Annotated in this window: 42 protein-coding genes, 1 tRNA gene and 1 pseudogene (2 of these 44 cut by a window edge); 18 read left to right on the top strand and 26 right to left on the bottom strand. The window is 64.8% G+C overall.

Annotation, left to right across the window (positions count from 1 at the left end; all coding sequences use genetic code 11):
- The 19 genes and pseudogenes from urtD to GYB81_RS00375 form a co-directional block, all read right to left on the bottom strand.
- Positions 1-335, bottom strand: partial view of an urea ABC transporter ATP-binding protein UrtD gene (gene urtD, locus GYB81_RS00285; protein ID WP_161864783.1) — the beginning only. The gene continues 508 nt to the left of window position 1, outside the view; only the first 335 of its 843 coding nucleotides appear in the window; it begins with the start codon at positions 333-335; its stop codon lies off the left edge, out of view.
- On the bottom strand, positions 332-1423 hold the full coding sequence (gene urtC, locus GYB81_RS00290) for an urea ABC transporter permease subunit UrtC (protein WP_161864784.1): 1092 nt from the start codon (positions 1421-1423) through the stop codon (positions 332-334). Before urtC ends, urtD begins: the two co-directional genes overlap by 4 nt.
- A complete protein-coding gene (gene urtB / locus GYB81_RS00295) occupies positions 1423-2991 on the bottom strand; it encodes an urea ABC transporter permease subunit UrtB (RefSeq protein WP_161864785.1) in 1569 nt (522 codons plus the stop codon). Before urtB ends, urtC begins: the two co-directional genes overlap by 1 nt.
- A 172-nt stretch (positions 2992-3163) precedes the next feature.
- Positions 3164-4429, bottom strand: coding sequence for an urea ABC transporter substrate-binding protein (gene urtA, locus GYB81_RS00300; protein ID WP_161864786.1), 1266 nt, complete (start codon positions 4427-4429; stop codon positions 3164-3166).
- Between the two features lie 636 nt (positions 4430-5065).
- Entirely contained in the window at positions 5066-5659 is a 594-nt protein-coding gene (locus GYB81_RS00305; RefSeq protein ID WP_161864787.1) for a MarC family protein, read from the bottom strand.
- A gap of 82 nt (positions 5660-5741) precedes the next feature.
- Positions 5742-8522, bottom strand: a complete 2781-nt coding sequence (locus GYB81_RS00310; protein WP_161864788.1) for a hybrid sensor histidine kinase/response regulator — start codon at positions 8520-8522, stop codon at positions 5742-5744.
- Between the two features lie 108 nt (positions 8523-8630).
- The gene (gene purD / locus GYB81_RS00315; RefSeq protein ID WP_161864789.1) at positions 8631-9920 is read right to left on the bottom strand and encodes a phosphoribosylamine--glycine ligase; all 1290 of its coding nucleotides are present in this window, start codon (positions 9918-9920) and stop codon (positions 8631-8633) included.
- Positions 9921-10050: 130 nt separating this feature from the next.
- On the bottom strand, positions 10051-11658 hold the full coding sequence (gene purH / locus GYB81_RS00320; RefSeq protein WP_161864790.1) for a bifunctional phosphoribosylaminoimidazolecarboxamide formyltransferase/IMP cyclohydrolase: 1608 nt from the start codon (positions 11656-11658) through the stop codon (positions 10051-10053).
- Positions 11659-11732: 74 nt separating this feature from the next.
- Positions 11733-12053, bottom strand: coding sequence for a DNA-binding transcriptional regulator Fis (gene fis / locus GYB81_RS00325; protein ID WP_026088753.1), 321 nt, complete (start codon positions 12051-12053; stop codon positions 11733-11735).
- Complete coding sequence (gene dusB / locus GYB81_RS00330) at positions 12050-13048, bottom strand: tRNA dihydrouridine synthase DusB (RefSeq protein WP_161864791.1); 999 nt, start codon at positions 13046-13048, stop codon at positions 12050-12052. Before dusB ends, fis begins: the two co-directional genes overlap by 4 nt.
- Positions 13049-13277: 229 nt before the next feature.
- A complete protein-coding gene (locus GYB81_RS00335; RefSeq protein ID WP_161864792.1) occupies positions 13278-14555 on the bottom strand; it encodes a DUF3426 domain-containing protein in 1278 nt (425 codons plus the stop codon).
- A gap of 53 nt (positions 14556-14608) precedes the next feature.
- Positions 14609-15487: a 50S ribosomal protein L11 methyltransferase gene (gene prmA, locus GYB81_RS00340; protein ID WP_161864793.1), complete on the bottom strand. Its 879-nt coding sequence runs from the start codon at positions 15485-15487 to the stop codon at positions 14609-14611.
- An 83-nt stretch (positions 15488-15570) separates the two neighbouring features.
- Complete coding sequence (locus tag GYB81_RS00345; protein ID WP_161864794.1) at positions 15571-16242, bottom strand: DUF4272 domain-containing protein; 672 nt, start codon at positions 16240-16242, stop codon at positions 15571-15573.
- 77 nt (positions 16243-16319) lie between these two features.
- Positions 16320-17675, bottom strand: coding sequence for an acetyl-CoA carboxylase biotin carboxylase subunit (accC, locus tag GYB81_RS00350; protein ID WP_024306839.1), 1356 nt, complete (start codon positions 17673-17675; stop codon positions 16320-16322).
- 17 nt (positions 17676-17692) lie between these two features.
- Positions 17693-18157, bottom strand: a complete 465-nt coding sequence (accB, locus tag GYB81_RS00355; RefSeq protein ID WP_161864795.1) for an acetyl-CoA carboxylase biotin carboxyl carrier protein — start codon at positions 18155-18157, stop codon at positions 17693-17695.
- 50 nt (positions 18158-18207) lie between these two features.
- Positions 18208-18654 carry a type II 3-dehydroquinate dehydratase gene (gene aroQ, locus GYB81_RS00360; RefSeq protein WP_024306841.1) on the bottom strand — a complete coding sequence of 149 codons (447 nt, stop codon included), beginning with the start codon at positions 18652-18654 and terminating at the stop codon, positions 18208-18210.
- Between the two features lie 158 nt (positions 18655-18812).
- Positions 18813-20600 carry a protein-disulfide reductase DsbD gene (gene dsbD / locus GYB81_RS00365; protein ID WP_161864796.1) on the bottom strand — a complete coding sequence of 596 codons (1788 nt, stop codon included), beginning with the start codon at positions 20598-20600 and terminating at the stop codon, positions 18813-18815.
- Between the two features lie 168 nt (positions 20601-20768).
- Positions 20769-21308, bottom strand: a pseudogene (locus GYB81_RS25120) (methyl-accepting chemotaxis protein); the annotation flags it as partial.
- A gap of 1529 nt (positions 21309-22837) precedes the next feature.
- Complete coding sequence (locus tag GYB81_RS00375; RefSeq protein ID WP_161864798.1) at positions 22838-24451, bottom strand: response regulator; 1614 nt, start codon at positions 24449-24451, stop codon at positions 22838-22840.
- Positions 24452-24708: 257 nt separating this feature from the next.
- Between GYB81_RS00375 and GYB81_RS00380 the strand changes: the two genes are divergently transcribed.
- From GYB81_RS00380 to speA, 4 genes are all read left to right on the top strand, one after another.
- Positions 24709-25761, top strand: a complete 1053-nt coding sequence (locus tag GYB81_RS00380) for a DUF2333 family protein (RefSeq protein ID WP_161864799.1) — start codon at positions 24709-24711, stop codon at positions 25759-25761.
- A complete protein-coding gene (locus GYB81_RS00385; protein ID WP_161864800.1) occupies positions 25761-26309 on the top strand; it encodes an NUDIX hydrolase in 549 nt (182 codons plus the stop codon). The genes GYB81_RS00380 and GYB81_RS00385 overlap by 1 nt, the downstream gene beginning before the upstream one ends.
- A gap of 312 nt (positions 26310-26621) precedes the next feature.
- The gene (locus GYB81_RS00390; protein WP_024306846.1) at positions 26622-26993 is read left to right on the top strand and encodes a translation initiation factor Sui1; all 372 of its coding nucleotides are present in this window, start codon (positions 26622-26624) and stop codon (positions 26991-26993) included.
- A 120-nt stretch (positions 26994-27113) separates the two neighbouring features.
- A complete protein-coding gene (speA, locus tag GYB81_RS00395) occupies positions 27114-29027 on the top strand; it encodes an arginine decarboxylase (protein WP_161864801.1) in 1914 nt (637 codons plus the stop codon).
- On the opposite strand, the gene pdxR is transcribed toward speA, so the two are convergent.
- Positions 29012-30433, bottom strand: a complete 1422-nt coding sequence (gene pdxR, locus GYB81_RS00400; protein WP_161864802.1) for a MocR-like pyridoxine biosynthesis transcription factor PdxR — start codon at positions 30431-30433, stop codon at positions 29012-29014. The two genes, speA and pdxR, sit on opposite strands and share 16 nt — an antisense overlap.
- A gap of 91 nt (positions 30434-30524) precedes the next feature.
- Here pdxR and GYB81_RS00405 point away from each other — a divergent pair, with 91 nt between their 5' ends.
- Genes GYB81_RS00405 through GYB81_RS00415 form a run of 3 tightly spaced genes read left to right on the top strand, consistent with a single transcriptional unit; the run spans position 30525 to position 32012 of the window.
- Positions 30525-30959, top strand: coding sequence for a GNAT family N-acetyltransferase (locus GYB81_RS00405; protein ID WP_161864803.1), 435 nt, complete (start codon positions 30525-30527; stop codon positions 30957-30959).
- A 1-nt stretch (position 30960) separates the two neighbouring features.
- A complete protein-coding gene (locus tag GYB81_RS00410; RefSeq protein WP_161864804.1) occupies positions 30961-31584 on the top strand; it encodes an FMN-dependent NADH-azoreductase in 624 nt (207 codons plus the stop codon).
- A complete protein-coding gene (locus GYB81_RS00415; protein ID WP_161864805.1) occupies positions 31581-32012 on the top strand; it encodes a carboxymuconolactone decarboxylase family protein in 432 nt (143 codons plus the stop codon). Before GYB81_RS00410 ends, GYB81_RS00415 begins: the two co-directional genes overlap by 4 nt.
- Position 32013: 1 nt before the next feature.
- Here the strand turns inward: GYB81_RS00415 and GYB81_RS00420 are convergent, their stop codons facing one another.
- The 3 genes from GYB81_RS00420 to GYB81_RS00430 are packed head-to-tail and all read right to left on the bottom strand — an operon-like array spanning position 32014 to position 34888.
- Positions 32014-32478: a DUF2214 family protein gene (locus tag GYB81_RS00420; protein ID WP_161864806.1), complete on the bottom strand. Its 465-nt coding sequence runs from the start codon at positions 32476-32478 to the stop codon at positions 32014-32016.
- A 12-nt stretch (positions 32479-32490) separates the two neighbouring features.
- Entirely contained in the window at positions 32491-33528 is a 1038-nt protein-coding gene (locus tag GYB81_RS00425; RefSeq protein WP_161864807.1) for a GGDEF domain-containing protein, read from the bottom strand.
- A gap of 13 nt (positions 33529-33541) precedes the next feature.
- The gene (locus tag GYB81_RS00430; RefSeq protein ID WP_161864808.1) at positions 33542-34888 is read right to left on the bottom strand and encodes an MATE family efflux transporter; all 1347 of its coding nucleotides are present in this window, start codon (positions 34886-34888) and stop codon (positions 33542-33544) included.
- A gap of 163 nt (positions 34889-35051) precedes the next feature.
- Between GYB81_RS00430 and GYB81_RS00435 the strand changes: the two genes are divergently transcribed.
- From GYB81_RS00435 to GYB81_RS00450, 4 genes are all read left to right on the top strand, one after another.
- Positions 35052-39950, top strand: a complete 4899-nt coding sequence (locus GYB81_RS00435) for an alpha-2-macroglobulin family protein (RefSeq protein WP_161897697.1) — start codon at positions 35052-35054, stop codon at positions 39948-39950.
- Positions 39951-40033: 83 nt separating this feature from the next.
- Complete coding sequence (locus GYB81_RS00440) at positions 40034-40564, top strand: REP-associated tyrosine transposase (RefSeq protein ID WP_161864810.1); 531 nt, start codon at positions 40034-40036, stop codon at positions 40562-40564.
- A 72-nt stretch (positions 40565-40636) separates the two neighbouring features.
- Complete coding sequence (pbpC, locus tag GYB81_RS00445; RefSeq protein WP_161897698.1) at positions 40637-42961, top strand: peptidoglycan glycosyltransferase PbpC; 2325 nt, start codon at positions 40637-40639, stop codon at positions 42959-42961.
- A 201-nt stretch (positions 42962-43162) separates the two neighbouring features.
- Positions 43163-45094: a methyl-accepting chemotaxis protein gene (locus tag GYB81_RS00450; protein WP_161864812.1), complete on the top strand. Its 1932-nt coding sequence runs from the start codon at positions 43163-43165 to the stop codon at positions 45092-45094.
- Between the two features lie 114 nt (positions 45095-45208).
- Here GYB81_RS00450 and GYB81_RS00455 read toward each other — a convergent pair whose 3' ends face one another.
- Positions 45209-46336, bottom strand: coding sequence for a GGDEF domain-containing protein (locus GYB81_RS00455; RefSeq protein ID WP_161864813.1), 1128 nt, complete (start codon positions 46334-46336; stop codon positions 45209-45211).
- 277 nt (positions 46337-46613) lie between these two features.
- Between GYB81_RS00455 and fdnG the strand changes: the two genes are divergently transcribed.
- From fdnG to GYB81_RS00490, 7 genes are all read left to right on the top strand, one after another.
- Entirely contained in the window at positions 46614-49685 is a 3072-nt protein-coding gene (fdnG, locus tag GYB81_RS00460; RefSeq protein ID WP_161864814.1) for a formate dehydrogenase-N subunit alpha, read from the top strand.
- A 10-nt stretch (positions 49686-49695) separates the two neighbouring features.
- Complete coding sequence (fdxH, locus tag GYB81_RS00465) at positions 49696-50622, top strand: formate dehydrogenase subunit beta (protein WP_161864815.1); 927 nt, start codon at positions 49696-49698, stop codon at positions 50620-50622.
- 9 nt (positions 50623-50631) lie between these two features.
- Complete coding sequence (locus GYB81_RS00470; protein WP_161864816.1) at positions 50632-51264, top strand: formate dehydrogenase subunit gamma; 633 nt, start codon at positions 50632-50634, stop codon at positions 51262-51264.
- Positions 51265-51868: 604 nt separating this feature from the next.
- On the top strand, positions 51869-52801 hold the full coding sequence (gene fdhE, locus GYB81_RS00475; RefSeq protein WP_161897699.1) for a formate dehydrogenase accessory protein FdhE: 933 nt from the start codon (positions 51869-51871) through the stop codon (positions 52799-52801).
- A gap of 11 nt (positions 52802-52812) precedes the next feature.
- Positions 52813-54225, top strand: coding sequence for an L-seryl-tRNA(Sec) selenium transferase (gene selA, locus GYB81_RS00480; RefSeq protein ID WP_161864818.1), 1413 nt, complete (start codon positions 52813-52815; stop codon positions 54223-54225).
- Positions 54222-56198, top strand: coding sequence for a selenocysteine-specific translation elongation factor (gene selB / locus GYB81_RS00485; RefSeq protein ID WP_161864819.1), 1977 nt, complete (start codon positions 54222-54224; stop codon positions 56196-56198). The genes selA and selB overlap by 4 nt, the downstream gene beginning before the upstream one ends.
- A 79-nt stretch (positions 56199-56277) precedes the next feature.
- Positions 56278-56373: transfer RNA gene (locus GYB81_RS00490), tRNA-Sec, on the top strand.
- A 34-nt stretch (positions 56374-56407) separates the two neighbouring features.
- Here GYB81_RS00490 and GYB81_RS00495 read toward each other — a convergent pair.
- Both GYB81_RS00495 and GYB81_RS00500 read right to left on the bottom strand, forming a co-directional pair.
- On the bottom strand, positions 56408-57439 hold the full coding sequence (locus tag GYB81_RS00495) for a phage integrase (protein WP_161864820.1): 1032 nt from the start codon (positions 57437-57439) through the stop codon (positions 56408-56410).
- Positions 57439-57671, bottom strand: the final stretch of a protein-coding gene (locus GYB81_RS00500) for a phage replication initiation factor (RefSeq protein WP_161864821.1). The gene runs 1045 nt beyond the window's last position; the window shows 233 of its 1278 coding nt (coding positions 1046-1278); the start codon falls outside the window, past its right edge — the gene reads right to left on this strand; it ends in the stop codon at positions 57439-57441. Before GYB81_RS00500 ends, GYB81_RS00495 begins: the two co-directional genes overlap by 1 nt.

A 57671-nucleotide genomic window follows, 5' to 3' on the forward strand; every position in this document is an offset into this window, starting at 1 on the left:
ATCTCCACTTCGCTCATGCTGGTGAGGTCGTACTGTTCGCCGAAGTAGGCCACGCCGTTGTCCGGCCGGGTCTTGCCGGTGATCACGTCCATCATGGTGGTCTTGCCGGCGCCGTTGGGGCCGATGATGCAGCGCAGCTCGCCGACGCCGATGTACAGGGTCAGGTTGGTCAGCGCGCGAAATCCGTCGAAGCTGACGTTGATGTCTTCCAGAGTGAGGATGGTGCCGTGGCGAACGTTGACGCCCTTGCCGACGTTCTTGCCGGTATCCAGCGCCAGGCCGGTGGGGTCGAAGGCGGCTTCGAGCATGGTCTCGGGCAGGGGAGTGGCTCTCATTGATCCTTCTCCTTCTTCAGCAGGCCAATCACGCCCTTGGGTAGAAAGAGGGTGACGACGATAAACAGCGCGCCCAGGGCGAACAGCCAGTATTCGGGGAAGGCCACGGTGAACCAGCTCTTCATGCCGTTGACGATACCGGCGCCGAGCAGCGGGCCGATCAGCGTGCCGCGACCACCGAGGGCGACCCACACGGCTGCTTCGATGGACTGGGTCGGGGCCATCTCGCTGGGGTTGATGATGCCCACCTGGGGCACGTACAGCGCGCCGGCCAGGCCGCACAGCACCGCGGATAGCACCCAGATGAACAGCTTGTAGCCGCGCGGATCGAAGCCGCAGAACATCAGGCGGTTCTCGGCGTCACGCAGGGCGGTCAGCACGCGGCCGAACTTGCTGCGCGCCAGGCGAAAGCCCAGGTACAGGCTGCCTACCAGCAGCACCACGGTGGCGAAGAACAGTGCGGCGCGGGTGCCCTGCGCGGTGATGTCGAAGCCGAGGATGCGGGTGAAACCGGTAAAGCCGTTGTTGCCGCCGAAGCCGGTTTCGTTGCGGAAGAACAAGAGCATGCCGGCAAAGGTCAGCGCCTGGGTCATGATCGAGAAGTACACGCCCTTGATCCGCGAGCGGAAGGCGAAGAAACCGAACACCAGGGCCAGCAAGCCGGGCGCCAGTACCACCAGGCACAGCGCCCAGAGAAAACTCGAGGTGCCGTACCAGTACCAGGGCAGCTCGCTCCAGGCCAGGAAGCTCATGAAGGCCGGCAGCCCGTCGCCCGCCGACTGGCGCATCAGGTACATACCCATGGCATAACCGCCGAGGGCGAAGAACAGGCCATGGCCCAGCGACAGCATGCCGGCGTAGCCCCAGACCAGATCCAGCGCCAGGGCGACGATGGCGTAGCAGAGGATCTTGCCCACCAGCGTCAGGGCGTAGGCCGAGAGGTGCAGGGCATGGTCGGCCGGCAACAGGTGCAGCAGCGGCATTGCGATCAGCACGGCCAGCACCAGCAGGCCGATGGCGATGGAGACCTGCGGGCCGAGTTTGGCGCTGGCGCGGGCCAGTAGCGTTTGATTCAGTGGCATGGTCATCAGTCGATCACCCGTCCTTTGAGAGCGAAGAGGCCTTGCGGGCGTTTCTGGATGAACAGAATGATCAGCGCGAGGATGAGAATCTTGCCGAGTACCGCACCTATCTGCGGCTCTAGGAACTTGTTCACCACGCCCAGACCGAAGGCCGCCAGCACGCTACCGGCCAGCTGGCCGACACCGCCGAGCACCACTACCAGGAAGGAGTCGATGATGTAGCTCTGGCCCAGGTCCGGGCCGACGTTGCCGATCTGGCTGAGGGCCACGCCGCCGAGGCCGGCGATGCCCGAGCCGAGGCCGAAGGCCATCATGTCCACGCGCCCGGTGGGTACGCCACAGCAGGCGGCCATGTTGCGGTTCTGCGTCACCGCACGCACGTTCAGGCCGAGGCGCGTCTTGTTCAGCAGCAGCCAGGTCAGGGCCACCACGAACAGGGCGAAGCCGATGATGACGATGCGGTTGTACGGCAGCACCAGGTTGGGCAGCACCTGCACGCCGCCGGACAGCCAGGCCGGGTTGGCCACTTCGACGTTCTGCGCGCCGAAGGTGACGCGCACCAGTTGAATGAGGATCAGGCTGATGCCCCAGGTGGCCAGCAGGGTTTCCAGTGGGCGGCCGTAAAGATGGCGGATCACCGTGCGCTCCAGCGCCATGCCGATGCAGGCGGTGACCAGAAAGGCCACGGGCAACGCGGCCAGCGGGTAGAGCGTGAGGTAATCCGGGGCCAGGCGCTGGAAGCTCAGCTGCACCACATAGGTGGTGTAGGCGCCGAGCATCAGCATCTCGCCATGGGCCATATTGATCACCCCGAGTAGCCCGAAGGTGATGGCCAGACCCAGGGCGGCCAGCAGCAGGATTGAGCCGAGCGACAGGCCGCTGAAGGCCTGGCCGAGCAGCTCGCCGATCAGCAGTTTGTTCTTCACCTGAGCCAGGCTTTTCTCGGCGGCGGCGCGTACTTCGGCATCGCTTTCATCGCCATCAAGCAGGCCTTGCAGGCGCGTGCGGGCCAGCGGGTCTCCGGTCCTGCCCAGGCGCTCCACGGCCGCCAGGCGCACGGCCGGGTCGCTGGCCTCCAGCTGCAGGTTGGCCAGGGCCAGGGTGAGGGCATCGCGTACGTTCTCATCGGCCTCCATGCTCAGGCGACTTTCCAGCAACGGCAGCAGTGCCGGCGGTGTATTGCGCTGCAGTTGCTTGGCCGCGCCGAGGCGCACGGCTGCATCCTTGTCGAGCAACTGATGACTGGCGACGGCGAAGCCGATCAGGCCGCGCAGGCGGTTGTTCAGACGCAGTTTGCGCGGCGTGCCGTTGGCCTCGGCTGCGCCATCGGCGGCCTGCCAGGTGCCGCTCTGTTCGATGAAGGCGCGTTTGTCGGCGTCGCTGCCGACGCGGCCCTGCTGCAGGGCCTGCAGCAGTGGCACGCGTTCGGCATTAGGCGCGGCGGCCCAGTCCTGCAGCAGCTTGGCCTGCTTGCCGGCGTTGGCGGTGACGAAATCGTCGGCCTCGCCAGCCTGCACCGCCAGTGGCAGACACAGCAGCAGGCTCAGGAGAATTCGCGTAAGGGCAGTGGGCATATGGGTGTCCTTGGCGTAGCCCGGATGAAGTCCGGGGCGAGCTTCCCGGATTGCATCCGGGCTACGGCGACCCTCTCCCCCGCCCCTCTCCCGCAAGCGGGAGAGGGGAGACAAGCGGCACTGCAAGCCATTGACGAACTGTGGTTGCCGCAAGCGGGAGAGGGCTTTTGCCTTAGTTTGACTTCACCGGGGTATCGGCTTTCTTGTCGTTGCCTTCGATGAAGGGGCTCCACGGCTGGGCGCGGATCGGGCCTTCGGTTTCCCAGACCACTTCGAGCTGACCGTCTTCCTGGATTTCGCCGATCATCACCGGCTTGTGCAGGTGGTGGTTCTTCTCGTCCATCTTCAGGGTGAAACCGCTCGGCGCGGCGAACTCCTGGCCGGCCATGGCTTCACGCACCTTGTCGACGTCGGTGGTGCCGGCCTTCTCGACCGCCTGCGCCCACATATGGATGCCCACGTAGGTGGCTTCCATCGGATCGTTGGTCACCACGGTGTCGGCGTTCGGCAGCTTCTTGGCCTTGGCGTAGGCTTTCCAGTCGGTGACGAACTTCTCGTTGACCGGGTTCTCCACCGACTGGAAGTAGTTCCAGGCCGCCAGGTGGCCGACCAGCGGCTTGGTGTCGATGCCGCGCAGTTCCTCTTCACCCACGGAGAAGGCCACCACCGGCACTTCGGTGGCTTCCAGGCCCTGGTTGGCTAGTTCCTTGTAGAACGGCACGTTGGAGTCGCCGTTGACGGTGGAGACCACGGCGGTCTTGCCGCCGGCGGCGAACTTCTTGATGTTGGCGACGATGGTCTGATAGTCGCTGTGGCCGAAGGGGGTGTAGACCTCTTCGATGTCCTTGTCGGCGATGCCCTTGCTGTGCAGGAAGGCGCGCAGGATCTTGTTGGTGGTGCGCGGGTAGACGTAGTCGGTGCCGAGCAGGAAGAAGCGTTTGGCGCCGCCGCCGTCTTCGCTGAGCAGGTATTCCACCGCCGGAATGGCCTGCTGGTTCGGCGCTGCGCCGGTGTAGAAGACGTTCGGCGACATCTCTTCGCCTTCGTACTGCACCGGATAGAACAGCAGGCCGTTCAGCTCCTCGTAGACCGGCAGCACGGATTTGCGCGATACCGAGGTCCAGCAGCCGAAGGTCACCGCGACCTTGTCCTGGGTCAGCAGCTGGCGGCCTTTTTCTGCGAACAGCGGCCAGTTGGAGGCCGGGTCGACCACTACCGGCTCCAGCTGCTTGCCGAGCACGCCGCCCTTGGCGTTGATCTCTTCGATGGTCATCAACGCCATGTCTTTGAGCGAGGTTTCGGAAATGGCCATGGTGCCGGACAGCGAGTGCAGGATGCCGACCTTGATGGTCTCGGCGGCCTGGATGGACCAGCTCAGGCCCATGGCGGCGATGGAAGCGGAAAGGGTAAAGGCCTTGATCAGGCTGCGACGTTGCATGGTGCGATCTCCATTCACAAGCGTGAGTAAGTGGACAGCGTTGTTATTGGTCATGCGTGAAGGTCATGGCCCGCTTGTCCGGGCATCTGCGCTAGGCGCCGGCGAGCGCCGTACAGCCCGGGCAAGGTGATCGATGCACCTGTGCCTTGCTGACCTCTATAGGGCTCTTGAGCAATTGCTGTGCCTCTTCTGCACAACGGCTCAGGATCGCCCCCGAGAACCCACCCGTGCGTGGTGTGGCTTCAACTTGGCGCGCAGCGTCCGAGCGCTGTCCAGCCGCCCTGGAATGCGGATCTTCTCGTTGACCTCAGCAGCAAAACGGGCCATCTCGCGATTGCTCGTGGCGGTAGCAATTGATGGCGCAGTTCTTCGTCCAAGCGCGACTGACGTGCACTGATTGCAGGTGCCGCACCATGCGGGTGCGCTTCAGCAGGAATAGTGCAAGCGCATGTTCGACGGTGGAGCGCAGCGCTCGACTGAGCCTCGGATGTGAGATGAGAGCGTCGCGAAAAGCGCAGCGGCTACCAGAGAAAATCCAGAAAACGCGGCGCCGGGTCTGGGGAATGTGATCAGGCGGCTGTTGCCGGCAGGACGAGTGGCAGGTGGTTATCTCAAGGGCGCGATGATCGGCAGAGCTTAGGGCACGAGGTAGTTCTTCACCCCGGTGAAGATGATCTGCGCCGCCAGAGCGCAGACGAACAGGCCCATCAGGCGGCTGACGATCTGCAGGCCCTGCTCGCCAAGCAGGCGCTCGAACTGGTTGGAAAGGTACAGCACCACACCGACGGTGAGGCTGGCGAGAAAGATCGCCGCCACGGCCACCAGCTTGTCGTCCCAGTGCGGCTGGCTGGCCCCCATCAGCAGCAGGGCACCGATGGTGCCGGGACCGACGGTCAGCGGAATGGTCAGCGGTACGATGGTCACGTCCTGCTGCACGTTGTCGCTCTGCACCGCCGGCTTGCCCTGGGCCATGCCGAGGGCGGAGATGAACAGCACCGAGCCCGCGCCGATGCGGAAGGCGTCGATGGTGATGCCGAACAGGGTGAAGATGTGTTTGCCGAACAGGTACAGCAGCACGCTGGCAATCAGAGTGGCCAGGGCCACCTTCCAGGCCAGGCGCTTGCGCTCCTTCAGGGTGTAACCGCGGCTGAGGCCGATAAAGCAGGAGAGGACGAAGAAGGGGCTGTAGAGCACCAGCATCTTCAGGTACAGGCTGAACAACTCGGACATGTGAGACTCGTTTGCTGGGGCGAGAGTAGGGCGGGTACAACCTGCCATCGATAGCCTGGCGGGTGTCGTCCGCCCGACGACATTACGACACCTCGCGCTGGCGACGCAGTTCGCGTTCTGCGATCCAGTGCTCGATCAGCTCACGCAGCTGCGACAGCTCCACCGGCTTGGACATATGGCCGTCCATGCCCACGGCCCGCGCGCGTTCCTTGTGTTCGCTCAATATGTGTGCGGTCAGTGCCACCACCGGCGTACGCGGGCGCTTCTCGCTCTGCTCCCAGGCGCGCAGCTGTTCGGTGGCGGAGAAGCCGTCGAGCACCGGCATTTCGCAGTCCATCAGCACCAGGTCGTAGGGCTGCGCCTTCATTGCGCTGAGGGCTTCCTCGCCGTTGCTGGCGGTGTCCGGCTTGAGATTGAGCTTGCCGAGCATGCCGCGGATCACCTTGGTGGAGATGCTGTTGTCTTCGGCGACCAGAATACGGAAGTCGGCCGGCACGTTCAGCGGCGTGCTCACTGGCGTCGGCGCGGCCTGCGCGGGGCTGTCGTTGGGGCGCTGGGCCAGTTCGTCAGCCAGGGTCGTCTTGAGCGTGTAGCCGGCCACCGGCTTGGCCAGGATGCGCTTGATTCCCGCGTTACGCGCGATTACCTTGCTCGGCGCGTTGCTGATGCCGGTGAGCATGATGACCAGAATGTCGTGGTTGAGGCTGGGGTCTTCCTTGATCTTGGCCGCCAGCTGCATGCCGGTCATGCCGGGCATGTCCTGGTCGAGCAGCACCGCGTCGAAGTATTCGCGCATGTGCGCCTTGGTGCGCAGCAGCGCCAGTGCTTCCTTGCCGGAGGGCACGGCGCTGACCTGCATGCCCCAGGCGTTGCATTGCTGCATCAGCACTTTGCGGCAGGTGTCGTTGTCGTCCACCACAAGCAGGCGTGCGCCCTGTAGCGGACTGTCCAGATCGGTTTCCGGTTGTTCCAGGCGGGCGGCGTCCAGCGGCAGGGTCAGCCACAGGGTGGTGCCCTGGTTACCGCTGCCCTGGATGCCGAACTCGCCGCCCATCAGGCGCACCAGCTGACGTGCGATGATCAGGCCAAGGCGCCCGCCCAGCTGGGTGGCTGCGAGGAAGTCGCGGCTCTGCAGTTCGGCATTGAGCAGGGCGTCGCGCTCTTCCGGCTGCAGCGGTCGGCCGCTGTCCTGCACCGCAACGCGCAGGCGGTACTGGCCATCGCTGCTGTCGAGTGCCGCGACCAGCAGGATTTCGCCTTCGTCGGTCTGCTTGAAGGCGTTGTCCAGCAGGCTCAGCAGCGCCTGGCGCAGGCGCGTCGGATCGCCACTGATCACGCGCGGCACCTGCGGCTGGATGAAGCTGATCAGTTCCACCTTCTGCTGTTCGGCCTTGGCGCGGAAGATGTCCAAGCAGTCCTCGATCAGCGCGCCGAGATCGAACTGCACGTCGTCCAGCTCGATCTGCCCGGATTCCAGCTTGGAAATGTCGAGGATTTCGTTGATCAGGGTAAGCAGCTCGTTGCCCGAGCTGTGGATGGTCTGTACGTAGTCACGCTGCTTGGCCGACAGCGGCGTGCCCAGCAGCAGTTCAGTCATGCCCAGCACGCCGTTCATCGGGGTGCGGATTTCGTGGCTGATCTTGGCCAGGAATTCGGCCTTGGCGCGCAGCTCGGCGCTGCTGGCCGCAAGGGCAGTGCTCGCTTGCAGGGTGTCATGCTGGATCTGCCGCTGGCGTTCGGTCAGCGACACGCTGAGGATCAGGCCGGCCAGCGTGGCGACGCTGAACACACCGAGCACCAGCCAGCCCGGATTGAGCTGATCGAAACCGAGCAGTACCGGCACGAAGAAGCCGAAGCCCAGGTTGAAAACCACCATGCCCACGGTGATCAGGCGCGCCGGCTGATAGCCCGAGCGCCAGTGCAGGCTGCTCACCAGCAGCAGATTCAGCGAGCTGAGGACCACCAGCAGGTAGACCAGTGAGCTGTACCAGAACAAACCGGTAACGGTGATGCACAGAGCGTAGGCCAGGATCAGCAGCGCATTGCCCTGCAGCAGGCGGTTGAGCGGGCTGTGCTGCACCGGCGTGCCATGCATGAAGCTGAGGCCAAAGGCCAGCGCGCTGAACGCGGCGAACAGTGCGGAAAGGTCGGCAATCAATGACTGGTTGTAGCCCAGGCTGGGCAGCCACTGGGCAAAGATGCCGAGGTTGGCCGACGAGCACACCGCCAGGCCGATATTCACCCCGGCCAGCCACAGACCACTGGCACTGCGGCTGTATATGAAGCGGATGAGGTTGTACAAGGTCAGCAGCAACAGCGCGCCGAACAGCATGCCGTAGAGGTAGGCAGGCTTTTCCAGGCTGACCAGCTCGGCCTGATCCATGACCTTGAACCAGGTCATCAGCGGATGGTTGGAGGTCAGGCGGACATAGGCGACGCGGGCCTGGCCGTCGTTGGGCAGGGGCATCAGGTAGAAACGCGATGGCAGCGGTCGCGAATTCAGCGGCATGGCTTCGCCGGTGTGCAGGTTCTGCTCCAGCTGGCCGTCTTTCAGCAGGTAGTAGTCGAGATACTGCACCCGTGGCGAGAAGATCCACAGCCAGGCTGGCTGCTGCTGTGGCGCCAGTTCGGCGCGCAGCCACACGGCGTGGTCACTGGGCGGGAAGGTGAAGGACTGTTTGCTCAGTGGCTTGAATTGCTGGCGCTGGGCACGCACTTCTTCGAGGCCCAGGCGGGCGCTGGCGTCGACCAGATAGGACCAGCCGTGGGCGATTGTCGGGGCTGAGTTCGCACTGGCTGTCAGGGCAAGGCCGAGCAACAGCAAACTGGCGAGTAGTCCGATGGCAATCCTGAGCCGGCGCACGGGCAAATCCTTCTAAATGAGTGGCCGGATTATAGCCAAGCATTTGCTCGGGGGAATACGGCGCGGCGAGCCTTTTTACCGCCTACCGCGCCGTATTCTTGAGCGCCTTCAGCCTTCGCCCTGCTCGCGGGCGATGGCGCGGTAGCCGATGTCATTGCGATGGAACATGCCGTTCCAGCGAATCTTTTCGGCCAGGCGGTAGGCCTGCTGCTGGGCGTCGGCCACGTTGGCGCCGATGGCGGTCGCGCACAGCACGCGGCCACCGGCGGTGACGATCCGGCCATCCTTCAGTGCGGTGCCGGCGTGGAACACCTTGCCGTCGAGCTTGGCAGCCTCGTCCAGGCCTTCGATCACGTCGCCCTTGGCATAGTCGCCCGGGTAGCCGCCGGCGGCCAGCACCACTCCCACGGTCGGACGCGGGTCCCAGGTCGCTTCGACCTTGTCCAGCGCCCTGGCCAGCGCGGCCTCGACCAGCAGCACCAGGGAGCTTTCCAGGCGGCACATGATCGGCTGGGTTTCCGGATCGCCGAAGCGGCAGTTGAACTCGATGACCTTCGGCGCGCCGGATTTGTCGATCATCAGGCCGGCGTAAAGGAAACCGGTGTAGACGTTACCTTCGCTGGCCATGCCGCGCACGGTCGGGTAGATCACCTCGTCCATCACGCGCTTGTGCACCTCGGCGGTCACCACCGGTGCCGGCGAATAGGCGCCCATGCCGCCGGTGTTGGGGCCGGTGTCGGCGTCGCCAACGCGCTTGTGGTCCTGGCTGGTGGCCATCGGCAGCACGTTCTCGCCGTCGACCATGACGATGAAGCTGGCTTCTTCGCCATCGAGGAACTCCTCGACCACCACGCGCGAACCGGCTTCACCGAAGGCATTGCCGGCGAGCATGTCGCGCACGGCGTCTTCGGCTTCGGCCAGGGTCATGGCGACAATCACGCCCTTGCCCGCGGCCAGGCCATCGGCCTTGATCACGATGGGTGCACCTTTCTCGCGCAGGTAGGCCAATGCCGGCTCGATCTCGGTGAAGTTCTGGTAGTCGGCGGTGGGAATTTTGTGCCGGGCCAGGAAATCCTTGGTGAAGGCCTTGGAGCCTTCCAGCTGGGCGGCGGCGGCGGTGGGGCCGAAGATGTCCAGCTTGCGTGCGCGGAACAGGTCGACCACGCCTTTGACCAGCGGCGCCTCCGGGCCGACGATGGTCAGTTGTACGTTCTTCTCGGCGAAGTCGGCCAGCGCTTCGATGTTCAGCACGTCGATGGCCACGTTCTCGCACTTGGCTTCCACCGCGGTGCCGGCATTACCGGGGGCGACGAAGACCTTCTCGACGCGTTTGTCCTGCGCCACTTTCCAGGCCAGGGCGTGTTCGCGACCGCCGCTGCCGATGATCAGTACGTTCATGGGGTTCTCCTGAGCGTAGCCCGGATGCAATCCGGGGCTTTCAATTAGGGCGTCCCCGGATTTCATCCGGGCTACGTTCTACACATTTCGCGTGACGTAGGGTGGATGGACGAAGCCATCCACCTGTCGATCAATGGCGGAAGTGACGCATCGAAGTGAACACCATGGCAATGCCGGCCTCGTCCGCAGCAGCGATCACCTCGTTGTCGCGCATCGAACCGCCCGGCTGGATCACTGCGGTGATACCGGCCTTGGCGGCGTTGTCGATACCGTCGCGGAACGGAAAGAAGGCGTCGGAAGCCATCACCGCGCCCGGGACCGGCAGGCCGGCGTGCTCGGCCTTGATCGCGGCGATGCGCGCTGAATTGACGCGCGACATCTGGCCGGCGCCGACGCCGACGGTCTGGCGGTTCTTGGCGTAGACGATGGCGTTGGATTTGACGAACTTGGCCACTTTCCAGGCGAAGATCAGATCGTGGATTTCCTGCTCGCTCGGCGCGCGCTGGGTGACGATCTTCAGGTCTTCTGCCTTGATCATGCCGATGTCGCGGCTCTGTACCAGCAGGCCACCGTTGACGCGCTTGTAGTCCCAGCCAGCAGCGCGTTCGGCCGGCCATTCGCCACACTCGAGCAGGCGTACGTTGGCCTTGGCGGCCACCACTTCACGGGCGGCGGCGCTGATTTTCGGGGCGATGATCACTTCGACGAACTGACGCTCAACGATGGCCTTGGCGGTCTCGCCATCGAGCTCGCGGTTGAAGGCGATGATGCCGCCGAACGCCGACTCGGTGTCGGTAGCGTAGGCCAGGTCGTAGGCCTTGCGGATGCCGCCTTCGTCTTCCGGTACCACGGCCACGCCGCACGGGTTGGCGTGCTTGACGATGACGCAGGCCGGCTTGACGAAGCTCTTCACGCATTCCAGCGCGGCGTCGGTGTCGGCCACGTTGTTGAACGACAGTTCCTTGCCCTGCAGCTGGATGGCGGTGGAAACGCTGGCCTCGCCCTTCTTCGCCTCGACGTAGAACGCTGCGCTCTGGTGCGGGTTCTCGCCGTAGCGCATTTCCTGCGCCTTGATGAACTGGCTGTTGAAGGTGCGCGGGAAGGCGCCACGGCCTTCGGTGGACAGGGTGTCGCGCTCCTGGTCGATGGTGCCCAGGTAGTTGGCGATCATGCCGTCGTAGGCGGCGGTGTGCTCGAAGGCCTTGAGCGCCAGGTCGAAGCGCTGGGCGTAGCTCAGGCCGCCGGCTTTCAGGGACTCGATGATGCCGGCGTAGTCGCCGGTGTTGACCACGATGGCCACATCTTTGTGGTTCTTCGCCGCCGAACGGACCATGGTTGGGCCGCCGATGTCGATGTTCTCGATGGCGTCGGAAAGAGAGCAATCAGGCTTGGCTACGGTGGCTTCGAAAGGATAGAGATTGACCGCGACCAGGTCGATCGGCTTGATGCCGTGCTCGTCCATCACCGCGCCGTCCAGCGCGCGGCGACCGAGGATGCCGCCATGGATCTTCGGGTGCAGGGTCTTCACGCGGCCGTCCATCATTTCCGGGAAGCCGGTGTAGTCGGCGACTTCCACTGCGCTCACGCCATTGTCCTTGAGCAGCTTGTAAGTGCCGCCGGTGGAGAGGATCTCGACACCGAGGGCGGCCAGCTCGCGAGCGAACTCGAGGACACCGGTTTTGTCGGAAACGCTGATCAGCGCGCGGCGGACGGGCAGAAGGGTGGTCTGGTCGGTCATTTCACTATCCATCAGAGCGGGGATATCAGCAAAAAAGGCGGCTCATGCGGGCCGCCCTTTTCGGGAGTTCGGGGTTACAGCAGGTCGTACTGCTTGAGCTTCTTGCGTAGCGTGCCACGGTTCAGGCCGAGCAGCTCGGACGCCTTGGTCTGGTTACCTTTCACGTAATTCATGACGGTTTCCAGCAGCGGCGCTTCGACTTCGGTGAGCACCAGGTTGTACACGTCGGTGACGTCCGCGCCCTCAAGATGGGCGAAGTAGTTGTGCAGCGCCTTCTCCACGGCGCCGCGCAGGGTCTGGCCCTCTTCGCTCGGCGTGTTCAGGTGCTGTTTAAGGCTGGTGTTGTCACTCACGGGTGCAATTCCACTCACTAGGGTCTCTGTCATCAACGTCATGCGGCCACCTCGTTTTCATCGTTGTGCCGTTCGCGGAAGAACGCGCGAACGTGGGCGCACTGTGCGTCCGTGCTATCCAGACGGTTGAACTGGGCGCGAAACTCCCTGGCGCCCGGCAGGGTTGCCAGATACCAGCCGACATGCTTGCGGGCGATGCGTACGCCCATCAATTCGCCATAGAAGGCGTGCAGTGCGGCAAGGTGTTCCAGCAGAATGCGTTCCACTTCGAGCAGGCTCGGTGCCGGCAGGGTCTCGCCGGTGCGCAGGTAATGCTCGATTTCGCGGAAGATCCACGGCCGACCCTGAGCGGCGCGGCCGATCAGCAAGGCGTCGGCGCCGGTGGCGTCGAGCACGGCCTTGGCTTTTTCTGGGGAGTCGATGTCGCCATTGGCGAACACCGGAATCGATACCGCCTGCTTTATGGCGGCAATGGTCTCGTACTCGGCTTCGCCGGTGTAGAGGTCGGCGCGGGTGCGGCCGTGTACGGAAAGTGCAGAGATACCGGCGTCTTCGGCGATTTTTGCCACGGTAACGCCGTTCTTGTTCGCACGGTCCCAGCCGGTACGAATCTTCAGGGTCACCGGCACGTCCACCGCGCCGACCACGGCGTCGAGAATCTCGCGCACCAGCGGCTCGTCACGCAACAGGGCGGAACCGGCAGCCTTGTTGCAAACCTTCTTGGCCGGGCAGCCCATGTTGATGTCGATGATCTGCGCGCCCAGTTCGACGTTCTTGCGCGCGGCGTCGGCCATCATCTGCGGGTCGCCCCCGGCGATCTGCACCGAGAGTGGCTCGGGATCACCGGCATGCAGCAGGCGCAGGCTGGATTTACGGCTGTTCCACAGGCGCACATCGCTGGTGACCATCTCCGACACCACCAGGCCGGCACCAAGACGACGGCACAGCTGGCGGAACGGGCGATCGGTGACGCCGGCCATGGGGGCCAGGATCAACCGATTGGGCAATGTGTAGGGGCCAATACGTGGGGCCGACATGGGGCGTCCCTGCTTGTTGGTTCGCAGTTGAGACAGTTGGCGATCAACACCTGGCCTCCACTGTGTCCTCAGGGGAAACGATGGTGGGTCGGTGCTCGCGAAAGGGTGGGCATGATACCCGCTCTGGGTGACCGGATAAAGGTCGTTTTGAACAAATTCTGAACAGCTATGGGCTTATCGCCAGTAGTTAGATCGAAGGCCTGCGACCAACGGCCGCGCCGCCTGCAGGCTAATCGGGCGAGTGGAAGCTGAGGCTGTAATTGACCGCGCGGGTTCCCGGATCGAGGATGTCCAGCGAGATGTGAATGGGCGTCTGCGGTGGCATTTCGCTCTGCCCGGCGAGCTCGCCGGCGAGGTATTCGCTGGGCTTGAAGCGACGGCTGGCGACCAATTGCCCGCCCAGGTCGGCGAAGCGCATTTCCAGGAGCGGGAAGGGCTGGGCGAAGGGCGCGCGGTTGTAGAGGATGGCGTCGACGATCAGCGCACCGGAGAACTCCGGATGGCTGCGCACCACCAGGTTGCTGCTGCGAATCTGGCCGATATCGACTTTCGACGGCAGGGTGCAGCCGATGCTTGGGCATAGCTGTTCGAACCAGGGGCGATAGCGATCCTGGCGTGCCAGTTCATCGAAATTGTACGCAGCGTATTGTGCCAGCAGGCCCGCTGCCGCCAGCAGGTTGAGCAGGCCCCAGCCGAATACGCGTCCCCAGGCGATGCCCTGTGGCTGGCGCCAGTCGAGCTGCAGGGGTTCGTCGTCCAGGTCGAACAGGCGCTCCTCGCGCAGACCCGGCTCGTTGCGGGTCACTCTGGGCGCTTCATGCTCGCCGCGCAGCTCTTCGTCCTGCTGCTCGCGCTCGTCCGGTTCGTCATCGAGACTGCCCAGGCGTGGCTCGTCGGCTTCGTCGAGGTCCTCGTCGATGGACTGCGTACGGGGCGTGATAGGCGGGGCGAACTCGGCGGTGACCTTGGGTTCAGGTGCGGCAATCGAATCGGGCTGGTCTTCAGCCGGTTGCAGTTCGAAGTTGTCGCGCTCGCGCTTCACCTGCTCGTCACGCAGCAGGGCTTCGGCCCAGGCTTCGTCATGCGCTTCTTCGGGTTCGTCCGCGGCGCTGCTGTGGAAGTTTTCGGCGTAACGCGGCGCCCGTTCCAGAGCGAGGAACTGCTGTGACAACTGCTGTTCCTGCTCCTCCAGTCTGGCCAGCTCTTCGTCGAGGTCGAGGCTGTCCAGATCGAGGTCGTCATGAATCCACAGGGTATCGTCGACCGGCTTCTTCGCTGGCGGTTTGGCGCTGCTGTCCGCCTGAGCCGTGCTGGCCTGAGCACTGGCTGCTTTAGCAGGCGCTTGTGCAGGTGCCGCAGCACGTGGGCCGAAGAGTTGCTCGGCAGCATTGAACACGTGCAGGCAGGCACCGCAGCGCACGGCGCCATGGGCAGCAGCCAGCTGCGCCTGACTGACGCGGAAGCTGGTACGGCAATGGGGGCACTGGGTGACGTGGCTTTCGCTCATGCGCGGGTCCGGAAAATCCAAGCAGCTAGTCTAACGCAACGACTGTGGGCGGATCAGCGCTTGACGCCGCTGATGCGCACCCAGCCGTCCTTGGTGGCCGTCGGGTCGAGGTCGAAGGCGCCATCATAGGCAGCGCGGACTTCCTCGGCCTGCTCGGCGAGGATGCCCGACAGCGCCAGGCGTCCACCGCCTTTGACCAGCGCGGTGATCTGAGGTGCCAGGGAAACCAACGGGCCGGCGAGGATGTTGGCGACGACCACGTCCGCCGGCTGCTGTGGCAGATCGGCCGGCAGGTAGACCGGGAAGCGTGCCGGGTCGATGCCATTGCGCGAAGCATTGTCGCGCGAGGCTTCCAGAGCTTGTGGGTCGATATCCGTGCCCACTGCCTGCGGCGCGCCGAGCAGCAGGGCGGCGATGGCGAGGATGCCCGAGCCACAGCCGAAGTCGAGCACGCTGCAGTTGTCGAGCGTCTGGCCGTCGAGCCATTCCAGGCACAGTGCGGTGGTCGGGTGGGTGCCGGTGCCGAAGGCCAGGCCCGGATCGAGCAGCAGGTTCACTGCGTCCGGCTCCGGGGCGGCGTGCCAGCTCGGCACGATCCACAGGCGCTGGCCGAAGCGCATCGGCTGGAAGTTGTCCATCCAGCTGCGCTCCCAGTCCTGATCCCTGATGCGCTCGACATGATGTTCCGGCAGCGAGCCGCCACACAGCAGTTGCAGGTGGGCGATCAGTGCGGTCTCGTCGGTGTCGGCTTCGAACAGGGCCAGCAGATGGGTGTGCGACCACAGCGGGGTAGTGCCCAGGTCCGGCTCGAAGATCGGCTGATCCTCGGCATCCATGAAGGTCACCGATACGGCGCCTACTTCCAGCAGGGCGTCCTCGTAGGTTTCCGCCTGTTCAGGAGTGATGGCGAGACGGACTTGTAACCAGGGCATGGGAAACTCTCTGTGCGAGCCGCGCGGTCGAGCTGGGCGCGGCGTGTTTGGTTCGGGCGCCCGAAGGCGGGACAATGGGCTACTCAGGTACTGACGTCGGGATTGTCCCAGTCGTTCTGGCCATCGTTATCGATTAGCCAGTTTAAAGCGGCGTGGCGTTCCATGACTACGCTTGCGTTCATGCCGGCGGACATCGGTGCCTGTTTCAGGCGGGCGTCGACGCAGGCCCAGTGGTAGCGATAGATAAGATCGGCCTCGTCGAGGATGCTGTGGATGTCGCGTAGCCGAACGTGCTGCAGGAACGCCGCGAAATCCTCATGCCGTGAAACGGCCTCGATGGCGAAATCGCAGTCGATGGTGTGGTCGGGAAAATCCAGCGTCTCGACGATGCCCAGGGCCCAGAGCAGTACCCAGTAGGCTTCGTACTTCCAGACCATATTGATGACGTCCTGCTGCTCGCCCTGATTGCTGAGGATGCGCACCTCGGCGGGAGTCAGCTCGGTGACGCCGTATTGCTCCAGCAGTTGCTGGCACCACCGCGCCGTGTCGGGCGAGTAGTTGCCGGCATTGCGGTCACAGGCGGCCTGGATGGTGATCAGGCAGGCAATGGCGCGCTGGGCGATTTCCTCTGCACTGCGTATGCGAACCTCGCTGGCGGGCTCGATCATCGGCAGGTGGTCGATATAGGGAATGCCGGCTGCCTGGAGTCTGGCGATGGAGGCGGCCTTGCGCTCCGCGGGGGTGAGTCCGTTCATGTGGTTCATCCTTCGCAGGGTGGAATGTAAAAAGGGAGCGGCCTTGGCCGCTCCCTTTCGATGCTACAAGAACCTGCTCAGTGCCTGTCCATACCCAGTTTCTTTTCCAGGTAGTGGATGTTCACGCCACCTTTGACGAAACCCTTGTCGCGGGTCAGGTCGCGGTGCAGTGGCACGTTGGTCTTGATGCCGTCGACCACGATCTCGTCCAGGGCATTGCGCATGCGCGCCATGGCTTCGTCACGGTCCTTGCCGAAGGTGATCAGCTTGCCGATCAGCGAGTCGTAGTGCGGCGGAACGCTGTAGCCGCTGTACAGGTGCGAGTCGACGCGAACGCCATTGCCGCCCGGAGCATGGAAGTGCTTGACCTTGCCGGGGCTGGGCATGAAGTTGTCCGGGTCTTCGGCGTTGATCCGGCACTCGACCGAGTGACCGAGGATCTTCACGTCTTCCTGCTTGATCGACAGCGGGTTGCCGGCGGCGATGCTGAGCATTTCCTTGACGATGTCGATGCCGGTGACCATCTCGGTGACCGGGTGCTCCACCTGAACACGGGTGTTCATCTCGATGAAGTAGAAGCGACCGTCTTCGTAAAGGAACTCGAAGGTGCCGGCGCCACGGTAGCCGATCTCGATGCAGGCATCGACGCAGCGCTTGAGCACTTCGGCGCGGGCCTTCTCGTCGATCAGCGGGGCCGGAGCCTCCTCGATCACCTTCTGGTGGCGACGCTGCAGCGAGCAGTCGCGGTCATACAGGTGAATGGCGTTGCCCTGGCCGTCGGACAGCACCTGGACTTCCACGTGGCGCGGGTTGCCGAGGAATTTTTCCAGGTAGACCATCGGGTTGCCGAACGCGGCACCGGCTTCGGTGCGGGTCAGCTTGGCCGACTTGATCAGGTCTTCTTCCTTGTGCACCACGCGCATGCCGCGACCACCGCCGCCACCGGCGGCCTTGATGATCACCGGGTAGCCCACTTCACGGGCGATGCGCAGGGCTTCTTCCTCGTCTTCCGGCAGCGGGCCGTCGGAGCCGGGAACCACCGGTACGCCGGACTTGATCATGGCGTCCTTGGCCGACACCTTGTCGCCCATCAGGCGGATCACGTTGGCGGTCGGGCCGATGAAGGCGAAACCGGAGTTCTCCACCTGTTCGGCGAAGTCGGCGTTCTCGGCGAGGAAGCCGTAGCCCGGGTGGATGCCCGTGGCGCCGGTCAGCTCAGCGGCACTGATGATCGCCGGGATGTTCAGGTAGGACTGCGCACCAGCTGCCGGACCAATGCAGACGGACTCGTCGGCCAGGCCCAGGTGCATCAGTTCGCGGTCGGCGGTGGAGTGCACGGCCACCGTCTTGATACCCAGCTCCTTGCAGGCACGCAGGATACGCAGGGCGATTTCGCCACGGTTGGCGATAAGGACTTTTTCCAGCTTCTGCATTGCAGGCTCCCCGTGCATCAAACGATGGTGAACAGGGGTTGGTCGTACTCAACCGGCTGGCCGTTTTCCACCAGGATGGATTCGATCACACCGCTGGCTTCGGCTTCGATGTGGTTCATCATCTTCATCGCTTCGACGATGCACAGGATGTCGCCTTTCTTCACGGTCTGACCGACTTCGACGAAGTTGGCAGAGGTCGGCGAAGCGGCGCGGTAGAAGGTACCGACCATCGGCGAGCGAGCCACGGTGCCGTTCAGCTTCGGCGCGGCGGCCGGAGCAGCTTCAGCGCTCGGAGCGGCGGCAGCGGCTACAGGCGCGGCAGCCGGAGCGGGTGCTGGGGCGTAGACCGGCTGCGCGGCATAGGCCGGCTGCTTGCTGTGACGGCTGATACGTACGGACTCTTCGCCCTCTTTGATCTCCAGCTCGTCGATACCGGACTCTTCCAGCAGCTCGATCAGTTTCTTGACTTTACGGATATCCATGAATGGTCAACTCCCAGAGGTGAGGTAGGACTTGTCTACCAGGCTGCGCGTCAGGCGCGCCCGGTCAGTTGTTCGAGTGCCGCTTCCAGGGCCAGCCGATAACCGCTGGCGCCAAGCCCGCAGATCACCCCTACGGCAACGTCGGAAAAGTAGGAGTGATGGCGGAAAGGTTCACGCTTGTGCACGTTGGACAGGTGCACTTCGATGAATGGGATGCTCACCGCCAGCAACGCGTCACGTAATGCGACGCTTGTATGGGTAAAAGCGGCGGGATTGATCAGGATAAAGTCGACACCTTCACCCTTTGCGGCATGAATGCGGTCGATCAGTTCGTACTCGGCATTGCTCTGCAGGTACAGCAGATGGTGACCTGCTTCGCGGGCGCGCTGCTCCAGATCCTGATTGATCTCGGCGAGGGTGGTCGCACCATATTTGTCGGGCTCGCGGGTGCCCAGCAGGTTCAGGTTGGGGCCGTGCAGCACCAGTAGGGTGGCCATGGTCGCGTTCCTTGTTGTTCGGGCTGCGCGGGACTATGCCGTAGCTGGCCCGATGTCGGCAATAGCCGACACGATGCCCGGCGTTTGCGGCAAAAATATGACTATAGCGCTGATTTTGGTCGTTGCCAGGCGCCTGGCGCTGATCGCGCCGAGGTTTCTCAGCGGCCGCCCTGACGGCTACCGGCCTGGTCGAGGCGGGCGGCGAAGGTGGCGGCGTCGACCTCTCCTACGACACGCAGATCGAGCCATTCGTCACCATTGCCGGCGAACAGCTGGATGGCCGGTGGGCCGAACAGCTTGTAGCGGTCCAGCAGGGCGCGCTGCGCGGCGTTGCTTTCGGTGATATCGAAGCGGATCAGGCGCCAGCCGGCCAGCTTGCTGCCAACCTCGGCATTGCCGAACACCTCGCGCTCGATGACCTTGCAGCTGATGCACCAGTCGGCGTACCAGTCCAGCAGCAGCGGCTGGCCGCCGGCTTTGGCCTCGGCCAGGGCCGCATCCAGTTCGGCGGGGCTGCTCAGGGTCTGCCAGGCACCACTCTTGGCGCTGCTCTGGCTGGTGCCGGCCTGCAACTGGCCGAGCGGCTTGAGCGGATCGCTGGCGCCCTGCAGGGCACCGACCCAGGCGGCCAGGGCATAGACCAGCAAAGCCAACCCGGCGATCTGGCCGAGCTTCTGTCGGTGCGTCTTGGGTCCGAACTCCAGGGCGCCGAGGAACACTGCCACACCGCCGGCCAGCAGCCCCCAGAGAGCCAGGCTGAGGCTACCCGGCAGCACGCGCTCGAGCAGCCAGACCGAGACGGCCAGGAGCAACACGCCGAAGGCGTTGCGCACGGTGACCATCCAGGTCCCGGTTTTTGGCAGCAATGCACCGCCGCCCACGGCAAACAGCACCAGCGGTGTGCCCATGCCAAGGCCCAGGGCGAGCAGCTTCAGGCCGCCGCCCAAGGCATCGCCGCTGGCGCTGATATAAAGCAGCGCGCCTGCCAGCGGTGCGGAAACGCAGGGGCTGACCAACAGGCTGGAAAGTACACCGAGCAGTGCGGCATTCACATGCGAACCACCGTGCGTCTTGCCAGCCAGGCGATCCAGCGGTTCGCTGATGGCGCGTGGCAAGCGCAACTCGAAGAGGCCGAACATGGCCAGGGCGAAAACGGCGAAGAAGGCGGCGAAGGGCACCAGTACCCAGGGTGATTGCAGGCGTGCCTGCAAATTGAGGCCGGCGCCGAACAGCCCCATCAGCGTGCCGAGAATGGCGAAACAAGCGGCCATCGGCAGGACATAGGCCAGTGACAGGGTCAGGCTGCGCAGACCGCCGAGCTGGCCGCGCAGTACCACTCCAGACAGGATCGGTAGCATCGGCAGTACGCACGGCGTGAAGGTCAACGCCAGACCGCCGAGGAAGAACAGTGCCAATTCTTTCCAGTTCCAGTCTGCAGCGACTGGCGCTGCATCGCCGCCGCTGGCAGCCGGCATCTCGCCAATTTCGATGAATTCGGTTTCCGGCGGATAACACAGGCCCTTGTCGGCGCAGCCCTGATAGCCGACCTGCAGGCGCAGCGGGTGCTCGTCCGGGTTGTCCAGCGGCAGGCGGATATCCAGCACGCCGTAGTACACCTCGACATCGCCGAAGAACTCGTCGTGCTTGGCCTGGCCGGCAGGCAGCTCGGCCTCGCCGAGTGTCAGGTCCGCCGGCTCGACGCTGAAGTTGAAGCGGTGGCGATAGAGGTAGTAACCCTCGGCGGCGACGAAGCGCAGCGTGACCGACTGTTTATCGCTGCTTACCAGGCTCAGCTTGAAGGCTTCACGTACGGGCAGGAAATCGCTGCTGTTGTTCAGCGGCGCGCCAATCGTCGACGCGGCCGGGCGCTGATCGAACAGGCCGGCGCCGGCAGGCAGACTCAGGCAGAGCAGAAGCAGGGGAAGTAACAGTCGACGCAGTGACATCGGGCGAACATCTCGACTAAAGGTGGCGGCATGATACCGGAAAGCGCTCAGCCGCATCGCCGTCGCCATGCCGGAGCGTCGGATATGGGGTATGAGCGGAGCCTTGGAGAAGTCCGGTGCTACCGAGTTCCTGCCGAGAATTGCCCTGCGCTGCCGTGTCGCAGCCCGCTAGACGCGAAACGCCTGCACGGCACTGTGCAACTGGCCGCCAAGCTGCAGCAGACGTTCGCTCTCGTTGCGTCCGCTGGCGATCAGGCTGAGGTTGTCGTCACCCAGTTGGTGGATACGTTCGCCGTGCTCGCGAATCTCGCCGACCGCACCGCTCTGCTGGGCGGTGGCCTCGGCGATGCGCTGGGCCATGCTGGCGATGGTACGGATGGCGCTGACGATTTCATCCAGCGCGCCGTCGGCAGTCTCGGCCTTGCCGGCAGTGGCCTCGGCATGCTCGACCTGCGCGCGCATCGCCTGTACGGACTGGTACGCCGCCTGTTGCAGGCGACCGATCACCTCCTGGATTTCCGCGGTGGCGCTGCCGGTGCGTTGTGACAACGAGCGCACCTCGTCGGCGACCACGGCGAAACCACGGCCGGCCTCACCGGCACGCGCGGCTTCGATGGCGGCGTTGAGGGCGAGCAGGTTGGTTTGTTCGGCGATGCCGCGAATCACCGTCAACACGCCGCCGATGGTCGCGGTCTCGTTGGCCAGACGCTCGATGGCCTGTGCGTTGTCCTGCACTTCGCTGACCAGCGCGTGCAGGCCTTCCAGGCTCTGGCCGATGACCTGCTGGCCGTGCACCAGCGCTCGGTCGGCGTCGCGGCTGGCATCGGCGGTCTGGCTGGCATCTTCGGCGACCTGGCCGATGGTGGCCTCCAGTTCGCCCAGCGCGTCGCGGATCAATGTGGTATCTGCTGCCTGGCGCTGCGCGCCGCTGTGCAGGCCGCCGCTGAGATCGGCCAGGGTGCGGCTGGAACCGGCGACCTGTTCGGCGTGGCCACGGATGCTGGCGACCAGCTCCACCAGATAACGGCGCAGATGGTTGAGCGAGTCTTCGATGTCGCGCAATTCGCGGGTACGTGAGTTGATGCTGATCGGTGTGGCGAAATCACCGCTGGCCCATCTCGACAGCGCCGGCACCAGATGCCCGAGCACCTGGGACAGGCGTCGCTGGATGCGATCTATCACCAGGGCGATCAGCAGGATCAGGCCGATCATCAGGCCCTGGATCAGCCGCACTTCGCCCTGAATGCGTGCGTACTCGCCTTTCACCAGCGGCTCCAGCGCAGCCAGGGCCTGCTGCACCTGGCTCACGCGCTCAACCGTGGTCACGGCCAGTTGCTGACGCTGCTCGACCAGTTCACGGGTGCGCTGCAGTTCGCCTGGGTAGCGGCGCACCAGAGCGCTCAGCTCGCGTTTCAGATCGATGCCGCGGTCCTGTGCCTGTTGCTCCTGGTCTGCATCATCCAGTCCGAGCAGGGCGGCGAAACCTATGCTGGCGGAGCTGTCGGCCTGTTGCACGCCGAGCAGTGGCAGGCTGTCGAGCGCTTCCACCTGCTGGCCCAGGGCCTTGAGTTCGCGTTCGACGTCGCCGAGCAGCTCGCTGCGACCCTGACTGGTGAAGCGCTCACGGGCATGTGCCAGCTTCAGCAGGCGCGAGCCGGCCTCCTGCAACGGCTTGCGATAGCTCGCAGCAACCGGGCTGGTAGCGCTGTCGACATACTGACCGAGTTGCTCCAGCGCAGCGAGCATCTCGCGTTCGGCCTGCAGCAGTAGCCCCTGTGGGTCGCCGGCCAGCTTGCCGGCCGCAAGCAGCTGGTTGGCACTGAACGCGCGCAGCTGTTCCAGGCTTGGGCGCAGCTCATTGGCCAATTGTTGCGGCAGCTGTTCGAGGGATTCGTCGAAGGCGTCGATGGCCTGGGTCGCGGCGCTGTGTTGCACGGCATTGCCGCTGGCCAGGTAGGCCTGGATGTTGTCGGCCACGTCGTGCTGGAACTGCTGGGACAGCGTCAGATAGCGCTCCATCAACTGTACCGGCTGCTGCAAGGCGCGCTGTGACCACCAGAGCGTCGCTGCCAGGGCGATGCAGACGGTGACCAGTAGCAGGGTGTTGAGGTTGGTGAGCAGCTTGAGACGCATGGCGGGCTCGATCGACAACTGAACGATGCGCGCGAGCTTATTGCGGTTTGGTTACAGGCTTATGACGACGTGCGCTGCATCACGTTTTGCGCCCGGCACGGCAGTCAGTCGCCGCTGTACAGCTCCACCCGGTTACGGCCGCCGTGCTTGGCCTTGTACAGCGCTTCATCGGCGCGTTTGGACAGTGCGTTGCCATCGAGCCCCGGTTGCAGCATGGCGATGCCGCAACTGAACGTGCAGGACAGGTCCTGCGGCTGGGCCGGGTAGTGGATTTCGGCGAAGCGCAGGCGAATTTCCTCCAGCACCTTGAGCGCCGATTGCTCGTCGGTGTCGGGCAGTACCACGGCGAACTCTTCGCCGCCATAACGACCGATATGGTCGGTCTTGCGCAGGCGCTGCTTGAGGAACAGCGCCAGGCTCTTGATCACCCGGTCGCCCATCGGGTGGCCATAGGTGTCGTTGACCTTCTTGAAATGGTCGATGTCGAGCATGGCGAAGGCCAGCGGCTGATCTTCGCGGCGCGCGCGATAGCAGGCGTCGTCGAGCAACTGCAGAGTGTGGGTGTGGTTGTACAGGCCGGTGAGGCTGTCACGCACCATGCGCGCCTTGAGATTGCGCGCGCGGGCTGCGCGGTTGCGCACGGTGGCGATCAGATGGCGCGGTTTGATGGGCTTGGTGAGGAAGTCGTCGCCGCCTTCGCTCATGGCGTCGAGTTGCTTGTCCAGATCATCCTCTGCCGACAGGTAGATGATCGGCACGCTGACGTAGCGGTCGTTGTGGCGGATCACCTTGGCCAGCTCGGTGCCGTTGCACTCGGGCATGTACATGTCGAGGATGATCAGGTCCGGCTGGAACTCGGCCAGCGCGTCCATCGCCCGAATAGGTTCGGTGAGCGTATGGGTGAGGATGCCGGCGCTGTTGAGGACGCGCTCGGTGTGAGTCGCCTGGGCCTTGGAGTCGTCGACGATCAACACCTTGTACGGGTCGTACTGCGAAACGTGGGTCAGCACCTCGATGCGTTCGAGCAGGCTCGAGGCATCCAGCGAGCCGGTGAAGAATTCCTGGCCGCCGGCGCGTACCGCGGCCAGGCGCGTGGGGGTATCGGTATCGCAGTGGCTGAAGAACAGTAGTGGAATCTTCTGCTCCAGGCCTTCCTGCACCGAGCCGGCCAGCTCAAGCCCGGCGCCGGCGAAGTCGACATCCATGACGATGGCCGCCGGGTGGCGCTCGGTGATGGCGGCGCGGAAGGCGCGCTCATCGCTCAGCGCCTGCGCGGCCAGACCGAAAAACTCCAGTTGCTGGGCCAGGCGCTCGGCACGCTTGGCGTCCTGCAGGGCGATGTACACCGGCTTGCGCAGCGGCGGCAGAAAGGTTTGCTCGAAGGCGTCACCATGACGCAGGCCGGTACGTGAGAGGCGCTGCATGGCCTGATTGAGTCTGGCGATCAGGCTACTGTTCAGGCGGCCACGGTTTTCCACCACTTCGTCCAGGCTGGTACCGATGCTCTGCGCCAGTTGTGCGTGTTCGATCTGGTCGAAGCGCTCGGCATAACGCAGCAGGCGCAGGTTGGCCTCGCTCAGCTCGGCCATGCCGGTGTCGTTCCATTCGCTGCGTTGCAGGCGCTGCCAGACTTCCAGCACCTGGCGTGCCTGGTGGATCACGCGCTGGGCGAAGTGATGCTTGAGCCGATCGCGACTGGGGTCCGGGTGCTCGGTCATGGGCCGACTTCTATAAAGGGTTAAGTCAGTGGTGGCTTGATGCTATCACCTGCTGGCGATTCTGACATTGCCGTCGATCAATTGACGCCGGTATTTCTGTCGAATAAGCGACAGAAACGGAAGTTTCCCGTACCAGCGGTAAGTTTGCCTCTGTTTCCTGCGCTTTGCCGTGGGCTTGTCTTATAGTGCGCAGCAGGTCGCAACCCGCTGGCCGGGTTGTGGTCGAACACTCGAATTCGCTTGAAAAGGACACTGCCATGCTGGATTGGAAGAATCGCGCGACGAACTCGCAAGACGGTGCCGACAAGGCCTCAGCAGGCAGCCGCAGCGGCGGCAGCCTGATCGCCCGAGCCTTGGGCGGCCTGATTGGCGCCTATCTGCTGATCGCCCTGGTGGTCGGCTGGTACTGGAGTCAGGAGCCGTCTGCTTTCCAGGTACAGCAGCACGCGCAGAGCGCGGCGCAGCAGGCGCAGCGGCAGATGGTCACCGGTTATACGACGGTGGAGACGCTCAAGCAGGTCGCCTCCACACTGCTCGACAAGCCGGGTGGCTACCTGTCCAACGACCTTGCCCCGCCCGGTCTGTGGCTGGACAACATGCCGAGCTGGGAATATGGCGTGCTGGTGCAGGTGCGAGATTTCTCCCGCGCGCTGCGCAAGGATTTCGCCCGCTCGCAGTCGCAGTCCACGGAAAACCCGGACCTGGCCAGAGCCGAGCCGCGCTTTCACTTCGACAATAAGAGCTGGGCGCTGCCGGCGTCCGAGTCCGAGTATCGTGAGGGCATCAAATCGCTGGATCGCTATCTGGCCGACCTGAGCCAGAAGAAGGCGCAGTTCTATGCCCGTGCCGACAACCTCAACAACTGGCTGGGCGATGCCGGCACTCGCCTTGGCTCGCTGTCTCAGCGTCTCTCCGCCAGCGTGGGTCAGGTGCGCCTGAACGAAAATCTGCAGGTCGGTAACGACGCCGAAGAGTCCGGCCTGGTTGGGCGTGACGGTGTGTACGAGACGCCCTGGCTGCAGATCGACAACGTGTTCTACGAGGCCCGCGGTCAGGCCTGGGCGCTGGCTCACCTGCTGCGCGCCATCGAGGTCGATTTCGCCGACGTGCTGGCGAAGAAGAACGCCACCGTCAGCGTGCGCCAGATCATCCGCGAGCTGGAGGCAGCGCAAGCGACCCTGTGGAGCCCGATGATCCTCAATGGCAGCGGCTACGGCATTCTCGCCAACCACTCGCTGGTGATGGCCAACTACATCTCCCGCGCCAACGCCGGCCTGATCGACCTGCGCCAGCTGCTGAGCCAGGGGTGATGGAGGCGATCTCGGCGACCGAGGCGGCGCATCGCGCCGCTTCGGACCAGGAGCGAGTCGCCTGGGTCGACGAGAACGACCAGCCGCTGGGCGGCGTCTCCCGCGCCGAGCTGCGCGAGAGGCGGCTGATCGGGCGTGGCACCTATATCCTGTTGTTCAACTCGGCCGGTTTGCTGTGCGTGCACCGGCGCACGTTGAGCAAGGCGCTGTATCCCGGCTACTGGGATGTCGCAGCCGGCGGTATGGTGCTGGAGGGCGAGGACTATCGGCTTTCCGCCGAGCGCGAACTGGCCGAGGAACTGGGCATAGTCGATGCCGAGCTGATCGAGCACTCGCATTTTCTCTACGACGCACCGGAAAGCCGCTTGTGGTGCATGGCCTACTCGGCGGTGTCCGATGCGCCGCTGGTGTTGCAACCGGAAGAGGTGCTGGAAGCGCGTTTCATCAGCATCGAGCAGGCGCTGGAGGAAACCCACCGTCTACCCTATTGCCCGGACTCGCTGGCGGCGCTGCAGCGCTATATAAGCCGGCCGCTTGCGGCCGGCTGATGTCCCTCTCCCATTTATGGGAGAGGGTGCCCGAAGGGCGGGAGAGGGTGGTCGTGTCGGCTCGCGTGTTTCGTCGAGTTTTCGCTGCGGCGTGTTGCACCCGCCCTACCAGTTCTCTGGCAAGGTGTCAGGTGGGTCGCCAAAGTGCCGCACAATGACGCAAATATGGTCTTAGCAATCCCGGCCTTTGCCGTTACACTGCGCGGCCTTTTCGGCGGACGTCTGTCCGCCTGCGCTGCCCCTGCCTGAGTGGGGCTTCGCGGCTGAATCCGTTCAGCCAGTCGCTATCCTGACCCCTACGAGGACAAGCCGGTGGTCAAGAAAGCCTCTTCATTCTCCGCCCTGAGCGGTCTCGTCTATTCCACCGATGGCGGTCGCCATTGCCCGGACTGCAACCAGCCGGTGGATGCCTGCATCTGCAAACAGACGCGCATTCCCGAGGGCGATGGCATCGCCCGTGTACGTCGCGAAACCAAGGGGCGAGGCGGCAAGACCGTCACCACGGTGAGCGGGGTGCCTTTGGCCGAGGAGCCGCTCAAGGAGCTGGCCAGCGCGCTGAAAAAGCGCTGCGGCACCGGCGGTGCCCTCAAGGATGGCGTGATCGAGATTCAGGGCGACCATGTCGATCTGTTGCTCGCCGAGTTGAGCAAACGCGGGTTTACCGCGAAGAAGTCCGGCGGCTGAGCCAGCTTTTTCTAAACTTTCGACGAGCTTTGGTGGTCGACCGCCGAGCAACCGTGATCTATCGCCTTTAATTTCTGACGCGACCTTCGGTTGCGAAAACCCATTTCCAGGGAGACTTAGATGTCCGCACGACGCACCCGCAAAGACGACGGCAGTCAATGGACCGTAGCCGATAGCCGCAGTGTCTATGGCATTCGCCATTGGGGCGCCGGTTACTTCTCGATCAACGATGCCGGACGTATCGAAGTGCGTCCCAATGGTCCGGACAGCCAGCCCATCGACCTCTATCAGCAGGTCGACGAGTTGCGTCAGAGCGGCCTGTCGCTGCCGCTGCTGGTGCGCTTCCCGGACATCCTGCAGGATCGCGTGCGCCGCCTGACCGGGGCCTTCGACGCCAGTATCGAGCGCCTGGAATACCAGAGCCGCTACACCGCGCTGTACCCGATCAAGGTCAATCAGCAGGAGGCGGTGATCGAGAACATCATCGCCACGCAGAACGTCTCCATCGGCCTCGAAGCCGGCTCCAAGCCCGAGTTGCTGGCGGTGCTGGCACTGGCGCCGAAAGGCGGCACCATCGTCTGCAACGGCTACAAGGACCGCGAGTTCATCCGCCTGGCGCTGATGGGCCAGAAGCTTGGTCACAACGTGTTCATCGTCATCGAGAAGGAGTCGGAAGTCGCCCTGGTGATCGAGGAGGCGGCCGAACTCAAGGTGGCACCGCAGATCGGCCTGCGCGTGCGCCTGTCCTCGCTGGCATCTTCCAAGTGGGCCGACACCGGCGGCGAGAAGTCCAAGTTCGGCCTGTCCGCCGCGCAGATACTCTCGGTGGTCGAGCGTTTCCGCGCGGCCGGTCTGGATCAGGGCATTCGCCTGCTGCATTTCCATATGGGCTCGCAGATCGCCAACATCGCCGACTACCGCAAGGGCTTCCGTGAGGCCATCCGCTATTACGGCGAGCTGCGCGCCATGGGCCTGCCGGTCGATCACATCGACGTCGGCGGCGGCCTGGGTGTGGACTACGACGGCACCCACTCGCGCAACGCCAGCTCGATCAACTACGACATGCAGGACTACGCCGATGCCGTGGTCGACATGCTCAAGGAGTTCTGCGACCGCCAGGAAATCCCCCATCCGCACATCTTCTCCGAAAGCGGCCGGGCGATGACCGCGCACCACGCCGTGCTGCTGGTGCAGGTCACCGATGTCGAGCGGCACAACGACAAGGTGCCCGAGATCGACCCGAGCGTGGAGCAGCCGGAAGTGCTGCACTGGCTGATCGAGCTGCTCGACGACAGCGACCCGGAAATGGTCGCCGAGACCTACTGGCGCGCCACCCACTACATCGAGGAAGTGGCCGCGCAGTATTCCGCCGGCAAGCTGAGCCTGGCGCAGAAGGCGTTGGCCGAACAGTGCTACTTCGCCATCTGCCGTCGCCTGCACAACCAGCTCAAGGCGCGCCAGCGTTCGCACCGCGCCGTGCTCGACGAGCTCAACGACAAGCTCGCCGACAAGTACATCTGCAACTTCTCGGTATTCCAGAGCCTGCCGGACACCTGGGCCATCGGCCAGATCCTGCCGATCCTGCCGCTGTCGCGTCTGGACGAGGAACCGCTGCGCCGTGCCGTGCTGCAGGACCTGACCTGCGACTCCGACGGCAAGATCCGTCAGTACGTCGACGAGCAGTCCATCGAGACCAGCCTGCCGGTGCACGAGATTCGCGAGGGCGAGGACTACGTGCTGGGCATCTTCCTGGTCGGCGCCTACCAGGAAATCCTTGGCGACATGCACAACCTGTTCGGCGATACCGACTCGGTGAACATCTACCAGGCCGCCGATGGCAGTGTGGTGCATGCCGGCATCGAGACCCACGACACCATCGAGGACATGCTGCGCTACGTGCACCTGTCGCCCGAGGAGCTGATGACCCACTACCGCGACAAGGTCGCCAGCGCCAGGATCAGTGCCCGTGAGCGTACCCAGTTCCTCGACGCGCTGCGTCTGGGGCTGACCCGCTCGTCCTACCTGGCTTCCTGATCGAGCGCCGTCGCCAGCCGCCGGGCCAGGTGCAATGCCTGCTCGGCGCTGGCGATATTGGTGAAGCCCAGCAGCAGCCCGCTACCGCAGGGATACTTGCGCGCCCATTGCGACAAGGCCATCACGGCCAGCCCCGCACCTTGCGCCCGGGCGGCGAGGGCGATGTCATCTCCGGACTCGTTAAGCCGTGCCAGCAGATGAATACCGCCGGCCTGCAACTCCACCCGTAAACGCGCGCCGAATACCTGCTCCAGTGCCTTTGCCAGAAAGTCGCGCCGTTCGGCATAAAGTGCGCGCATGCGTTTCAGGTGGCGGGCGAAGTGGCCTTGGTCGAGAAAGTCCGCAGTGATGGCCTGGGACAATGCCGGGCCGGCGTGATCGAAGATACGTGCGCAGGCCGTGAAGGGCTCCACCTGTGCCGGCGGCACCACCAGATAGGCGAGACGCAGACCGGGGAACAGCACCTTGCTGAAGGTGCCGCAATACAGCACGCGACCGTGGTGATCGAGACTCTTCAGGGCCGGCAGTGGGCGGCCGACGTAGCGGTATTCGCTGTCGTAATCGTCTTCGACGATCCAGGCCTGGCTGGCTTGCGCCCAGTCCAGCAGTGCCAGGCGGCGCGGCAGGCTCAGGGACACGCCGAGCGGACTCTGGTGTGATGGCGTGACCAGGGCGCAACGGGCATTGGCGGCTAGCTTGCGCCCATCATCCACGCGCAGTCCCTGATCATCCACCGGCACCGGAATCAACTGCAGATCGGCACCTTCGAGTGCCTCGCGCGCCTTGAAATACCCTGGATCCTCGAACCAGCAGGCATCGCCTGCTTGCAGCAGCGCCTGGCGAATCAGCAGAAGGCTGCTGCGGTAACTGGCGGTGATGAACACCTGTTGCGGCTCGCAGGCGATGCCGCGCGACACACCCAGATAGCGCACCAGACTGCTGCGCAGGGCGTACAGGCCCTGCGCGTCCGGATAGTCCAGGTCGGCCGACGCCAGCTGGCGCAAATGGCGGGCGCCGAGGCGACTCCACAGCTTGCGGGGGAAGGCGTCCAGGGCTGGCAAGCCGAGCTGGAAGGGTAGTGCTTCGCGCAGTGAGCGTTCGCTTGGTGCTGATCTGGTCCGCGGCTTGGTCGACACGCCGGTGCTTGGCGGGGATTGCGGTAGCTGGGGTGAAACCACTGTGCCGGCCGGGCCGCGGGGCAGCAGATAGCCTTCGCCGACCAGCAACTGATAAGCCGCTTCCACCGTGCCGCGCGCAAGGTTCAGTTCGCTGGCCAGGGCGCGCACCGAAGGTACGCGCTCACCTGGCTGCAAGCGCCCATCGGCGATAGCTTCACGCAAGCGTTGATAAAGCTGCAGATAGATCGGCGCCGCCTGATCACGCATGGGAGCGAGTTGAACGCGCATTTCCATGTCCTACTCAATTTGCAAGGTCTTGGCTCTACTGACTATGCCATGTTCTGCCTAGAGTAGTGCTCATCTTCGCCGGAGAACCGCTATGAACCCCGACTACCACTACGAATGGCTCGATACCCCTCAGCAATGGCGCACCTGCTTCGAGCTGATGCGCGTGTTGCGTCCGCACCTGAGCGATGCCGATGACTTCGTCCAGCGCCTGCAGCGCCAGGCCGAGCAAGGCTATCGCCTGTTGGCCGCGCGTGCCGGTGACGAGGTGGTGGGGCTGGCCGGCTGTCGCTTGCAGGAGAATCTGCTGCATGGCCGTTTTTTCTACGTCGACGATCTGGTGACGCGCGAGAACCTGCGCAGCCAGGGCATCGGCGAGCAGTTGCTGAACGAGGCCCGCGCGCAGGCGCGGCGGCTGGGCTGCGTCAATCTAGTGCTGGATACGGCATTGGCTAATGCACGCGGGCAGCGCTTCTACTACCGTCAGGGGTTGCTGGCCCTGGGTATGCACTTTCGCGAGGCACTTTAAGATGCAACGAATCCTGTTATTGCACTGCAGTCCATATGGTCGTCAGAGCCGCGGCAGCGTCCTGGCTCTGGAGCTGGTGGAGCGTCTGCGTCAGCGTCATCCCGACGCGCAGTTGCTTGAGCGTGACCTGGCCAGCGAACCGCTGCCGGCGCCGCACGCTGATTACGCCACTGCGTTGGTGGCGCGGGCGCCGAACGACGAGCCGGCGCTGGGCCTTTCCGAGCAACTGATCGATGAGCTGGAGCGCAGCGACTGTCTGGTGATCGCTACGCCGATGCACAACTTCACCGTGCCGGCGACGCTCAAATCGTGGATCGATTATGTGCTGCGCATCGGCCGCAGTTTCGCCAATACCGAGGCGGGCAAGGTCGGGCTGTTGGCAGATCGGCCGACCTTCGTGGTGGTCAGCTCTGGTGGCGTCTATCGCGGCGAGCAGGCGCGCCAGCCGGATTTTCTTACGCCCTATCTACGCCATGTGCTGAGCACCATTGGCATTCATGACCTTGAGTTCGTCCATCTCCAGGGCTTGGTGCGTGGCCAGGAGCATGCGCAGGCGATGCTGGCGCAGGCGCGCGAGCAGCTGGCTCTCAATCCCCATCTCATTGCACAGGAGACGTTGTCATGACTGCACTACGTCAGCCTTACTACGAGTTATCCACCGAGGCCACGCAGGCGCTGCTTGCCACCAAGGCCGCGCTGGAGCACGGACCATTGGGCAAGGCGATGGTGGAGCTGCTTTATCTACGTGTGTCGCAAATCAACGGCTGTGCCTACTGCCTGGAGAAGCACAGTCAGTCACTGCGTGAGGAGGGCGTGCCGCAGGTCAAGCTGGACAGCCTGGCCGGTTGGCGGGTCAGTGGCCATTTCGATGAGCGCGAAAGAGCGGCGCTGGCCTGGGCCGAGTCGCTGAGCGACATCACCCGCAGCCACGCTGCCGATGAGGATTATCTGCCGCTGGAGACGCATTTCTCGCCCAGGGAAATTTCCGATCTGACCATCGCCGTGGCCCTGATGAGCGGGCTCAATCGTCTGGCCATCGGCATGCGCCTGTGAATCACGGCGTTGCCGCGATCATCCCGTAGCCGCGCGCCATCAGCGTGGCCAGCAGCGGTATCACCAGCAACAGCAGCAGCTCGATACGAATGCTCCAGGTCACCAGGCGAACCTGCCGGGCGCTCGGCTCGGGCACCTGGCCGGCCTTCACCGTGCTCCGCCATTTGATGAACACCAGGGTGGGCAGGATCGACAGCAAGCCGACCAGCACGAACAGCCCGAGCTTGGCGTGGAACAGGCTGTTGCCCATGTAGTAGGCCGCGCCCTTGCCGAACCACAGCACCCGGGCGATACCGGTGACCAGCACCAGGCCGGCGCAGATGCCGTAGGCCAGGTCGGCTATCATCAGGCTGCGTGCCCGGGACAGATCCAGCGGCGCCCTGAACAGCACGTGTTCGATGCTGAGCAGGGCGAACAGGGCGAAGATCGACAGGTAGTGCAGGTAAGCGACGAACGCGGCAGCCATCCGTGTTTCCTTTCAGTGGGCGTTGGAGGCGAGTTCACTGCGGTTGCGACCGCCATGCTTGGCTTGGTAAAGCGCCTGATCAGCACGTTTGAGCGCGTCCATGGGGCTCTCGTTGGCGCCTATCAGCGTGCAGCCGAGGCTCGCGGTCTGTTGCAGTTCGGCCTTTTCCAGCTGCATCGGCTGGCTGGCGATGGCCAGGCGGATGCGTTCGGCAATTTGCAGCAGCTCCTGTTCATCGTGCACCTGGGAGAGGATGACGAACTCCTCGCCACCATTGCGTGTGACCACATCCTGCGGGCGTACCGCTGCGCTCATGCGCCGCGCGCTTTCCCACAGCACGTGGTCGCCGCCATCGTGGCCGTACCTGTCGTTGACCTGCTTGAAGTGATCCAGATCGCAGTAAATCAGGCCCAGGCGCAACTGGTGGCGCTCGGCTGCGGCTTGCTCCAGCGGCAGGAAGTGCAGCAGCCCTGCACGGTTCCACAGCTGTGTCAGCGCATCGAGCATGCCCTTGCGCTGCTCGCGGCTCAGGGCGTCGCGCAGGTCGCTGGCCTGTTGCGAGCAATGCTGCAGGTGCAAATAGTGTTCGGCCAGGTAGGCCAGGTCGCGCAGCTTGAATATGTCCTGTTTGCCGAACGCGCGCGGCTTCGGGTCGGCCAGGCATAGGGTACCCAGCGGCAAGCCGTCGGCATTGTGCAGCGGCCAGCCGGCATAGAAGCGCACGTCAGGGGTATTACGCGCCAGTTCGGTGCGGGCGAAACGCACATCCGCCTGGCTGTCCTCGACGATCAGTGGCTCGTTGCGCAGTACCGCCTGGGAGCAGTAAGAAAGGCTGCGCGGCGTTTCAGCTGCGTCCAGCCCCTGGCGGCTCTTGAACCACTGACGATCACGGTCGACCAGGCTGACCAGCGCCATCTTCACCTGAAACAGGTCGCGGGCCAGGCGGGTCAGCGCGTCGAGATAGGGATCGGCGGGCGTGTCGAGTAGCTCCATGCGATCCAGCGCTTCCTGGCGCTCGGCTTCATTCGGTGGGATTGGCACGCTGAGCATGGGCGATCTCTCCTTAAGCAGGGGAAGGGAACCACAGGTCGCGACGGCTCAATTGCCAAGCATAGCCAGCCAATACCAGGCTGCGCAGCCCCATGAATGCCAGAAATGCCAACCACAGCCCGTGGTTGCCCAGACTTTGCAGCCACCAGCCCAGCGGCAGCGTCAACGCCAGGGCGATGAGCATGGCGTCGCGCATCTCGCGGGCGCGGGTGGCGCCGATGAACAGACCATCGAGCAGGTAGCTCCACACCGCCAGCAGAGGCAGCAACGCCAGATAAGGCAGGAAGTTCAGGGCCAGTTCGCGGACCTCGGCAATGTTCGTGAGCATACCGACGAACCAGTACCCGCCGAGCAGGAAGAACAGCGCAAAGCCGGCACTGGCCAGCAGCGACCAGGTGCCGGCCACCAATAGCGAGCGGCGCAGCGCATCGCGGTCCCGCGCGCCAAGGGCATGACCGCACAAGGCTTCGACGGCATGCGCCAGGCCGTCCAGGGCATAAGCGGTCAGGGTCAGGCCATTGAGCAGCAGGGCATTGGCCGCCACCGTGGCATCGCCCAGGCGTGTGCCCTGCACGGTAATCAGGAAGAACACCAGTTGCAGCGCCAGGGTGCGGATGAAGATGTCGCGGTTGACCGCCAGCAGCGGGCGCCAGTTGTTCCAGCGTTTGAGTGCGCTGCCGTCGAGTTGGCCTGGATAGCGAGCCAGTGCGCTGCGGGCCAGCCACAGGCCGAGCAGGGCACCGCTCCATTCGGCAATCACCGAGGCCCAGGCCGCACCGGCCACACCCCATTCGAGGCCGATCACGAACAGCAGATCCAGCGACACGTTGATCAGGTTGGCGCTGAGCAGAATGGCCAGCGGACCGCGCGCGCTCTGGGTGCCCAGCAGCCAGCCGATCAGCGCATAGGTCGCCAGGCTGGCGGGCAGGCCGAACAGGCGAATCTGAAAGTAGTGGCGCGCCAGCTGGTCCAGCTCGGCCGATGGCTGCATCAGGCTCAGCGCGGCGCTGCTGAAGGGCACAGCCAGCAAACCCAGGAGCAAGGCCAGCAACACGCCCAGGCCGAGCCCCTGCAGTAGCACCTGACGCAGGGCGCCGCCGTCCCCGCGGCCGGCAGCCTGTGCGGCAAAACCGGTGCTGCCCATGCGCAGAAACCCCATGGCCCAGGTGAGCAGGGTATAGAGACTGCCACCCACTGCTACGGCCGCCAGCTGGTGAGCATGCGGCAGGTGACCGACCACGGCGGTATCGACCAGCGCCACCATCGGCACCGAGAGGTTGGAGAGAATCATCGGCGCCGCCAGCGCCCAGACCTTGCGCTGGGTTGGGGTGTGGCGCCAGGCCTCGAGCAGGGCGGACATGGACAGCTCCGGAAAAACGCCGATTATAGGCACAGCGCCGGCCTGGCCGCACGGCTCCTCAGGAGTGTGAGTGGCTTGGCGAATTCGTCGGCACGACTCGTCGCCTTCAGGGCGCCTCGGCTATAGTTGTCAGCCTCTGCGCCCCCTGATTCCGGAGCCCGCAATGCCGAACAAAGGACTGCTTCTGGCCTTGGTGCTGACCCTGCTCAGCGCCTGTGATTCCTCTGAACCCCCAGCGACGGTGACCCCCGCTGCCCCCGCGGCGCAACAGCCGCAGGCGCCCAAGCCTGCGGTCGACCGTGACGCGCTGGCCGAGCGTTACGCCGGGCGCGAGCTGGAGGTGGTCGACGTCTCCGAGGTGCAGCTCGATGGCGCCAGCGCGCTGTCGGTGACCTTCTCCATCCCGCTGGACCCCGACCAGCCCTTCGCCGAACGCCTGCATCTGGTTGACAGCGTCTCGGGCAAGGTCGATGGCGCCTGGGAGCTGACAGACAATCTCAGTGAACTGCGCCTGCGTCACCTGGAGCCCAAGCGCAAGCTGTCGTTGACCATCGATGCCGGGCTGAAGTCGATCAACGGCGGCAAGCTCGCTGCCGAGCATGTCAGCCGCTTCGAGACTCGCGATCTGCAGGCCAGCGTCGGTTTCGCCAGCCGTGGATCCCTTCTGCCGACCCGCCTGGCCGAAGGCCTGCCGGTGATCGCGCTGAACGTCGACAAGGTCAATGTCGAGTTCTTCCGCATCAAGCCCGAGGCGCTGCCGAATTTCCTCTCGCGCTGGGGCCGCGCCAGCAACCTGGATACCTGGGAGGCGCGCGAGCTGCTGCCGATGGCCGAGCTGGTCTATGGCGGCCGCTTCGACCTGAACCCGGCGCGCAACACCCGTGAAACCCTGCTCCTGCCCATCGCCGGCCTGGAGCCGTTCAAGCAGCCTGGTGTTTATCTGGCGGTGATGCGCGAGGCTGGCAGTTACAGCTATTCGCAACCGGCCACGCTGTTTTCCCTGAGCGATATCGGCCTCTCCGCGCATCGCTATCGTGACCGTCTGGATGTGTTCACTCAGGCACTGGAAGGTGGCAAGGCGCAGTCCGGGGTGCAGCTGGAACTGCTCGATGGCGACGGTGCGCTGCTCGCCGAAGGCAAGACCGATTCGGCGGGCCATGCGCAGTTGCCGCTGCCGGCAAAGGCCCAGGTGCTGCTGGCCAAGCAGGACGAACAGACCAGCCTGCTGCGCCTGAACACGCCGGCGCTGGATCTGGCCGAGTTCGATATCACCGGCCCCAAGGCGCATGCCCTGCAGTTCTTCGTGTTCGGCCCCCGCGATCTGTACCGCCCCGGCGAGACCGTGCTGCTCAACGGCCTGCTGCGCGATGCCGACGGTAGCCCGGTCAAGGCTCAGCCGGTCAGCGTCGAGGTGCGCCGCCCGGACGAGCAGATCAGCCGCAAGTTCGTCTGGAATGCCGGTGACGACGGTCTTTACCAGTACCAGCTGCCGCTGGCCGAAGAGGCGCCGACCGGTCGCTGGCAGCTGTTGCTGGACCTGGGCGACGGCAGCCCGCAGCTCTATGAATTCCTCGTCGAGGACTTTTTGCCCGAGCGCATGGCCCTGGAACTCAAAGGCCGGGACCAGCCCTACGCGCCGGGCGACAGCGCCGAATTCGCGGTGACCGGGCGTTACCTCTACGGAGCGCCTGCCGCCGGTAATCGCCTGACCGGGCAACTCTACGTGCGCCCGCTGCGTGAGGCGGTGGCGAGCTTGCCGGGCTATCAGTTCGGCGACGTCACCGAAGCCGACCTGAGCCAGGATCAGGAGCTCGACGAGGTCAATCTCGACGACCAGGGCCGCGCCATGCTGCGCCCGGAAAACCGCTGGGGTGACGCCAAGTCGCCGCTGCGTCTGATCCTCCAGGCCAGCCTGCAGGAGTCCGGTGGCCGCCCCATCACTCGCCGCATCGTCCAGCCGGTATGGCCGGCCGACCGCCTGCCGGGCCTGCGTGGCCTGTTCGAAGGCGAGGAAGTCGACGCGGACAGCCTGGCCGAATTCGAAATCCTGGTGGCCGACGCCGCCGGCAACAAGCTGGCGGCCGACAACCTCAACGTGCGCCTGGTGCGCGAGCGCCGCGACTACTTCTGGAGCTTCTCCGACGGAGAAGGCTGGCGTCACAACTACAACGAGAAATTCCTGACCCTCAGCGACGAGCCGCTGAAGGTCGCCGCGGGCGGCACCGCCAAGGTCAGCTTTCCGGTGGAGTGGGGCCCTTATCGGGTCGAGGTAGTGGACAACCAGACCGGGCTGGTCAGCAGCCTGCGCTTCTGGGCCGGCTACCGCTGGCAGGACAACGCCGATGGCGGCGCGGTGCGCCCGGACCAGGTCAAGCTGGCGCTGGATAAACCCGCCTATTCCGCGGGCGATGTGGCCAGGATTACCGTCACCCCGCCCGCTGCCGGTAACGGCTACCTGCTGGTCGAGTCCAGCGAGGGGCCGCTGTGGTGGGAGGAAATCAGCGTGCCGGCCGAGGGCAAGACCTTCGAGCTGCCCATCGACGAGAAATGGGCACGCCACGACCTCTACCTCAGTGCCCTGGTGGTGCGTCCGGGTGAGCGCAAGGCGCAGGTCACGCCGAAACGCGCGGTCGGCCTGCTGCATCTGCCGCTGGAACGTGCTCCGCGCAAGCTGGCGGTGAGCCTGGAGGCGCCAGAGAAGATGCGGCCCAAACAGCCGCTGGAGGTCAAGGTCAGTGCACGTAATGCCGACGGCAGCATTCCCGACAAGGTGCATGTGCTGGTCGCCGCGGTGGACGTGGGCATCCTCAACATCACCAGCTACGCCACGCCTGATCCTTTCGCCACCTTCTTCGGGCGCAAGGCCTATGGCGCCGACCAGCTGGATATCTACGGCCAACTGATCGAGGCCCAGGGGCGCGTCGCCAGCCTGGCCTTCGGTGGTGACGCCGGCCTTGCCGCCGGTGGCAAGCGCCCGGATACCAGCGTGCTGATCGTCGCCCTGCAGAGCGATGCGCTGCAGCTGAACGACAAGGGCGAAGGCGAAGTCAGCCTGGACATTCCCGACTTCAACGGTGAACTGCGCCTGATGGCGCAGGCATGGACCGACGAGCGCTTCGGCATGGCCGAGGCCAAGACGGTAGTCGCGGCGCCGCTGATCGCCGAACTGTCGATGCCGCGTTTCCTTGCCGGTGGTGACGAAACCACCCTGGCGCTGGACCTGACCAACCTGTCCGGCGCCGAGCAGCAGCTCGACGTGCAGGTCGGTGTGGAAGGCCAATTGCGTCTGCTCAACCAGGGCGAAGCGCCGATCCGCCTGAACGATGGTCAGCGCACCACCTTGCGCATTCCTGTGCGCGCCGAAGGTGGCCTGGGGCAGGGGCGTATCCACGTCGAGGTGCAGGGGCTGGTGCTACCGAACGAGACGCTGGGCGACTTCAGCCGCGAGTGGACGCTGGGCATCCGTCCGGCCTACCCGGCGCAGTTGCAACACTTCCGTGCGGTACTGGGGGAGGGCGAGCCCTGGGCCCTGCCGGCCGGTACCTTGAACCAGTTCGAGCCTGCCGGGCTGGAAGCCGTGCTGGCGTTGTCGAGCCGGCCGCCGCTGAACCTCGGCGAGCAGATTCGTGCACTCAAGGCCTATCCGTACGGTTGCCTGGAACAGACCACCAGTGGCCTTTATCCGTCGCTTTATGCCGACGCCGCGAGCCTCAAGCGCCTGGGGCTGGAAGGCGAGCCGGACGAACAGCGGCGCAAGAGCATCGAGCTGGGTATCGAGCGCCTGCTCGGCATGCAGCGGCATAACGGTGGCTTCGGCCTGTGGAGCGCCGAGAGCGAAGAGGAGTACTGGCTCACCGCTTATGTCACCGATTTCCTCCTGCGTGCCCGCGAGCAGGGCTTCGGCGTACCGGCCGAGGCGCTGAAAAAGGCCAATAATCGCCTGCTGCGCTATTTGCAGCAGAGCAGCCTGATCGAGGCCAGTTACAGCCAGGACTTCGCCCACACCCGCTTCGCCGTGCAGGCGTACGCCGGCTACGTTCTGGCGCGCAGCCAGCAGGCACCGCTGGGGGCGCTGCGTAGCCTGTTCGACCGCCGCAACGATGCGCGCTCCGGCCTGCCGCTGGTGCAACTGGCCGCTGCGCTGAAGCTGATGGGCGATGCACCGCGTGCCGAGCAGGCGCTGAACCAGGGGCTGATCCAGCAGCGCGATGGCGAACGCTGGATGGCCGACTACGGCAGCCCGCTGCGCGACCAGGCGCTGATTCTCGCATTGCTCGAGGAGCACGACCTGGCGGCCGGCCAGCGCGAGCAGCGTCTGTTCAACCTGGCCGATGAGCTGGCGGGTCAGCGCTGGCTGTCGACCCAGGAGCGCAATTCGCTGTTCCTCGCCGGGCGCGGCATTCTCGGCAAGCCGGAGCAAGCCTGGAGCGCTGCGCTTGCCAGCGGCGCCTTCCAGTTCGAGCTGAGCAACCAGCAGCCCGGTATCAAGCTGGAGCGTGGCGAGCTGGCCGAGCCGCTTAGCGTGAGCAACGCCGGCAGCGCCAAGCTGTATCAGCAGCTGACCCTGTCCGGTTACCCGAGCCAGGCGCCGCGCGCCGGGGGCGAGAACCTCAGCATCGAGCGCGAGTACCTGGGCATGGACGGCCGTCCGCTCGATCTGCAGCGCCTGGACAGCGGCGAACTGGTGCTGGTGCACCTGGCCGTGCGGGCCCGCCAGCGCGTACCGGATGCACTGGTGGTAGACCTGCTGCCGGCCGGCCTGGAGCTGGAAAACCAGAACCTGGCGCAAAGCGCTGCGAGCCTTGACGACGCCGGCAGCAATGTCAAGGAGTGGCGCCAGTCGATGCAGAACGCGCGGATCAAGCATCAGGAATATCGCGGCGACCGCTACGTGGCAGCAGTGGACGTGGATGATTACGGCACGACCCATCTGCTCTACCTGGCCCGCACAGTGACGCCTGGCAGCTACCGCGTACCGCCACCTCAGGTGGAGTCGATGTACCGGCCGAGCTGGCAGGCACTGGGAAGCGCGCCGTCTTCGCTGGTGGTGAGGGGGCGTTAAAAGCAGCCCAGGATTTCACTCGGGCTACAGATCGCGTAGCCCGGATGCAATCCGGGGTTTTTTCGAGCACAAGGAGGTGCCGAATGGTGAAATACCGCAGAGCCAAGGTAGCCGGCGGCTGTTATTTCTTGACGCTGGCTCTGCAAGACAGACGTAGTGATCTGCTGTTCAAAAACGCGGCGCTTTTACGTCGATGTTTGCAGAATACGCAGGCTCGACTGCCTTTTCGCGTACCTGCATTGGGGGTGCTGCCAGATCACCTTCATATGCTGATGGTGCTACCACCTGATGACGCCGATTTCTCTGCGCGAATCCGTATGCTCAAGGCCTCTTTCGTGGGAGCACTACGCCAACAGGTTGGCAGCGAAGTGCGCACCAACGCCAAAGGCGAGGCTAACATCTGGCAGCGACGTTTTTGGGAACATCTGATCCGTGACGAGCAGGACTACCGCAATCATGTGGATTACATCCATATCAATCCGCTCAAGCATGGCCTGGTCACTCGCGTGCGCGATTGGCCGTTTTCCAGCTTTCATCATTATGTGCGTCAAGGTTTGCTACCCATCGACTGGGCCGGCAGAGCAGACGTCGAGATCGAAGATGCTGGTGAATGAGGTGTTCCCCGGATTTCATCCGGGCTACGCGGTATCTGTAGCCCGGATGCAATCCGGGAGCTTGTGCTGACCATGCGACTCAAGCGCCTACGTCGCTGGCTTATCGTCGCTTGCGTACCCTTAGCCCTGCTCTGGCTAGCCGACCGCCTCTTCCCGCTACCTCTGCCCGAAGACGACCTGGCCCGCGTGGTGCTGGCCGAAGACGGTACGCCGCTGTGGCGTTTCGCCGACCGTGACGGTGTGTGGCGCTACCCGGTGACGCAGGACGAAGTCTCACCTTATTACCTCGAAGCCCTGCTGACCTACGAGGACCGCTGGTTCCGCCAGCACCCCGGGGTCAACCCGCTAGCCCTGGGGCGTGCGGCCTGGCAGAACCTGACCGGCGGGCGTGTGGTGTCCGGCGGCAGTACGCTGTCGATGCAGGTGGCGCGGCTGCTCGATCCGCATGGCCGGGACCTGCCCGGCAAGCTCAAGCAGCTGTGGCGCACCGCGCAGCTGGAATGGCATCTGTCCAAGGATGAAATCCTCACGCTGTATCTGAACCGCGCGCCCTTCGGCGGCACCTTGCAGGGCGTTGCCGCCGCCAGTTGGAGCTATCTGGGCAAGCCCCCAAGCCAGCTCACCCGCGCCGATGCTGCGCTGCTTGCCGTGCTGCCACAGGCGCCCAGCCGCTTGCGCCCGGACCGCCATCCCGAGCGTGCCCAGGCGGCGCGCGACAAGGTGCTCAGGCGCCTGGGCGAGTTTCAGGTGTGGCCGCAGATCCAGGTGGAAGAAGCGCTGGAAGAGCCGGTATTTCTCGCGCCGCGCCGCGAGCCGAGCCTGGCGCCCTTGCTGGCGCGGCGGTTGAACCGTGCCGGCAGCCCGCCGCTGATTCGCACCACCCTCGATGCCGGTTTGCAGCTGCGCCTGGAAGACCTGCTGCTGGGCTGGCGCGCGCGCCTGCCCGAGCGCACCTCGGCGGCGATCCTGGTGGTGGAGCACGAGAGCATGGCGGTGCGCGCCTATCTTGGCTCGGTGGATATCGCTGACACCTCGCGCTTTGGCCACGTCGACATGGTGCGCGCCCTGCGTTCGCCCGGCTCGACGCTCAAACCCTTTCTTTACAGCATGGCGCTGGATGCCGGGCTGATCCACTCCGAGTCGCTGCTGCAGGACGTGCCGCGGCATTACGGCGACTACCGCCCCGGCAACTTCGCCGCCGGCTTCATCGGCCCGGTCTCGGCCAGCGAAGCCCTGGCCACCTCGCTCAACCTGCCCGCCGTGCAGCTGCTCGAAGCCTACGGGCCGAAGCGTTTTGCCGGCGAGCTGCGCAGCGCGGGGCTGCCGATCCGTCTGCCGGCGCTGGCAGAGCCCAACCTGGCGCTGATCCTTGGTGGCGGTGGCTCGCGGCTGGAATCGCTGGTGGCCGGTTACAGCGCCTTCGCCCGCGGTGGTATGGCGGCCCGCCCGCGCCTGCAGCCAGACGATGAATTACGCGAGCGCCGTCTGCTGTCGCCCGGTTCGGCCTGGATCATCCGACGCATCCTCAGCGGCCAGGCTAGGCCGGATCGCGACCCGCGCGCACAGCTGGCACAGCGCCCGACCCTGGCCTGGAAGACCGGCACCAGCTATGGCTTTCGCGACGCCTGGGCCATTGGCGTCGGTCCGCGCCATCTGATCGGCATCTGGATCGGTCGACCGGACGGCACCCCGGTGCCCGGCCAGTTCGGTCTGGCCTCGGCTGCGCCGCTGTTGCTGCAGGTGCATGATCTGCTGGTCAATCGCGATAGCCAGCGCGGCATCGCCGCACCGGCCGATCCGCAGCCGGCCGAGGTTGGCGTGGCCGCCATCTGCTGGCCGCTGGGGCAGCCAATGAGCAGGGACGATCCCAACTGCCGGCGCCTGCGCTTCGCCTGGACGCTGGAGGGCACCACGCCACCGACCTTGCAGGCTGCCGATCAGCCGCTGGGCAGTGGCCTGCGCGAACGTTACTGGGTCAATGCCGAGGGGCAGCGCGTCGGGCCTGCCTGTGCGGGTGCCGAGACGCGTGAGCTGGCGTTGTGGCCGGCGCCACTGGAACCCTGGTTGCCACGTCGGGAGCGGCGCTTGGCGCGTTTGCCTGCTGTCGATCCGAGTTGTCCACCGCCAGGCAGCAGCCAGGTAGCGCCCCTTTCCATTGTCGGCGTGCGCGATGGTGATCGCTTGCGCCGGCCGCAGGGCAATCATGAACCGCTGCGCCTCAGCCTTTCGGCTCTGGGCGGCAATGGCCGACGCTGGTGGTTTGTCGATGGTCAGCCACTGGGTGACAGTGCTCAGGATGCGCCCTTCAGCCATGCCTTCGACAGCGGCAGGCACCAGCTCAGTGTGCTCGACGAAGGCGGCCAGACCGCTCGTCTGGAATTCAGCGTAGGGCCCTGACTGGATTCGCTGGCGAAGCTGCAAGCCGCGGCCGCTCTGTTCCGAGCGCCCGGCTAGCGCAGCGAATCATCCGGTATTGGTGAATAAAGCTTGGTCATGAACCGCCGATATGGAATCTGGCGGTAACCTATTTGCAATTTGTGTACATTTTTGTATCCAATTGTCCGGCCAAACTCCAAACCACCACCGGGAGAAGCTTCCATGCGCCTCTGGCAACGCAGTATTCAGTGGCAATTGATCCTCAGCATGGGTGCGGCCCTGTTGGCCAGCATTCTCATCGTCGTCGGCATCTACTCCGCGGTGGTCGACCGCCTGACCGAGCGCTACCTGATCGATGAAGCGCTGCCAGCTCGGGTGCTGGCGATCCGTAACGACCTGGAACGCGTGCTTACCGCGCCGATCACCGCCAACGCCTCCATTGCCGAGAACAGTCTGGTGCAGGACTGGCTGGCTGCAGGTGAGGACGCCGCGCGACGTGACGAGTTCGCCCGTTATCTCGAAGGCGTGCGTGCACAGCAGAACGCCATGACCACGTCCATCGTTGCCCTGGCCAGCGGCAACTACACCACTGGCGAAGGCCTGATGCGCACGCTCGACCGCAATCAGGCGGAGAACCAGTGGTTCTATCGCCTGGTCGACGGTGATCGTGATCGCGTGCTGGAAATCGACATCGACAAGACCACGCGCCTGCCCACGCTGTTCATCAATCAGCGCATCAAGCGTGGCGGCAAGACGCTCGGTGTCGCCGGCCTCGGCTACGACCTGGCGGACATGTCGAGAATGATCAGCGACTTTCGCTTCGGTGAGCGCGGGCAGGTATTTCTGATCGACAGCCAGGGCAACGTCAAGGTGCACCCGCGTTCCGAGCTGAGCGGCAATGGCAAGCTTGATGAGCTGTTCGGTGCCGATGCCAGCCGCCAGGTGCTCAGCGGCGACAGCCGTGCGGTGCGCTTCGAACGCGATGGCGAGACCTTTCTTGCCGTGGCGCAGAAATTCGCCAGTATCGACTGGTTGCTGGTCAGCCAGGTGCCGGAGGCCGAAGTCTACGCCGAGGCGCGTCAGGCGCTGCTGATGACCAGCCTGATCGGCGTGGCTGTGGCGCTGTTGTTCCTTGGCCTGGTGGTGCTGCTGGCGCGTGGCCTGGTACGGCCGATCCGTCAGGTGACCCAGGCCCTGGTGGAAATCGGTGGGGGTGGTGGTGATCTGACACGGCGCCTCGATGAATCGCGGGCTGACGAACTGGGCGATCTGGCCCGTGGCTTCAACCGTTTTCTCGCCAGCCAGCGTGACCTGATCGGCGATGTGCTGGCCACCAGCGAGCGGCTGCGTACCGCGGTCAGCCAGGTCGCGCGGGTGGTGGAGAACACCGCCGGACGCGCGGGCCAGCAGCAGGAAATGACCGATATGGTGGCCACCGCCGTGAACGAGATGGGCCTGACCGTGCAGGAAATCGCGCGTAACGCCAGCGATGCTGCACAGTCCTCGCACAGCGCCCGCGAGGAAGCGCAGAGTGCGCGTCAGGTGGTCGGGCAGTCCATCGCCCATATCGAACGGATGTCCGCCGACATCGGCAGTGCCGCCGAGGCGGTGAGCGAGCTGGCCGAGCAGGTCGCCTCCATCGACCAGGTGCTGGCGGTGATCCGTGGCATCTCCGAGCAGACCAACCTGCTGGCGCTCAATGCCGCCATCGAGGCGGCGCGGGCCGGAGAAATGGGGCGCGGTTTTGCGGTCGTGGCTGACGAAGTGCGCACCCTGGCCAGCCGTACCCAGGCCTCGACCGACGAGATCCAGCAGATGATTCAGCGCCTCAAGCAGGGCGCGGAAACCGCAGTCAGCTCGATGCATGCCGGCCAGTCGGCTACCAGCACCGGCGTCGAATCCAGTCAGCGTACAGGCCAGTCGCTCGGGGCGATCACTTCGCAAGTCGAGCGCATCAGCGACATGAACACCCAGGTGGCCGCAGCCACCGAAGAGCAAAGCTCGGTGACCGAGGAGATCAACCGCAACGTGCAGGGCATCGCCGACCTGGCACATGCCACCGCCGGTGAAGTGCACGCCTGTCGTGAGGATTGCCAGACGCTGAGCCGCCTGGCCGAGGACCTGACCGTGCAAATGGGCAAGTTCCGCCTTTAGGCTTGACGGTTTTCAACGGTGTGGTGCGCAGCGATTAGCGCCGACGATCTGCTGGGGCGCGCAGCCTGGTCGGCCCCCAGCCAAAGGCCTGCCTGATGCCGAGGCAGGCGGGCCTCAATGATCGGCCGCCACCAGTCTGTTGCGGCCCTCACGCTTGGCGCGGTAAAGCGCCTCGTCGACGCGCTTGAAGAAGGCGTCGGCGTCGCCATCGTGGCGGCTGCTGAAACAGCCGACGCCGAGGCTGGTGGTCAGCGCCAGGTGCTGACCGGCCAATAGCAGGCCTTCGCTTTCCAGCTCCTGACGAAACTGCTCGGCCAGATCCAGGGCCTGGGCCAGCGGGGTGCCCGGCAGCAACACACCGAACTCCTCGCCGCCCAGGCGCAGCAGCGCGTCGCCATCGCGGCGAAACACCTTGCGCATGCGCTCGGCGAAGGCACTCAGGCAGGCGTCGCCTCCGGCGTGGCCGCGTTCGTCGTTGACCTTCTTGAAGAAATCGATGTCCATCAGCACCAGCGACAGTGGCTCGCCCTGGCGCACCGCGTTGGCCACCAGGCTGGGGAACAGGTTGTTGAATTGATAGCGGTTACCCAGCTGGGTCAGGCTGTCGGTGCGACTGAGCAGGTCGAGCTGGCTCTGCTGTTCCAGCAGCTTTAGCTCGAGGTCCAGGGTGGCGCGGTATTCACGATGATTGCGACCGAGCACCAGGACCAGATAACCAAGGTAAAAGGCCAGGGTGGTAAACATTGCGTACTGTTGCTGCCAGTTAAGGGCCATGACAGCCAGGCCTGGCAGGTAGAGCAGCCCCAGCGCCAGCAGCGCGCGACCGCGGCGCATGGCGAAGTTGAAGGTCATCGCCGTGCTGAATGCCACCGTGGCGAGGGTGGCGACCATTTCCGAATCGCTATAGGCGTCGCTGTAAAGGGCCAGGGCGTGGGCCTGGCCCCAGCACAGCGCGGTCAGGAGGATCAGCCCCCAGTGACGATCCAGCCAGCGCTGTAACTGTTCGGGGCTGTCGAGGTCATCGGGACGATGCAGCAGACGCGCAGCGAGAAGTGCGGCGAACAAGGCGCAACCCAGCACGCCGCTGAAGACCTGTTCGGCCGGGGCGGCGCTGAAAATCCAGGTCAGCAGCCAGGCGAGCAGGTAGAAGACGCCCCCCAGGCGCGTGCGAATGCGGGTGTCGTCCACCTCGCGCCATAAGGCGAAGGTGCTGGGCTGGTGCGGTACTTCGGCGTCGGTCATGGTTTTCGGTCCACAGTCGCCGGCAACCAGCGTCCGGGCCGTTGGAGCGACGTCAAAACTTCTCCAAAAGCTTCTGTGATCACAGAAGTCACTTGCCGAGCATAGCGGTTTTTGGGATTGCTCGGATGTCTAAATGCCACTATCTGTTTGCCGCTCGTCGTTCTCGATCTCGCCAACGCCGCGGCGAGCTGGCTGGCGAACGTGACGCGATGGTCTAGGCTTGATAACGATGCGCCCGGCAACGCACCGGGCGTCAGCCTGATTTGGGAGACCTACGATGGACATGAACCGTCGACAGTTCTTCAAGGTCTGCGGTGTAGGCCTTGGAGCATCGAGCCTGGCGGCTCTGGGAGTCGCGCCCCCGGAAGCCTTCGCCGACCAGGTGCGGCACTTCAAACTGACCAGCACCACGGAAACCCGCAACACCTGCCCCTACTGCTCGGTCGGGTGCGGCCTGATCCTCTACAGCCAGGGGGATGCGGCCAAGAACGTGGCGCAGAACATCATCCATATCGAGGGCGACGCCGACCATCCGGTCAACCGCGGCACCCTCTGTCCCAAGGGCGCAGGCCTGCTGGACTTCGTCCACAGCCCCAACCGCCTGAAGTATCCGCAAGTACGCGAAGCCGGCTCCAACGAGTGGAAGCGTATCGACTGGGACGAAGCGCTGGATCGCATCGCCCGGCATGTGAAGGCCGACCGCGACGCCAATTTCATCGAGAAGAACGAGCAGGGCCAGACGGTCAACCGCTGGCTGAGCTCGGGCTTTCTGGCCGCCTCGGCATCGAGCAACGAGGCTGGCTACATCACCCACAAGGTGGTGCGTTCCCTTGGCATGCTGGGGTTCGATAACCAGGCACGTGTCTGACATGGCCCGACGGTGGCAAGTCTTGCCCCGACGTTTGGCCGTGGAGCCATGACCAACCACTGGACCGACATCAAGAATGCCGATCTGGTGCTGATCATGGGCGGCAATGCCGCCGAGGCCCACCCCTGTGGCTTCAAATGGGTGACCGAAGCCAAGGCGCACAACAAGGCCAAGCTGGTGGTGGTCGATCCGCGCTTCACTCGCTCGGCTTCCGTGGCCGACTTCTATGCGCCGATCCGTACCGGTACCGATATCGCCTTCCTCGGTGGGTTGATCAACTACCTGCTGGAGAACGACAAGATCCAGCATGAGTACGTGCGCAACTACACCGACGTCAGCTTCGTGGTGCGCGAGGACTATGCCTTCGAAGACGGCATGTTCAGCGGCTACAACGCCGAGATGCGGCGCTACGACAAGAGCAGTTGGGGCTATGAGATCGGTGAAGACGGTTACGCCGTGGTCGATCCGACGCTCACCCACCCGCGCTGCGTGTTCAACCTGCTGAAGAAGCACTACAGCCGTTACACGCCGGATCTGGTCAGCAGCATCTGCGGCACACCCAAGGCGCAGATGCTGCAGGTGTGGGAAACCGTCGCCGAATGCTCGGCACCGGGCAAGGTCATGACCATCATGTATGCCCTGGGCTGGACCCAGCACTCGGTGGGTTCGCAGATGATCCGTACCGGCGCCATGCTGCAGTTGCTGCTGGGCAACATCGGCATGCCGGGTGGCGGCATGAATGCCCTGCGTGGTCACTCCAACATCCAGGGCCTGACGGACCTCGGCCTGCTCTCCAATCTGCTGCCGGGCTACCTCAGCCTGGCGCTGGACGCCGAGCAGGATTATGCCGCCTACATCGCCAGGCGCTCGCCCAAGCCGCTGCGGCCGGGGCAGTTGTCCTACTGGCAGAACTACGAAAAGTTCCACGTCAGCCTGATGAAGGCCTGGTACGGCAAGAACGCCACGGCGGAGAACAACTGGGGCTTTGACTGGTTGCCCAAGCTGGATGTGCCCGGCTACGACGTGCTCAAGGTCTTCGACATGATGTACGAGGGCAAGGTCAACGGTTACTTCTGCCAGGGCTTCAATCCCATCGCCTCGTTCCCCGACAAGGCCAAGGTCAGCGCTGCGCTGGCCAAGCTCAAGTACCTGGTGATCATGGACCCGCTGGCCACCGAGACCTCGGAGTTCTGGCGCAATGCCGGCGAGTTCAACGACGTCGACACCGCCAGCATCCAGACCGAAGTGTTCCGCCTGCCCACCACCTGCTTCGCCGAGGAGGACGGCTCGCTGGTCAACAGCGGACGCTGGCTGCAGTGGCACTGGAAGGGCGCCGAACCGCCCGGCCAGGCACGCACCGACATCGCCATCATGGCCGGGCTGTTCCATCGCTTGCGCCAGGCCTACGCCACCGAGGGCGGGGCCTTCCCCGATCCGATCCTCAACCTCGACTGGTCGTACCTGAAACCGGACGAGCCCGGGCCGGACGAGATCGCCCGCGAGTTCAACGGCAAGGCTCTGGAAGATCTCCATGACCCGGCCACCGGGGCGTTGCAGGCCAAGGCCGGCGAGCAGCTCAGTGGTTTCGGCCTGCTGCGCGCGGATGGCTCCACCGCCAGTGGTTGCTGGATCTTCTGCGGTTCGTGGACGGCGCAGGGTAACCAGATGGCGCGGCGCGACAACGCCGACCCCTACGGTATGGGCCAGACGCTTGGCTGGGCCTGGTCCTGGCCGGCCAACCGACGCATTCTCTACAACCGTGCCTCGGCCGACCCCAGCGGCAAGCCGTGGGACGTCGAGAAGAAGCGTCTGGTGTGGTGGAACGGCAAGGCCTGGGGCGGCACCGACGTGCCCGACTTCAAGGCCGACTCGCCGCCGGCCGAGGGCATGAACCCTTTCATCATGAACCCTGAAGGGGTGGCGCGCCTGTTCGCCGTGGACAAGATGGCCGAAGGCCCATTCCCCGAGCACTACGAGCCGTTCGAGACGCCGATCGGGCGCAACCCGATGCACCCGGACAATGCGCTGGCCATCAGCAACCCGGCGGCGCGGGTGTTCAAAGCCGATATGGCGATGCTGGGCAAGGCGGACGCCTTCCCCTATGCCGCCACCACTTACCGCCTGACCGAGCACTTCCACTTCTGGACCAAGCACTGTCGGCTCAACGCCATTACCCAGCCCGAGCAGTTCGTCGAGATCGGCGAGGCGCTGGCCAGGGAGCTGGGCATCGTCGCCGGCGAGCGGGTCAAGGTGTCGTCCAACCGTGGCTATATCAAGGCGGTGGCGGTGGTGACCAAGCGCATCAAGCCGCTGACCGTGGACGGCAAAACCGTGCATCAGATCGGCATCCCGCTGCACTGGGGCTTCGCCGGTGTGGCGCGCAACGGTTACCTGACCAACACCCTGACGCCCTTCGTCGGCGACGGCAACACGCAGACCCCGGAATTCAAGTCGTTCCTGGTCAACGTGGAAAAGGCATAGGAGCAGCGCCATGGCCTCACAAGACATCATCGCCCGCTCCGCCACCACCACGCCGATGCCCTCCGTACGGCAGGTCGGCGAGGTGGCCAAGCTCATCGACGTTTCCAAATGCATCGGCTGCAAGGCCTGTCAGGTGGCGTGCTCGGAATGGAACGACCTGCGTGACGACGTCGGTCAGAACCACGGCACCTACGACAACCCGACCGACCTCACCGCCAGCTCCTGGACGGTGATGCGCTTCACCGAGCACGAGGACGAAGCTGGCAAGCTGGAATGGCTGATCCGCAAGGATGGCTGCATGCACTGCGCCGAGCCCGGCTGCCTGGCGGCGTGCCCGAGCCCGGGCGCGATCATCCAGTACGCCAACGGCATCGTCGACTTCAATCAGGACAAGTGCATCGGCTGCGGCTATTGCATCACCGGTTGCCCGTTCAACATCCCACGCATCTCGCAGAAGGATCACAAGGCCTACAAGTGCAGCCTGTGTTCCGACCGCGTTGCCGTCGGTATGGAACCGGCCTGCGTGAAGACTTGCCCGACCGGCGCCATCGTCTTCGGCACCAAGGAGGCGATGAAGGAGCATGCCGATGGGCGCATTGCCGACTTGAAGTCACGCGGTTACGACAACGCCGGTTTGTACGATCCTGATGGCGTCGGTGGTACCCACGTGATGTACGTACTGCATCACGCCGACCAGCCGTCGCTCTATGCCGGCCTGCCGAACGAGCCGAGCATCAGCCCGCTGGTGTCGTTATGGAAGGGCGTGACCAAGCCGCTCGGTCTGCTGGCCATGGGCGCCACGGCGCTGATCGGGTTCTTCCACTACATCCGCGTCGGGCGCAACCGCGTGGAGGAGGACGAGCCCGTGACCGGTGACACTGCCGTGCATCAGGTCGACCCAGCCGTGCACACCTATGATCCGAACCAGCGGCCGTAGGAGACCAGCATGAAACACGATATCCAACGCTACACGGCCGGCGAACGCAGCAACCACTGGGTGGTGGCGATCCTCTTCGTCCTCGCCGGCTTGTCCGGCCTGGCGCTGTTCCACCCGTCGATGTTCTGGCTCAGCAACCTGTTCGGCGGCGGGGTGTGGACGCGCATTCTGCATCCCTTCCTCGGCCTGGCCATGTTCCTGTTCTTCCTCTGGCTGGTGATGCGCTTCGCCGGGCACAACCGCCTCGAGGCGCGCGATCGCCAGTGGCTGGCGCAATGGCGTGACGTGATCAGCAACCGTGAGGAGCGCCTGCCGCCGGTGGGGCGTTACAACGCGGGGCAAAAGCTGCTGTTCTGGGTATTGCTGCTGTGCATGCTGGTGTTGCTGGCCACAGGCATCGTCATGTGGCGCCAGTACTTCAGCCACCTGTTCGGTATCGAGCTGATCCGCCTGGCCTCGCTGCTGCACGCCGCGGCGGCCTGGGGCTTGATCATCTGCATCGTCGTGCACATCTACGCCGGCATCTGGGTCAAGGGCTCCATCGGCGCCATGCTCAATGGCTGGGTCAGCCGCGGCTGGGCGCGCAAGCACCATGCCGCCTGGTACGAGGAAGTCAGCAAAGACAGCCACAAGCGCCACTGAATGATGACTGTATCGCGGCTGAAGCCGCTCCTACGGGATGTCGTTTCATGTAGGAGCGGCTTCTGCCGCGTAGCCAGATGCAATCCGGGGCGCGCTCTGCTTTTGTGGGAGGGGCTTTAGCCGCGACAGCCCACACCCGTAGGAGCGGCTTCAGCCGCGATAAAAGCTCGCCGCTAAAGCGCCTCCCACGCCACCGGGCTCCGCGTAGCCCGGATGTAATCTCGGGGCGCGCTCTGCTTTTGTGGGGGGCTTTAGCCGCGACAGCCCACACCCGTAGGAGCGGCTTCAACCGCGATAAAAGCTCGCCGCTAAAGCGCCTCCCACGCCACCGGGCTCCGCGTAGCCCAGATGCGATCCGGGGCGCGCTCTGCTTTTGTGGGAGGGGCTTTAGCCGCGACAGCCCATACCCGTAGGAGCGGCTTCAGCCGCGATCAACGCGCGCCACTAAATCACCTCCCGCTGCAACCGTGCACACCGTCTCGTATCCAGATGCAATCCGCGACCACGCCCAGCCAACCTCAACTCTGCAACCGGCAAACCCCTCCAGCCTGGTCTAGGCTGATCACGAGCCATATTCACGGGAGCAGTCCCTAAGGAGTCCTGCGTGTCAGGCCAGATTCTCGAGCCGGGGCAGATCGAAGCCGCGGCCAACATCCCGCCTTTTCTCCACCTGCCCGAGCCCGACCTGTTCGGCCGCCGCGCCCGGCGCCTGCGTAGCCTGGCGGCCGATCATCCGCTGGCGGCCTACCTGCTGTTGATGGCCGATCTGTGCGAGGCGCAGCAGCGTGTACTGGATGCGCCACCGCCCTTGCCCGGCCCATCGGCCGAAGCCCTGGCGCGCAGTTTCGAGCACCGCATGCCGCCGCTGGCATTCGACACCCTGGTACGCGGCGATGCCTGGCAGCCCGCCCTCGACGCCTTGCTGGCCGGGATCAAGGCCGACGGTAATCCGTCGGTACGTGCCGCCCTGGCAGGCTTGCGCGAGGCCGATAGCGGCCAGCGCAAGGCCTGGGCCATTGCCTTGCTGGGTGGCCAGTTCGATCTGCTGCCGGCGGCGCTGGTGCCGTTTCTCGGCGCCGCCCTGCAGGTCGCCTTCAGCCACTGGCTGCTGGCACTGCCCAGCGAGCGGTTGGTGGAAACCTCCAGCCAGACCCTGTGCCCGGCCTGCGGCTCGCCAGCGGTGGCCGGCATGCTGCGCCATCGCGGCAAGTACGCCGGGCTGCGCTACCTGAGCTGCTCGCTGTGTGCCTGCGAATGGCACCACGTGCGGGTCAAGTGCAGCCATTGCGAATCCTCCAAGCACCTGGCCTACCTGTCGCTCGAGCGTGAGGGCGTGGCGCCCGAGCGCGCGGCGATCCGCGCCGAGACCTGCCCGAGCTGCCAGAGCTACCTGAAACAGTGCTATCTGGAGTTCGACGATCAGGCCGATGCTGTCGCCGATGATCTGGCCAGTCTCGATCTGGACATGCGCCTGAGTGAGGAGGGACACCTGCGCCGGGCGCCGAACCTGCTGCTGGCACCCGGCAGTTCCGACTGAGGGCGATGACGATGAATGCCAATGCTGCCCGTCTTCCTTCCATTGACCGCCTGCTGCGTTGCGAAAGCGTGGCGCCCCTGCAGCAGCGCTACGGTCGCGATGCCTTGCTGGCCATCTTGCGTGATCTGCTTGATGAGTTGCGCGAACCCGCCCGCAGCGGCCAACTTGCCGCCGTGGAGCTCAGCGAGGCGGTGCTCGCCGGTCGTGCCGGCGAACGCCTGGCCGCACGCCACGCCAGTCGTGTATGCCGTGTGTTCAACCTGACGGGCACGGTGCTGCACACAAACCTCGGGCGCGCCCTGTTGCCGGAGGAGGCCATCGACGCCATCACCCAGGCTGCACGCTACCCCCTCAACCTGGAATTCGATCTGGCCAGCGGCAAGCGCGGCGACCGCGACGACCTGATCATCGGCCTGATCCGCGAGCTGACCGGCGCAGAGGCGGTCACCGTGGTCAACAACAACGCCGCGGCTGTTCTGCTGGCGCTCAACAGCCTGGGTGCGCGCAAGGAGGGCATCATCTCCCGTGGCGAGCTGATCGAGATCGGCGGCGCCTTCCGCATCCCCGACATCATGGCCCGTGCCGGGGTCAAGCTGGTCGAGGTCGGCACCACCAACCGCACTCACGCCAAGGACTACGAGGCCGCCATCGGCCCGCGTTCGGGCCTGCTGATGCGCGTGCACACCAGCAACTACAGCGTGCAGGGCTTCACCGCCAGCGTCGCCACCCGCGATCTGGCCGCCATCGCCCACGCTCACGGCCTGCCGCTGCTGGAGGACCTTGGCAGCGGCAGCCTGGTCGATCTTTCGCGCTGGGGCCTGCCCAAGGAACCCACGGTGCAGGAAGCGCTGCGCGACGGCGCGGATATCGTCACCTTCAGCGGCGACAAGCTGCTCGGCGGCCCGCAGGCCGGCATCATCCTCGGCAGCAAGGAGCTGATCGGGCGTATCAAGAAGAACCCGCTCAAGCGCGCCCTGCGCGTGGACAAGCTGACCCTCGCCGCGCTGGAAGCGGTGCTCGGCCTGTACCGCGACCCGGATCGCCTCGGCGAGCGCCTCACCAGCCTGCGCCTGCTCAGCCGTCCGCAGGCGGATATCCGCGCCCAGGCCGAGCGTGTCGCTCCGACAATGGCCACAAGCCTTGGCGAACACTGGCAGGTCAGCGTGGAAAATGCTCTGGGCATGATCGGCAGCGGCGCGCAGCCGGTGGCGCGCCTGCCCAGTGCGGCGCTGTGCATCCGGCCGCAGACCTCAAAACGCCTGCGTGGTCGTGCGTTGCGCGAACTGGAAGGGCAGTTGCGCGAGCTGCCGATCCCGGTGATCGGCCGCATCGATGACGACGCCCTGTGGCTCGACCTGCGCCAGCTCGACGATGAACCCGCCTTCGTCTCACAGCTGGCGCAGCTGCGCGAGGCGCAGGCGTGATCGTCGGCACCGCCGGCCATATCGACCATGGCAAGACCGCGCTGCTGCAGGCGCTGACTGGCCAGCAGGGCGACCGCCGCCCGGCCGAGCGCGCCCGTGGCATCACCATCGACCTGGGTTACCTCTACGCCGACTTGGGCGACGGCCAGCTCACCGGCTTTATCGACGTGCCTGGGCACGAACGCTTCGTCCACAACATGCTCGCTGGCGCCAGTGGCATCGACCTGCTGTTGCTGGTGGTGGCCGCCGACGACGGGGTGATGCCGCAGACCCGCGAACACCTGGCGATAGCCGAGCTGTTGGGCATCCGTCAGGCGCTCGTCGCCGTGACCAAGATCGACCGGGTCGATGCCGCGCGTGTGCAACAGGTGCACGAGCAGGTGGAAAACCTGCTCGCCCCCGGGCCGCTGGCGGGCGCCGAACTGCTGGCGGTGGACAGCCTCAGCGGGCGAGGCGTCGAACTCCTGCGCGAACGCCTGCTGGTCATCTCTGCAGTGCACCAAACGCGCGCCAGCCAGGGGCATTTTCGTCTGCCCATTGACCGCGCCTTCAGCGTCGAGGGCACTGGCGTAGTGGTGACCGGCACCGCCTTTGCCGGCCGTGTGGCGCTGGGCGATGAACTGCTGCTAAGTCCATCCGGGCGCCGTGTGCGCGTGCGTGGCCTGCACGCGCAGAATCGCCAGGCCGACTGCGCCGTCGCCGGCCAGCGAGTGGCGCTGAACCTGGCCGGCGAGCGGCTGGCGGTCGAGCAACTGCACCGAGGCGACTGGCTGCTGGCGCCGGCCTTGCTGGCGCCGACTACCCGGCTGGATATCCAACTGCAGCTGCTGGCCTCGGAGTCGCGGGCTTTGGCGCACTGGACGCCGGTGCACGTGCACCTGGGCGCGCAGGATGTCACCGGACGCATCGCCCTGCTCGACACCGACAGCCTGGCGCCCGGGCAGCATTGCCTGGCGCAGTTGCTGCTAAACGCCCCGGCGCATGCCGTGCACGGCGATACCCTGGTGCTGCGCGACCAGTCGGCGCAACGCACGCTGGGTGGCGGCCGTGTGCTCGATCCCTTCGCCCCGGCCCGCGGCCGCCGTGCGCCGCAACGTTTGCGGCAATTGCAGGCCCTGCAGGGCGCCAGCCTGGAACAGGCCCTGCCGGTGCTGTTGCAGTCGGCCGATAACGGCCTCGATCCCGCCCTGCTGGAGCGGCAGTTCAATCGTCCGCGTGAGAGCTGGGCACTGCCGGACGGGGCGTGCGAACTGGCAACCCGTCAGGGCACGCGACTGTTCGATGCGGCGCATCTGCAGACGCTGCGCGACGCCTTGATCGAGGGTCTGCGCCGTTTCCATGATGAATCGCCGGACGAACTCGGCCCCGACCGCGACCGCCTGCGCCGTTATGCCCTGAGCGAACTGGAGCGCTCGGTATTCATCGCATTGCTCGATGAGGCTCTGGCAGACGGGAGCATCGCCAGCAGCGGCCCCTGGCTGCACCTGCCGGACCACCGCGTGCAGCTCAGCCCGGACGACGAAGCCCTGCGCGAACGACTCTGGCCACTGCTGCTCGATGGCGGCTTCGACCCACCCTGGGTTCGTGACCTGGCTGGCGCCGTGCAACGGGACGAGGCATCCGTGCGCCTGCTGCTGCGAAAACTGGCGCGCCTGGGCCTGTTGCATCAGGTGGTCCGCGACCTGTTCTATCCCGAGCAAACCCTGCGCAGTCTCGCCGCCCATGCGCTGGAACTGGTGGGGCAGCATGGCAGTCTGCGTGTGGTCGATTGGCGAGACCGTATCGGCATCGGCCGCAAGCGTGCCATCCAGCTCCTGGAGTACTTCGACCGCATCGGCTTCACCCGTCGCCTGGCCAACGAGCGGCGTATCCGTAGCGACTCGGCGCTGGCGATTCAGCTTGTGGGAAACCAGCAGGAGGGTACTGCAAGCAACCCGGTCGGCGAACGGCCGGTGCATCCGCCGCACTCTTAGATTGACGACTAGCGGTAGCCATGGGCTAACCTGCACAACCAACGCAACGGCTGCCGAGCGACCGGCAGCCACCGAACAGGGAAGGCAATCACGCCCGGTGGCGTGGCCGGGCTTCAAACCCGGTGGGGGACGGCATCCGTTCCTGGGTGAGTTCGACTCTCACTGCCTTCCGCCAATCACTCCTCTAGAAGCCCCGAACGACGCGGGTTCTAGCGTTCCTCTTTTTCACTTTCGGCGTCAGTGTCGAATAAGTGTCGAAAACCCCGAATCGGTCCGAGGACCATGGCTTCCTTGAGGTAGTCCGGCGCCAAGTGGGCATAGCGCATGGTCATTACCAGGGAGGCATGGCCGAGCACCTTTTGCAGGGTGAGGATATTCCCGCCGTTCATCATGAAGTGCGACGCGAAGGTGTGCCGCAGCACATGGGATTTCTGGCCAGCCGGTAACTTGAGGCCGGACATTTTCACAGCAAAGTCGAAGCTATCGCGGCAGTTGCTGAACAGGCCGTGCTGGCGAAAGTGGGCATGGATTCGGTCATGTAACGCCTGATCAATCGGCACCGATCGACGACGCTTGCCCTTGGTGTTCACGAACAACACTTGGCCGTCCCGAACTCGCTCAGGTGTCAGGGCTTGGGCTTCTCCCCAGCGGCAACCAGTGGCAAGGCAGATGGTGGAAACCATGTAGGTGTGAGGCGTCTTGCAGTAGGTGCGGATGGCGTCAAACAGCTGGTCTATTTGGGGGTTGCTGAGGTACGACAGTTCGCGTTCCTGGAGCTTGAGCGGCTTCACCGAGGCCAGCGGATTTTCATAGTCGATTTCCTGCAGGCGGAGCAGGACGTTGAACACTGAACAGAGGTGGCCGAACTGGGTGTTAACCGTCTTGCCACTGATGCCGGCAGCGAGGCGGGCAGCACGGTAGGCGGTATAGGTTGCCCCGGTCATCTGAGCGGCTATCGGATTGCCCATTGCTTCGGCCATGCGACGTAGGACCAGATCGGTGCGTTCTACATCCACCAGGGTGTGGCCGTGGAGTAAACGCCAGCGTTCGATCAGCTCCAGCAGGCGGCGTTTATCCTTGGGCTTGGGTGACCAGTGCGGCGTCTCTATGACCTTGGCCCTGCAGGTGGCTTCGAAGCGCTGGGCTTCACCTTTGGTCTTGAAGATTTTTCGAAAGCGCCGGCCTTTAATCGGCTCAATATCGGCTTTCCAGCGGCCGCAGGGAAGTTGGAAGACACTCATCAGACAGCCCTCCCCCAACGCACATGCCGTTCTTCAAGGATTCCCTTGATGTGCTTATACAGCCCGTCTTCATCCATGCCTTTGGCGGCATAGTGGTCACGGATCACCGGCCAGCACTCCCAATCCTTGAGGCGGTGAAATGCTCGCCTAGCGCCCACTCGCTCCCGTGCCAGCAGGCTGACGAAGTTTCCCAGGAATAACTCGACGTTCTTGCCCGAGAAGCCCCGCGAGG

This window comes from Pseudomonas yangonensis, from assembly GCF_009932725.1.
Classification (GTDB): domain Bacteria; phylum Pseudomonadota; class Gammaproteobacteria; order Pseudomonadales; family Pseudomonadaceae; genus Aquipseudomonas; species Aquipseudomonas yangonensis.

Excerpts from the sequence above, each read along its gene's own strand:
- urtC (WP_161864784.1), bottom strand. The coding sequence starts at position 1,423 with ATGACCATGCCACTGAATCAAACGCTACTGGCCCGCGCCAGCGCCAAA.
- urtB (WP_161864785.1), bottom strand. The coding sequence starts at position 2,991 with ATGCCCACTGCCCTTACGCGAATTCTCCTGAGCCTGCTGCTGTGTCTG.
- urtA (WP_161864786.1), bottom strand. The coding sequence starts at position 4,429 with ATGCAACGTCGCAGCCTGATCAAGGCCTTTACCCTTTCCGCTTCCATC.
- GYB81_RS00305 (WP_161864787.1), bottom strand. The coding sequence starts at position 5,659 with ATGTCCGAGTTGTTCAGCCTGTACCTGAAGATGCTGGTGCTCTACAGC.
- purD (WP_161864789.1), bottom strand. The coding sequence starts at position 9,920 with ATGAACGTACTGATCATCGGCAGCGGCGGTCGCGAACACGCCCTGGCC.
- purH (WP_161864790.1), bottom strand. The coding sequence starts at position 11,658 with ATGACCGACCAGACCACCCTTCTGCCCGTCCGCCGCGCGCTGATCAGC.
- fis (WP_026088753.1), bottom strand. The coding sequence starts at position 12,053 with ATGACGTTGATGACAGAGACCCTAGTGAGTGGAATTGCACCCGTGAGT.
- dusB (WP_161864791.1), bottom strand. The coding sequence starts at position 13,048 with ATGTCGGCCCCACGTATTGGCCCCTACACATTGCCCAATCGGTTGATC.
- GYB81_RS00335 (WP_161864792.1), bottom strand. The coding sequence starts at position 14,555 with ATGAGCGAAAGCCACGTCACCCAGTGCCCCCATTGCCGTACCAGCTTC.
- prmA (WP_161864793.1), bottom strand. The coding sequence starts at position 15,487 with ATGCCCTGGTTACAAGTCCGTCTCGCCATCACTCCTGAACAGGCGGAA.
- GYB81_RS00345 (WP_161864794.1), bottom strand. The coding sequence starts at position 16,242 with ATGAACGGACTCACCCCCGCGGAGCGCAAGGCCGCCTCCATCGCCAGA.
- accC (WP_024306839.1), bottom strand. The coding sequence starts at position 17,675 with ATGCAGAAGCTGGAAAAAGTCCTTATCGCCAACCGTGGCGAAATCGCC.
- accB (WP_161864795.1), bottom strand. The coding sequence starts at position 18,157 with ATGGATATCCGTAAAGTCAAGAAACTGATCGAGCTGCTGGAAGAGTCC.
- aroQ (WP_024306841.1), bottom strand. The coding sequence starts at position 18,654 with ATGGCCACCCTACTGGTGCTGCACGGCCCCAACCTGAACCTGCTGGGC.
- dsbD (WP_161864796.1), bottom strand. The coding sequence starts at position 20,600 with ATGTCACTGCGTCGACTGTTACTTCCCCTGCTTCTGCTCTGCCTGAGT.
- GYB81_RS00375 (WP_161864798.1), bottom strand. The coding sequence starts at position 24,451 with ATGACCGAGCACCCGGACCCCAGTCGCGATCGGCTCAAGCATCACTTC.
- GYB81_RS00380 (WP_161864799.1), top strand. The coding sequence starts at position 24,709 with ATGCTGGATTGGAAGAATCGCGCGACGAACTCGCAAGACGGTGCCGAC.
- GYB81_RS00385 (WP_161864800.1), top strand. The coding sequence starts at position 25,761 with ATGGAGGCGATCTCGGCGACCGAGGCGGCGCATCGCGCCGCTTCGGAC.
- speA (WP_161864801.1), top strand. The coding sequence starts at position 27,114 with ATGTCCGCACGACGCACCCGCAAAGACGACGGCAGTCAATGGACCGTA.
- pdxR (WP_161864802.1), bottom strand. The coding sequence starts at position 30,433 with ATGCGCGTTCAACTCGCTCCCATGCGTGATCAGGCGGCGCCGATCTAT.
- GYB81_RS00405 (WP_161864803.1), top strand. The coding sequence starts at position 30,525 with ATGAACCCCGACTACCACTACGAATGGCTCGATACCCCTCAGCAATGG.
- GYB81_RS00410 (WP_161864804.1), top strand. The coding sequence starts at position 30,961 with ATGCAACGAATCCTGTTATTGCACTGCAGTCCATATGGTCGTCAGAGC.
- GYB81_RS00415 (WP_161864805.1), top strand. The coding sequence starts at position 31,581 with ATGACTGCACTACGTCAGCCTTACTACGAGTTATCCACCGAGGCCACG.
- GYB81_RS00420 (WP_161864806.1), bottom strand. The coding sequence starts at position 32,478 with ATGGCTGCCGCGTTCGTCGCTTACCTGCACTACCTGTCGATCTTCGCC.
- GYB81_RS00425 (WP_161864807.1), bottom strand. The coding sequence starts at position 33,528 with ATGCTCAGCGTGCCAATCCCACCGAATGAAGCCGAGCGCCAGGAAGCG.
- GYB81_RS00430 (WP_161864808.1), bottom strand. The coding sequence starts at position 34,888 with ATGTCCGCCCTGCTCGAGGCCTGGCGCCACACCCCAACCCAGCGCAAG.
- GYB81_RS00435 (WP_161897697.1), top strand. The coding sequence starts at position 35,052 with ATGCCGAACAAAGGACTGCTTCTGGCCTTGGTGCTGACCCTGCTCAGC.
- GYB81_RS00440 (WP_161864810.1), top strand. The coding sequence starts at position 40,034 with ATGGTGAAATACCGCAGAGCCAAGGTAGCCGGCGGCTGTTATTTCTTG.
- pbpC (WP_161897698.1), top strand. The coding sequence starts at position 40,637 with ATGCGACTCAAGCGCCTACGTCGCTGGCTTATCGTCGCTTGCGTACCC.
- GYB81_RS00450 (WP_161864812.1), top strand. The coding sequence starts at position 43,163 with ATGCGCCTCTGGCAACGCAGTATTCAGTGGCAATTGATCCTCAGCATG.
- GYB81_RS00455 (WP_161864813.1), bottom strand. The coding sequence starts at position 46,336 with ATGACCGACGCCGAAGTACCGCACCAGCCCAGCACCTTCGCCTTATGG.
- fdxH (WP_161864815.1), top strand. The coding sequence starts at position 49,696 with ATGGCCTCACAAGACATCATCGCCCGCTCCGCCACCACCACGCCGATG.
- GYB81_RS00470 (WP_161864816.1), top strand. The coding sequence starts at position 50,632 with ATGAAACACGATATCCAACGCTACACGGCCGGCGAACGCAGCAACCAC.
- selA (WP_161864818.1), top strand. The coding sequence starts at position 52,813 with ATGAATGCCAATGCTGCCCGTCTTCCTTCCATTGACCGCCTGCTGCGT.
- GYB81_RS00495 (WP_161864820.1), bottom strand. The coding sequence starts at position 57,439 with ATGAGTGTCTTCCAACTTCCCTGCGGCCGCTGGAAAGCCGATATTGAG.